Annotated in this window: 58 protein-coding genes, 1 tRNA gene and 1 pseudogene (1 of these 60 cut by a window edge); 29 read left to right on the forward strand and 31 right to left on the reverse strand. The window is 67.6% G+C overall.

Annotation, left to right across the window (positions count from 1 at the left end):
- Nucleotides 1–253 precede the first annotated feature (253 nt).
- Nucleotides 254–357, reverse strand: a tRNA-Arg gene (locus GT355_RS14325).
- An 81-nt stretch (nucleotides 358–438) separates the two neighbouring features.
- On the opposite strand from GT355_RS14325, the gene GT355_RS14330 reads away from it, so the two are divergent.
- The 3 genes from GT355_RS14330 to GT355_RS14340 are packed head-to-tail and all read left to right on the forward strand — an operon-like array spanning nucleotide 439 to nucleotide 2,075.
- Nucleotides 439–987, forward strand: coding sequence for an AAA family ATPase (locus GT355_RS14330; protein ID WP_160135258.1), 549 nt, complete (start codon nucleotides 439–441; stop codon nucleotides 985–987).
- Complete coding sequence (locus tag GT355_RS14335; RefSeq protein WP_160135259.1) at nucleotides 984–1,397, forward strand: RNA-binding domain-containing protein; 414 nt, start codon at nucleotides 984–986, stop codon at nucleotides 1,395–1,397. Before GT355_RS14330 ends, GT355_RS14335 begins: the two co-directional genes overlap by 4 nt.
- A gap of 36 nt (nucleotides 1,398–1,433) precedes the next feature.
- A complete protein-coding gene (locus tag GT355_RS14340; RefSeq protein ID WP_160135260.1) occupies nucleotides 1,434–2,075 on the forward strand; it encodes an HAD family hydrolase in 642 nt (213 codons plus the stop codon).
- Here the strand turns inward: GT355_RS14340 and GT355_RS14345 are convergent.
- From GT355_RS14345 to GT355_RS14410, 14 genes and pseudogenes are all read right to left on the reverse strand, one after another.
- Entirely contained in the window at nucleotides 2,072–3,136 is a 1,065-nt protein-coding gene (locus tag GT355_RS14345) for a molybdopterin-dependent oxidoreductase (RefSeq protein WP_160135261.1), read from the reverse strand. The genes GT355_RS14340 and GT355_RS14345 overlap by 4 nt on opposite strands.
- 42 nt (nucleotides 3,137–3,178) lie before the next feature.
- Nucleotides 3,179–3,748 carry a thermonuclease family protein gene (locus tag GT355_RS14350; protein WP_160135262.1) on the reverse strand — a complete coding sequence of 190 codons (570 nt, stop codon included), beginning with the start codon at nucleotides 3,746–3,748 and terminating at the stop codon, nucleotides 3,179–3,181.
- A 68-nt stretch (nucleotides 3,749–3,816) separates the two neighbouring features.
- The gene (locus GT355_RS14355) at nucleotides 3,817–4,374 is read right to left on the reverse strand and encodes a magnesium transporter (protein ID WP_120075024.1); all 558 of its coding nucleotides are present in this window, start codon (nucleotides 4,372–4,374) and stop codon (nucleotides 3,817–3,819) included.
- Nucleotides 4,375–4,959: a magnesium transporter gene (locus GT355_RS14360; protein WP_120075026.1), complete on the reverse strand. Its 585-nt coding sequence runs from the start codon at nucleotides 4,957–4,959 to the stop codon at nucleotides 4,375–4,377.
- 52 nt (nucleotides 4,960–5,011) lie between these two features.
- Nucleotides 5,012–6,418 (reverse strand): signal recognition particle protein Srp54, encoded by a 1,407-nt coding sequence (locus GT355_RS14365; protein WP_160135263.1) that lies wholly within the window; start codon nucleotides 6,416–6,418, stop codon nucleotides 5,012–5,014.
- Between the two features lie 360 nt (nucleotides 6,419–6,778).
- Nucleotides 6,779–7,336, reverse strand: coding sequence for a cysteine hydrolase family protein (locus tag GT355_RS14370; protein WP_160135264.1), 558 nt, complete (start codon nucleotides 7,334–7,336; stop codon nucleotides 6,779–6,781).
- Nucleotides 7,333–8,090 (reverse strand): annotated as a pseudogene (locus GT355_RS14375) (YqcI/YcgG family protein). The gene GT355_RS14370 and the pseudogene GT355_RS14375 overlap by 4 nt, the downstream one beginning before the upstream one ends.
- A gap of 67 nt (nucleotides 8,091–8,157) precedes the next feature.
- Nucleotides 8,158–8,646, reverse strand: a complete 489-nt coding sequence (locus tag GT355_RS14380; protein WP_160135265.1) for a metal-dependent hydrolase — start codon at nucleotides 8,644–8,646, stop codon at nucleotides 8,158–8,160.
- A 1-nt stretch (nucleotide 8,647) separates the two neighbouring features.
- Complete coding sequence (gene ftsY, locus GT355_RS14385) at nucleotides 8,648–10,108, reverse strand: signal recognition particle-docking protein FtsY (RefSeq protein WP_160135266.1); 1,461 nt, start codon at nucleotides 10,106–10,108, stop codon at nucleotides 8,648–8,650.
- Nucleotides 10,109–10,111: 3 nt separating this feature from the next.
- Nucleotides 10,112–10,585 (reverse strand): prefoldin subunit alpha, encoded by a 474-nt coding sequence (gene pfdA, locus GT355_RS14390; protein WP_160135267.1) that lies wholly within the window; start codon nucleotides 10,583–10,585, stop codon nucleotides 10,112–10,114.
- Between the two features lie 141 nt (nucleotides 10,586–10,726).
- Entirely contained in the window at nucleotides 10,727–11,395 is a 669-nt protein-coding gene (locus tag GT355_RS14395) for a translation initiation factor IF-6 (protein ID WP_160135268.1), read from the reverse strand.
- A gap of 1 nt (nucleotide 11,396) precedes the next feature.
- Nucleotides 11,397–11,675 carry a 50S ribosomal protein L31e gene (locus GT355_RS14400; protein WP_120074851.1) on the reverse strand — a complete coding sequence of 93 codons (279 nt, stop codon included), beginning with the start codon at nucleotides 11,673–11,675 and terminating at the stop codon, nucleotides 11,397–11,399.
- Entirely contained in the window at nucleotides 11,672–11,824 is a 153-nt protein-coding gene (locus GT355_RS14405) for a 50S ribosomal protein L39e (RefSeq protein WP_007690961.1), read from the reverse strand. The genes GT355_RS14400 and GT355_RS14405 overlap by 4 nt, the downstream gene beginning before the upstream one ends.
- Before the next feature lie 70 nt (nucleotides 11,825–11,894).
- A complete protein-coding gene (locus tag GT355_RS14410) occupies nucleotides 11,895–12,698 on the reverse strand; it encodes a ZIP family metal transporter (RefSeq protein ID WP_160135269.1) in 804 nt (267 codons plus the stop codon).
- A 201-nt stretch (nucleotides 12,699–12,899) separates the two neighbouring features.
- On the opposite strand from GT355_RS14410, the gene GT355_RS14415 reads away from it, so the two are divergent.
- Complete coding sequence (locus GT355_RS14415) at nucleotides 12,900–13,085, forward strand: hypothetical protein (protein ID WP_160135270.1); 186 nt, start codon at nucleotides 12,900–12,902, stop codon at nucleotides 13,083–13,085.
- Here GT355_RS14415 and GT355_RS14420 read toward each other — a convergent pair whose 3' ends face one another.
- Entirely contained in the window at nucleotides 13,086–14,078 is a 993-nt protein-coding gene (locus GT355_RS14420) for a radical SAM protein (protein ID WP_160135271.1), read from the reverse strand.
- 105 nt (nucleotides 14,079–14,183) lie between these two features.
- Here GT355_RS14420 and GT355_RS14425 point away from each other — a divergent pair, with 105 nt between their 5' ends.
- The 6 genes from GT355_RS14425 (at nucleotide 14,184) to GT355_RS14450 (ending at nucleotide 19,797) form a co-directional block, all read left to right on the forward strand.
- On the forward strand, nucleotides 14,184–15,257 hold the full coding sequence (locus tag GT355_RS14425; protein ID WP_160135272.1) for a DUF373 family protein: 1,074 nt from the start codon (nucleotides 14,184–14,186) through the stop codon (nucleotides 15,255–15,257).
- 251 nt (nucleotides 15,258–15,508) lie between these two features.
- Nucleotides 15,509–16,438, forward strand: coding sequence for a ribonuclease Z (rnz, locus tag GT355_RS14430; RefSeq protein WP_160135273.1), 930 nt, complete (start codon nucleotides 15,509–15,511; stop codon nucleotides 16,436–16,438).
- Between the two features lie 24 nt (nucleotides 16,439–16,462).
- The gene (locus tag GT355_RS14435) at nucleotides 16,463–17,149 is read left to right on the forward strand and encodes a carbonic anhydrase (protein ID WP_160135274.1); all 687 of its coding nucleotides are present in this window, start codon (nucleotides 16,463–16,465) and stop codon (nucleotides 17,147–17,149) included.
- 66 nt (nucleotides 17,150–17,215) lie between these two features.
- Nucleotides 17,216–19,192 (forward strand): DUF460 domain-containing protein, encoded by a 1,977-nt coding sequence (locus tag GT355_RS14440; protein WP_160135275.1) that lies wholly within the window; start codon nucleotides 17,216–17,218, stop codon nucleotides 19,190–19,192.
- Nucleotides 19,193–19,287: 95 nt separating this feature from the next.
- A complete protein-coding gene (locus tag GT355_RS14445; protein ID WP_160135276.1) occupies nucleotides 19,288–19,518 on the forward strand; it encodes a hypothetical protein in 231 nt (76 codons plus the stop codon).
- Between the two features lie 48 nt (nucleotides 19,519–19,566).
- On the forward strand, nucleotides 19,567–19,797 hold the full coding sequence (locus GT355_RS14450) for a hypothetical protein (protein ID WP_240145827.1): 231 nt from the start codon (nucleotides 19,567–19,569) through the stop codon (nucleotides 19,795–19,797).
- Here GT355_RS14450 and GT355_RS14455 read toward each other — a convergent pair.
- Nucleotides 19,794–19,982: a DUF7470 family protein gene (locus tag GT355_RS14455; RefSeq protein ID WP_160135277.1), complete on the reverse strand. Its 189-nt coding sequence runs from the start codon at nucleotides 19,980–19,982 to the stop codon at nucleotides 19,794–19,796. The two genes, GT355_RS14450 and GT355_RS14455, sit on opposite strands and share 4 nt — an antisense overlap.
- Before the next feature lie 312 nt (nucleotides 19,983–20,294).
- Between GT355_RS14455 and rio1 the strand changes: the two genes are divergently transcribed.
- From rio1 to GT355_RS14480, 5 genes are all read left to right on the forward strand, one after another.
- Nucleotides 20,295–21,146: a serine/threonine-protein kinase Rio1 gene (rio1, locus tag GT355_RS14460; RefSeq protein ID WP_160135278.1), complete on the forward strand. Its 852-nt coding sequence runs from the start codon at nucleotides 20,295–20,297 to the stop codon at nucleotides 21,144–21,146.
- 25 nt (nucleotides 21,147–21,171) lie between these two features.
- A complete protein-coding gene (locus tag GT355_RS14465; RefSeq protein WP_160135279.1) occupies nucleotides 21,172–21,666 on the forward strand; it encodes a GNAT family N-acetyltransferase in 495 nt (164 codons plus the stop codon).
- A 414-nt stretch (nucleotides 21,667–22,080) separates the two neighbouring features.
- On the forward strand, nucleotides 22,081–22,629 hold the full coding sequence (locus GT355_RS14470) for a KH domain-containing protein (RefSeq protein ID WP_120074396.1): 549 nt from the start codon (nucleotides 22,081–22,083) through the stop codon (nucleotides 22,627–22,629).
- Nucleotides 22,630–22,699: 70 nt separating this feature from the next.
- Nucleotides 22,700–23,710 carry an ATP-binding cassette domain-containing protein gene (locus GT355_RS14475; RefSeq protein WP_160135280.1) on the forward strand — a complete coding sequence of 337 codons (1,011 nt, stop codon included), beginning with the start codon at nucleotides 22,700–22,702 and terminating at the stop codon, nucleotides 23,708–23,710.
- On the forward strand, nucleotides 23,707–24,642 hold the full coding sequence (locus GT355_RS14480; protein WP_160135281.1) for an ABC transporter permease: 936 nt from the start codon (nucleotides 23,707–23,709) through the stop codon (nucleotides 24,640–24,642). Before GT355_RS14475 ends, GT355_RS14480 begins: the two co-directional genes overlap by 4 nt.
- A gap of 8 nt (nucleotides 24,643–24,650) precedes the next feature.
- Here GT355_RS14480 and GT355_RS14485 read toward each other — a convergent pair whose 3' ends face one another.
- Together GT355_RS14485 and GT355_RS14490 are read right to left on the reverse strand one after the other, a co-directional pair.
- Complete coding sequence (locus GT355_RS14485; protein WP_160135367.1) at nucleotides 24,651–25,469, reverse strand: MBL fold metallo-hydrolase; 819 nt, start codon at nucleotides 25,467–25,469, stop codon at nucleotides 24,651–24,653.
- A 1-nt stretch (nucleotide 25,470) separates the two neighbouring features.
- Entirely contained in the window at nucleotides 25,471–26,829 is a 1,359-nt protein-coding gene (locus GT355_RS14490) for an ATP-binding protein (RefSeq protein ID WP_160135282.1), read from the reverse strand.
- Between the two features lie 123 nt (nucleotides 26,830–26,952).
- On the opposite strand from GT355_RS14490, the gene GT355_RS14495 reads away from it, so the two are divergent.
- On the forward strand, nucleotides 26,953–28,092 hold the full coding sequence (locus tag GT355_RS14495) for a thiolase family protein (RefSeq protein ID WP_160135283.1): 1,140 nt from the start codon (nucleotides 26,953–26,955) through the stop codon (nucleotides 28,090–28,092).
- Nucleotides 28,093–28,170: 78 nt separating this feature from the next.
- Here the strand turns inward: GT355_RS14495 and panB are convergent, their stop codons facing one another.
- Nucleotides 28,171–28,977: a 3-methyl-2-oxobutanoate hydroxymethyltransferase gene (gene panB, locus GT355_RS14500; RefSeq protein ID WP_160135284.1), complete on the reverse strand. Its 807-nt coding sequence runs from the start codon at nucleotides 28,975–28,977 to the stop codon at nucleotides 28,171–28,173.
- Between the two features lie 88 nt (nucleotides 28,978–29,065).
- On the opposite strand from panB, the gene GT355_RS14505 reads away from it, so the two are divergent.
- Nucleotides 29,066–29,302 (forward strand): DUF5822 domain-containing protein, encoded by a 237-nt coding sequence (locus tag GT355_RS14505; RefSeq protein ID WP_120074408.1) that lies wholly within the window; start codon nucleotides 29,066–29,068, stop codon nucleotides 29,300–29,302.
- A gap of 1 nt (nucleotide 29,303) precedes the next feature.
- On the opposite strand, the gene GT355_RS14510 is transcribed toward GT355_RS14505, so the two are convergent.
- Genes GT355_RS14510 through GT355_RS14520 form a run of 3 tightly spaced genes read right to left on the reverse strand, consistent with a single transcriptional unit; the run spans nucleotide 29,304 to nucleotide 31,585 of the window.
- On the reverse strand, nucleotides 29,304–29,879 hold the full coding sequence (locus tag GT355_RS14510; protein WP_160135285.1) for an HAD family hydrolase: 576 nt from the start codon (nucleotides 29,877–29,879) through the stop codon (nucleotides 29,304–29,306).
- The gene (locus tag GT355_RS14515) at nucleotides 29,876–31,024 is read right to left on the reverse strand and encodes an acyl-CoA dehydrogenase family protein (protein WP_160135286.1); all 1,149 of its coding nucleotides are present in this window, start codon (nucleotides 31,022–31,024) and stop codon (nucleotides 29,876–29,878) included. The genes GT355_RS14510 and GT355_RS14515 overlap by 4 nt, the downstream gene beginning before the upstream one ends.
- Before the next feature lie 42 nt (nucleotides 31,025–31,066).
- Complete coding sequence (locus GT355_RS14520; RefSeq protein ID WP_160135287.1) at nucleotides 31,067–31,585, reverse strand: helix-turn-helix domain-containing protein; 519 nt, start codon at nucleotides 31,583–31,585, stop codon at nucleotides 31,067–31,069.
- A 76-nt stretch (nucleotides 31,586–31,661) separates the two neighbouring features.
- Here GT355_RS14520 and GT355_RS14525 point away from each other — a divergent pair, with 76 nt between their 5' ends.
- The 5 genes from GT355_RS14525 (at nucleotide 31,662) to GT355_RS14545 (ending at nucleotide 37,577) form a co-directional block, all read left to right on the forward strand.
- The gene (locus GT355_RS14525) at nucleotides 31,662–32,285 is read left to right on the forward strand and encodes a uracil-DNA glycosylase (RefSeq protein WP_160135288.1); all 624 of its coding nucleotides are present in this window, start codon (nucleotides 31,662–31,664) and stop codon (nucleotides 32,283–32,285) included.
- A 36-nt stretch (nucleotides 32,286–32,321) separates the two neighbouring features.
- Nucleotides 32,322–32,975 carry an imidazole glycerol phosphate synthase subunit HisH gene (hisH, locus tag GT355_RS14530; protein WP_160135289.1) on the forward strand — a complete coding sequence of 218 codons (654 nt, stop codon included), beginning with the start codon at nucleotides 32,322–32,324 and terminating at the stop codon, nucleotides 32,973–32,975.
- A gap of 76 nt (nucleotides 32,976–33,051) precedes the next feature.
- Nucleotides 33,052–33,999, forward strand: a complete 948-nt coding sequence (locus GT355_RS14535) for a cation diffusion facilitator family transporter (protein ID WP_160135290.1) — start codon at nucleotides 33,052–33,054, stop codon at nucleotides 33,997–33,999.
- A gap of 69 nt (nucleotides 34,000–34,068) precedes the next feature.
- A complete protein-coding gene (locus GT355_RS14540) occupies nucleotides 34,069–35,016 on the forward strand; it encodes a cation diffusion facilitator family transporter (protein ID WP_160135291.1) in 948 nt (315 codons plus the stop codon).
- Nucleotides 35,017–35,387: 371 nt separating this feature from the next.
- The gene (locus GT355_RS14545) at nucleotides 35,388–37,577 is read left to right on the forward strand and encodes an ATP-dependent DNA helicase (protein WP_160135292.1); all 2,190 of its coding nucleotides are present in this window, start codon (nucleotides 35,388–35,390) and stop codon (nucleotides 37,575–37,577) included.
- 18 nt (nucleotides 37,578–37,595) lie between these two features.
- Here the strand turns inward: GT355_RS14545 and GT355_RS14550 are convergent, their stop codons facing one another.
- Complete coding sequence (locus tag GT355_RS14550; protein WP_160135293.1) at nucleotides 37,596–38,456, reverse strand: GIDE domain-containing protein; 861 nt, start codon at nucleotides 38,454–38,456, stop codon at nucleotides 37,596–37,598.
- Between the two features lie 189 nt (nucleotides 38,457–38,645).
- Here GT355_RS14550 and GT355_RS14555 point away from each other — a divergent pair, with 189 nt between their 5' ends.
- Nucleotides 38,646–42,158 (forward strand): DNA polymerase II large subunit, encoded by a 3,513-nt coding sequence (locus GT355_RS14555; RefSeq protein WP_160135294.1) that lies wholly within the window; start codon nucleotides 38,646–38,648, stop codon nucleotides 42,156–42,158.
- 208 nt (nucleotides 42,159–42,366) lie between these two features.
- Here GT355_RS14555 and GT355_RS14560 read toward each other — a convergent pair whose 3' ends face one another.
- Both GT355_RS14560 and GT355_RS18095 read right to left on the reverse strand, forming a co-directional pair.
- Entirely contained in the window at nucleotides 42,367–42,777 is a 411-nt protein-coding gene (locus tag GT355_RS14560) for a Fic family protein (RefSeq protein WP_160135295.1), read from the reverse strand.
- Between the two features lie 89 nt (nucleotides 42,778–42,866).
- Nucleotides 42,867–43,034, reverse strand: coding sequence for a zinc ribbon domain-containing protein (locus tag GT355_RS18095; RefSeq protein ID WP_192928028.1), 168 nt, complete (start codon nucleotides 43,032–43,034; stop codon nucleotides 42,867–42,869).
- A gap of 169 nt (nucleotides 43,035–43,203) precedes the next feature.
- Here GT355_RS18095 and GT355_RS14565 point away from each other — a divergent pair, with 169 nt between their 5' ends.
- Entirely contained in the window at nucleotides 43,204–43,506 is a 303-nt protein-coding gene (locus GT355_RS14565) for a DUF7130 family rubredoxin-like protein (protein ID WP_160135296.1), read from the forward strand.
- Between the two features lie 7 nt (nucleotides 43,507–43,513).
- Nucleotides 43,514–44,383, forward strand: coding sequence for a ketopantoate reductase family protein (locus GT355_RS14570; RefSeq protein ID WP_160135297.1), 870 nt, complete (start codon nucleotides 43,514–43,516; stop codon nucleotides 44,381–44,383).
- On the opposite strand, the gene GT355_RS14575 is transcribed toward GT355_RS14570, so the two are convergent.
- Both GT355_RS14575 and GT355_RS14580 read right to left on the reverse strand, forming a co-directional pair.
- Nucleotides 44,380–46,524, reverse strand: coding sequence for a PQQ-dependent sugar dehydrogenase (locus GT355_RS14575; protein ID WP_160135298.1), 2,145 nt, complete (start codon nucleotides 46,522–46,524; stop codon nucleotides 44,380–44,382). The genes GT355_RS14570 and GT355_RS14575 overlap by 4 nt on opposite strands.
- On the reverse strand, nucleotides 46,525–48,000 hold the full coding sequence (locus GT355_RS14580) for a sulfatase family protein (protein ID WP_160135299.1): 1,476 nt from the start codon (nucleotides 47,998–48,000) through the stop codon (nucleotides 46,525–46,527).
- 144 nt (nucleotides 48,001–48,144) lie between these two features.
- On the opposite strand from GT355_RS14580, the gene GT355_RS14585 reads away from it, so the two are divergent.
- The gene (locus GT355_RS14585; RefSeq protein WP_160135300.1) at nucleotides 48,145–49,857 is read left to right on the forward strand and encodes a cation:proton antiporter; all 1,713 of its coding nucleotides are present in this window, start codon (nucleotides 48,145–48,147) and stop codon (nucleotides 49,855–49,857) included.
- 48 nt (nucleotides 49,858–49,905) lie between these two features.
- On the opposite strand, the gene GT355_RS14590 is transcribed toward GT355_RS14585, so the two are convergent.
- Both GT355_RS14590 and GT355_RS14595 read right to left on the reverse strand, forming a co-directional pair.
- Complete coding sequence (locus GT355_RS14590; protein ID WP_007690785.1) at nucleotides 49,906–50,277, reverse strand: NifU family protein; 372 nt, start codon at nucleotides 50,275–50,277, stop codon at nucleotides 49,906–49,908.
- Between the two features lie 30 nt (nucleotides 50,278–50,307).
- Nucleotides 50,308–50,643, reverse strand: coding sequence for a DUF5783 family protein (locus tag GT355_RS14595; protein ID WP_160135301.1), 336 nt, complete (start codon nucleotides 50,641–50,643; stop codon nucleotides 50,308–50,310).
- 110 nt (nucleotides 50,644–50,753) lie between these two features.
- On the opposite strand from GT355_RS14595, the gene GT355_RS14600 reads away from it, so the two are divergent.
- Together GT355_RS14600 and GT355_RS14605 are read left to right on the forward strand one after the other, a co-directional pair.
- A complete protein-coding gene (locus GT355_RS14600; RefSeq protein ID WP_160135302.1) occupies nucleotides 50,754–51,848 on the forward strand; it encodes an aminopeptidase in 1,095 nt (364 codons plus the stop codon).
- Nucleotides 51,849–52,201: 353 nt separating this feature from the next.
- Entirely contained in the window at nucleotides 52,202–53,302 is a 1,101-nt protein-coding gene (locus GT355_RS14605) for an aminopeptidase (protein WP_160135303.1), read from the forward strand.
- On the opposite strand, the gene GT355_RS14610 is transcribed toward GT355_RS14605, so the two are convergent.
- Nucleotides 53,303–53,542: an antitoxin VapB family protein gene (locus GT355_RS14610; RefSeq protein WP_160135304.1), complete on the reverse strand. Its 240-nt coding sequence runs from the start codon at nucleotides 53,540–53,542 to the stop codon at nucleotides 53,303–53,305.
- 130 nt (nucleotides 53,543–53,672) lie between these two features.
- Between GT355_RS14610 and GT355_RS14615 the strand changes: the two genes are divergently transcribed.
- Nucleotides 53,673–54,871 carry the 5' portion of an ABC transporter substrate-binding protein gene (locus GT355_RS14615; RefSeq protein WP_160135305.1) on the forward strand. 25 nt of this gene lie beyond the right edge of the window, so the window shows 1,199 of its 1,224 coding nt (coding positions 1–1,199); its start codon is at nucleotides 53,673–53,675; its stop codon lies off the right edge, out of view.

Raw genomic sequence — 54,871 nt, forward strand, 5'->3', positions numbered from 1 at the left:
AGAACTGCGAAGCAGTTCTGATTAGCACACAAAATCGCTCCGCGATTTTGGGACGAGTGAGCGAGCATCGCGAGCGAACGAGCGCAGCAAAAGGTGGGTACCGAACCACGGTCGTTCCGTTCGCTGTGCTCACTTCACTCCCTGATACGAATCCCGTCTCCGTCGTTCACCACGTCTCGCTGTCGCTCGCCTTCTCGCGGGTCGGTGACACCCGCTCGAACGGTCCGTGGCGGCGAAGCCGCCACGCTGCTCACGGGCACGACGGGATTCGAACCCGCGACCGTCGGATGACTCCCCATGGCGCTATCGCGACACGGATAGAAGTCCGACGCTCTATCCGGACTGAGCTACGTGCCCCGGATTCTGATTCGGCGGAACGGATAAAAGCGGTTGGGTCGAGTGCGGAGGGCTTAACCCGGATTCCGGCCAATCGCGCCCATGCAGGTCATCGGCGTCGTCGGCCTTCCGGGCAGCGGCAAGAGCGAGGCCGCGACCGTCGCACGCGAACGGGGGGTTCCGGTGGTCACGATGGGCGACGTCATCCGGCAGGCGTGTCGCGAACGCGGGCTCGACCCCGCGGACCACCACGGCGCGGTCGCGAAGGCACTCCGCGAGGAGGGTGGGCCGGGGGCCATCGCCGAGCGCTCGCTCCCGACCATCGAGGCCGCGCTCGACGACGCGGAGACCGTCCTCGTCGAGGGGATCCGCTCCGATACCGAGGTGGAACGCTTCGAGTCGGCCTTCGGGGAGTCGTTCACGCTGGTCGCCATCGACGCCCCGTTCGACACGCGGGCCGACCGAATCAGCGCCCGTGGACGCGATACACCCGTCGAGAAGGGCGGCGAGAGCCTCGCGGCCCGCGACGAGCGCGAGCGCGGGTTCGGGATGGACGCCGCCATCGAGCGCGCCGACGTCGTGATCGAGAACACGGATACCCTCGCGGCGTTCCACGGGGAGATCCGCGGACTCCTGACGGAGGAACCATGATCTACCGGGTCGATATCGACGTGACTGCGCCGGTCCACGACACCGAGGTCACCGACCGGGTCGTCGACGCAGTCGAACGCCTCGTGCCGGAGGCCGACATCGAGCGCGCGCCCGGCGAGGTCCGGGCCGAGGCCCACAGTCTGGACCGGTTCTCCGAACTCCTCCACGAACAGGAGATCCTCGACAGCGCCCGCAACGAGTTCGCCGCCGGTACCCAGGGCGAGGTCATCGAGTTCGTGTTGAAGAAACAGCCCGCCTTCGTGGGCGTGGTCAACTTCGCGGTGGGCGATCCCGACGAACTCGGCGGGATCCGCTTCGAGGTGCACGTCCACGAGCCCTCGGTCGCCGCGTACATCGACCACGTCGCGCCGCCGACCGAGGACGGCACGCCGCTCGAACGGGACGACTGACCACAGCGGCTTTGCGTCCCGACGGGAACGGGTCGTATGTCCACGGCCGTCTTCTTCGACCTCGACGGAACGCTCCTCGAATTCACGGAACCCTACCGCGAGGTAATCGAAGCGACGCTGCACGCGTGCCTCGGCCGTTCGACGCCACCACTGGTCGAGACGTACAACGAGACCTTCTACGAGGCGTTCGTGGCGACCGAACCGGAGCCGTATCGGCACGGAATGCGGGCGGTTCGCGCGGAAGCGGAGAGCGACGTCGCCCCCGAGGCGCTCGTCGCCGAGTTGTGCGAACGGGAGGTGGCGATGACGGCCGTGAACGATGGCGCTCGAACGCTGACCGAGTCGCTCGCGGAGCGCCATCACCTCGGGGTCATCACGAACGGCGTGCCGGAGTGGCAACGAGCGAAGCTCGCCCATCACGACCTGCTCGAACGCTTCGAGGCAGTGGTCACGTCGTACGAGGCCGGCGCGCACAAACCCGACCCAGCGCCGTTCGAGCTGGCGAGAGAGCGCGTCGACGCCGACACCTACGTGATGATCGGCGACGACTACGAGGCGGATGTGGAGGGTGCCAAGCGAGCGGGTTTCGTCCCGATTCATCTCAACCCCGAGGCAACGACCGGAACGCAGGTCCGCGACCTCGGGTCGCTCACGAACCTGCTTGATTCGCTAGCCTAACCGTCGAAGCCGCTCACGAATATCACGAGCCACTCGCCGAGGTCGCGCTGACGGGTAATTTCGACCGCCTCGACCCACTTCACCCACTGGAAGCCGCGGCGGCCGGGGGCCACCAGCCGAAGCGGGTAGCCGTGGCCGTGGTCGAGGCGCTCGTCGTCGACGTGGGTCGCGAGCAGCGCCTCGCGGGCCTCCTCGATCGGGAGGCTCCAGCGATAGCCGGTGACGGACCGGAAGGAAACCCATTCGACCCCCTCATCGGGTTCGACGGCATCGAGGAGGTCCCCCACTCGAACCCCGCGCCAGTCGTGGGTCGAGTACCAGCCGCTGGTACAGTCCAGCGTCGCCCGATCGCCGTTCTCGGGGTCGAGGTCGGGATAGGTGAGTTCGAGTTCTCGCTGGGCTTCACCCCCGATGCGGAGGGTCCAGGTGTCGGGATCGATGGGCTCCGGGTCGTCGGCGACCCAGCTCGTGACCGGAAAGGCGTTGCCGGCGTCGGAGCCCTCCTCCGTCGAACCGGTGAAGCGGTGGTCCTCGCCACCGGTTTCGAGCACGCGGTTCGCCGTCCGCTGGAGCCGCCACATCAGTGCGCCGAAGCCCACCACGGCGAGGGAGGACATCGCGGTCCGTCGACCCTCGAAGTCGCGGGTGCTCGGAAGCCGGAAGCGGCTTCGGAGGTGGACGAGCAGGACGGGCACCACGAGCGCGCCGAGGACCATGTGGACGAACAGGAGCGGCCACGGGCCGAGGCGGGGGGTCACGCCGAACGACCAGACCGCGCCGGTGGCGAGCGCCGCCACGGCGAGGAGGGCCAAGAGGATCGAAACCGGGGTGTGACGGTCCCAGGCCCGTCGCATCGTGACCCGTGGCCGAACCCGCCGGAGTTTCCAGAAGAGGAGCAGGACGAGCGCCAGCCCGCCCGCGCCGTGGAGGGCGAACACGACGGCATCGGCCGGACGACCCGATATCAGGGTCAGGAGACCGGTCGCGGCGACGAACCCCACGGTGACGAGGATCGACCAGTCGACCAGCCGTGGCGGGAGTTCGAACCGCGAGCGCGCCATCGTTTCCGGTAGGGCTTCCGACGGGTTAACCCCCGCGACGACTCACGCGGCTCCGTACCCCCAGAGACCGGTTCCGTTGCGCTGGGCACGCGTCTCGGCCCGTTCGAACGCATCGGTGCGCGTCAGCGGCGCGTCGTAGAACCGGGCGTAACCCCGGACGAGGAGCTGTCGGTTGAACGGTTGCCCGTCGACGCGGACGTAGACCAACAATCGGCCGTAGCTCCCGCGGGTGTCGGCGGCCGGGTCGAGCGCGACCGTGACCTGCCGACCGTCGAGTTCGTCGGCGGCGAACGCGCTCGCGTTCTCGCCCCAGCCGTGAAGCCAGTCCGCGCCGGCCTCGGTGTCGGGGACCCCCTCGAACTCGTCGGGCGTGTTCTCGCCGTAGACCTCGGGTGTATCGACCCCGAGGAGCCGAACGGTGTCGGCCGTGCCGTTCGCGAAACGCACGTCCATCGTGTCGCCGTCGATCACGTCGGTGACCGTGACAGTCCACGAGCTCCCGTCGGCCGAGCCCGACGTCGACCCGGCGGATCCGGGACTCGTCGGGCCCGTGAGTCCGCTACAGCCGGCGAGTACGACGAGGAGACAGACCAGCGGCACGGTCGCTTTCACGGCTCACCCACTCCCGAGGACGTGCTGAAACCGATGGAACCGGCAGGGAACGCCGCGGGATCGGTCGCTCAGACCACGACCTGGACGACCGCGAACAGCACCAAGACACCCAGAACGTCGGAGACGTTCGTCACGACCGGGATCACGACGTCGTCGGGGTCGAGGCTGAATCGGTAGGCGAGGTAGGTCGCGACCACGGTGACGAACACCGCGAGTACCGCGAGCACGGCCCCGCTCGTGGTCGCGACCACGAGAACCGTGACCAACGAGAGCGCGGTGCCCGAGAGGAGTTCGGAGAGGAGCCACGCGCCGGCACCCACGGCCGGAAACATGGTGAGCGAGAGCCCGACGGTGGCGAGCGCGTTGCCCGCGAGGGTCTCGTCCGTCGGCGAGAAGGAGAGCCGCCCGAGGTGGAAGGCCGTCGAGAGTCGCGCGGCGAGCACGCTCCCGAGGTTGCCCGCGGTGCCGATGGTGACCGGTACGAGCACGAGCAGCGAGGGATACCGGAGGAGGGTGGCCTGAAACGAGTCGAGGACCAGCCCGCTGCCGAGTTCGACCAGCGCGAGCACCACGAGCACCGGCACCGTGGCGCGAGTTATCGCCCGAACGGTCCACTCGGTCGGCACTCAGCCCCCACCCCCGCCGAGCGCGAGCACGATCCGGGCCGCGAGCAGGAGGAAGACGAGGCCGAAGACGTCGCCCGTCGTCGTCACCACCGGGCCGACGATGGTGTCGGGGTTGTAGCCACGCCGATAGCCCGCGAACACCACGACGACCACCGCCGTCGTCAGCACCGCGCCCGAGAGGAGCCCCGCGATGACGGCGACGCCGACCAGAGTGGTGACGGGGGCCGAGGGCCGACCGAGGACCCCGAGGATGACGTAGGCCGCGACGGCAGCGAAACTGCTCACCATCAGCCCGTTCGTTATCGCGGCCACGATGGCCGCGACGAGGCGGTCGTCGCCGGCCCCGACCCGGGGTTCGATCAACCCCTGGTGGAGCGCGGTGGCGAGCCGCGCGCCGAACGAGCCGTAGACGTTCCCCCGGGTGGCGAGCAGCGCCGGCACGAGCACCAAGAGCCCGTCGATCATCCGGAGTTCGGTCCGCATCCCGCCGAGGACGACGCCCGCGACGAGGCCACCGACCAGGCTCGCCGACAGCGCCGGCAGCGCCTCACGGTAGGCCTCGCGCGCGACCTCGACGATACTCATCACCCGAGAGAACCGCCGCCAGCGGTAAAAACTCGTTCCGTTGGCTACCGCCTCAGCCGAACGGGCCGCCACCGCCGCCCATGCCACCCATCCCGCCCATGCCGCCACCGCCGCCGTCGCCCTGCTCCATCCGCTTCATCATCCGCTGCATGTCGGCGTCGCCCATCCCCTGGAACTGCTTCAGGGTGCGTTCCATCATCCGGTGTTGTTCGAGGAGTTCCCGAACGCGTTCTTCGGGCTGGCCGCTCCCGCGGGCGATCCGGCGGGTCTGGCTCGCGCCCACCGAACGGGGATTTTCGAGCTCCGAATCCGTCATCGAGTCCATCACGACGTCGAAGCTCCGCATTCGGTCCTGGGTGACGTCCATCGCGTCGTCGGGGAGCTGGTCCTTCAGCCCGCCCCCGAGTCCAGGGATCATATCGAGGACCTGGTCGAGTGGCCCCATCTTGTTCATCGCGTCCATCTGGTGGCGCATGTCCTTCAGGGTGAACTGGCCCTGGAGGATGTCCTCGGGGTCCCAGTCCTCCTCGTCGTCGGTGGTCTCCATCGCGCGCTCGACCCGCTCGGCGAGCTGCTTGAGGTCGCCCATCCCGAGCAGTCGGGAGATGAAGCCGTTGGGCTCGAACCGCTCGACGTCCTGTACCGTCTCGCCGGTTCCCAGAAACGCGATCGAGGAGTCGGTCTCGTTGACGGCGGTCAAGGCCCCACCACCTTTCGCGGTCCCGTCGAGCTTGGTGATGACCACGCCATCGATACCGATGGCGTCCTCGAAGCGCCGGGCCTGGTCCTTCGCCCCCTGCCCGATCGCGGCGTCCATCACCAGCAAACTCCGGTCGGGTTCGACGACGTCGTCGATCGCGCGGATCTCGTCGATCAGGTCGTCTTCGAGCGCGTGCCGTCCCGCGGTATCGACGATCTTGACCTCGGCTTCGTCGGCGGCTTCGAGTCCCTCGCGGGCGATCTCGACCGGGTCGTCGCTATCGGGGTCGCCGTAGAAGGTGACCTCCGCGCGTTCGGCCATCTGCTTCGACTGGTCGTAGGCCCCCGGCCGGAAGGTGTCGGTCTGGATGACGGCGGGCCGGAGGCCCTTCTTCGAGAACCACCACGCCATCTTCGCGGCGGTGGTGGTCTTCCCCGAGCCCTGGAGCCCCGCGAGCAGGATGGTCTGGGATTCGAGCGGGAGATCCGTGCTCTCCCCGACGAGATCGACCATCTCCTCGTAGACGATCCGGAGGACGAAGTCCCGAGCCGTCGTCCCCCCTGGCGGTTCCTCGTTGAGCGCACGGTCCTCGATCCGGTCGGAGAGGTCCATCACGAGGCTGATCTCGACGTCGGCTTGGATCAGCGAGCGCTGGATCTCCCGGACGACCTCCTCGACGTCGTCGGCGTCGAGGCGGGTCTTGCCCTGGAGTCGGTTGAGGGTTCCCCGGAGGGAACTCCCGAGGTCGTCGAGTACCATTTGCCACCACTACGCCGTGTGGTTCCTAAAGCCCTTCTGGACACCCACTTTTTTCGAGGAGTGGTGGCCGACCAGCGGGAGGCCACCCGACGAAGGAAAACCTGTCTTGCTGAGCGTAGCGAAGCAAGGCTCGGAGGACGCGAAGCGTCCTCCGGTGGACTAAAAAGGCCGCTCACTCGGCCTCCGGCCTCGTTCGCGGTACAATCACTAACACTCCCGCCACCGCCCCACACCGTCCACACGCCTCCCCAACCGACTGCGCTCCTCGCTCGTTTCACTCGCTGCGGTGCTCATCCCTCGCACAATGTCCGCGATCGGCCCTCACTGTCGTTCGGACCGATCGCGAGCGCGCGCCGACCGCTACAGCAACGCGTCGGCCTCTACAATCGTCGCGAACTCGCCGTTGAGGTGGGCGAGCGCGAGGCGGTGGCTCTGCTCGGCATCGTAGGTCGCACCGTCGTAGCCGACCCGCTCGTGGGTCGCGGTCGCGTCGGCCACCACGACCACCCGAAAGCCGAGGTTCGCGGCCATCCGGACGGTGGTCGAGACACAGTGGTCGGTCGTGAGGCCCACGACCACGAGGGTGTCGTAGCCCGCCTCCCGGAGTCGGGCTTCGAGGTCGGTCCCGACGAACGCGCTGTTGACCGACTTCTCGACCGCTGGCTCGCCAGCCTCGGGTTCGGCCACGGACTTGAACGCGTTCCCAGGTCTCTCGGGCCGGAGGGGCGAGTCGGGTTCGGTCGAGCAGTGCCGGACGTGGATCACCGGGCGCTCGGACCGTCGCCACGTGGCGAGGAGGCCGCCGATACGCTTCTCGCAGTCGGGGTTGTTCCGCTCGCCCCAGCCCGGTTCCTCGAACCCCTGCTGGACGTCGACCACGAGGAGGACGGCGTCGTCGGGAAGCGTCTCGTGGCTCATGGTTTCGTGATTTCGAGTGGACAGACCTCGTGACTCTCCCCGGCGGCCTCGGGCAGGAGGTACTGTTTCCACTCGCGGTCGTCGGGATTCCCCCAGTCGCCGAGGTCGGCGTGGGGACAGACCGCGTCGTACTCGTCGGCACGCTCGCGGATGACCTCGCGCGCCCGCCGGCCCGCCGCGGTGTCGCCGGTGATCCCCTCGAAGATCGCCCGCGGCTGGAAGGTGATCTCTAGCCCGTGCGGGTTGTGGCGGCTCCGGCGCTCCTCGTAGAACGGCGCGCGCGCCGTCGGGAACATCGCCACTCCGCCGAAGCAGAACTCCCAGTGGGGGTCGTCGGGGTCGGCCGGGATCTCGTAGGGCCACGGCTCCGGGTCGGTGTCGTGGAGGTACTGCAGCACCCCCCAGAGTCGCTCGCCGTACTCGGCTTCGGTCAGCGGGGTTTCGGGCGGCGCGAAGAAGACCACGAGCGAGACGCGTTCACCCAAGGAATCGAAGGTCTTCGCGTACTCGTACAGCGTCTCCCGGAGTTCCGTGAGTGCGTCCTCGTCCGTCGTCGATTCGCAGAACGCGTAGCGCGCCATCCCGGTCGCCTCGCTCTCGACCCGAAGTAACAGGGAAAGGGCGCGTCGGTGTCGAGCATCGTCGCCCGAAAGGTTTCGTACTGCTCGACCGCCCACGCGGGCAGTTCGTCGGTGTCGATCCAGTCCCGGAGGGTCGACTGGTCGAGATATCCGCTCGGGAGCGAACCGCTCATACAGTCGGTTTCGTGGCTCGTACGCGTATGTCTTCCGATTCCGGCGACGAGAATCGACCGTTCGGTCTCAGATCAGCCCAACGAGACGAAGGACGACGGCGGTCGAACCGGCACCGAGGAGGAGAAGGAGGGCGTTCGCACCCCCGTTCGCGGCGGTCACGAGACCGAGCGAGTAGCGCCGCGACGAGACCGGCCAGAACGGGGCGATCCCCATCGGCGTCAGCCAGTCCGCGAACAGGTGGGCGAGGACGACCAACGCGCCGAGGAAACCACCGAAGCCCGCGAGGAGGCGTGGCCCGAACCCGACGAGTCGCGTCCCGAGAACCCAGCCGCCCGCGCCGCAAGCGAGCCCGAAGAGAATGGCGAACGCCAGCGTGTGGGTCGCACCCCGGTGGGTGAGCAACCGGGTCCGCATATCGAGGTCGGGCACCATCGCGAACCAGACCACGACGACGAACCCCGCGACGGCCAGCGCGACCCGACCCGCAGAAAGCAGGAAGTAGCTGACCGGCGCGTAGCACAGCAACCCGACGCCGACGTGGCCCGGGCGGTACACCTCAGTCGTCGTCGCCGAGGAGTCGGTCGACGAGCACGTCGGGTTCGAACCGCTCGATGTCGTCGTAGCCCTGGCCGGTGCCCAGGAACAACACCGGCTTGCCGGTGACGTGGGCGATCGAGATCGCGGCTCCACCCTGCGAATCGGCGTCGGCCTTCGCGAGGATCGCGCCGTCGATCGTCGCGGCGTCGTCGAACTCCCGGGCGCGGTTGGTGGCGTCCTGGCCTGCGACGGCCTCGTCGACGAAGATCGTCATGTCCGGATCCACGACGCGGTCGATCTTCTCGAGCTGGGCCATCAGGTCGTTCGAGGTGTGGAGTCGACCCGCGGTGTCCCCGAGCACGACGTCGATGTCGTGGGCCTCGGCGTACTCGACGGCGTCGTAGAGCACCGCCGCCGGGTCCGAGCCCTGGTCGTGGGCGATGACCTTCTTCCCCAAGTTCTCGGCGTGTTCGGCCAACTGCTGGTTCGCGCCCGCCCGGTAGGTGTCGCCGTTCGCGAGCACGGTCGAGAGGCCGCGTTCCTCGAAGTAGCGCGCGAGCTTCGCGATCGAGGTGGTCTTTCCGACCCCGTTGACCCCCGTGAACACTATCGTCACGGGTTTGTCGGCCTCGGCGATCCGCTGGTCGAAGTCGAACTGGCCGACGCTGATCACTTCTCGAAGGGACTCGGCGAGCGCCTCCTCGACCACCGTCCCCGTGCCCTTGACCTGGGCGCGCGTCGCGCCGGTGAGCTCCTCGCGGAGCCGGTCGAGGATCGCCTCCGTCACCGTCATCTCGACGTCGCTCTCGAGCAGCGCCATCTCCAGCTCGAACAGCGGACCCTCGAGTTCGGCGGCCTCGATCAGCGACTGGCCGGTGGCGAACAGCTTCGCGCGCGTCCCGAACCCGAGGTTCTCGTTCTCCGATTCCTCCTCGTCCGGAACCGTCGTCGGCCGGTTCAGCCGGGTCCGCCGACGCTCGGGCTGGTCGTCGTCCGTCTCGGTGTCCGTCGTCTCGGCCGCCTCTGTCGCCGGCGTCTCCTCGACCGGTTCGGCTGCAGCGGCGTCCGACTCGTTCGTCTCCACGGTGGACGCGGTCGGCTCGTCCGCCGACGCTTCGATGGGTTCGGCGGGGTCGTCGGCCGACTCCGAACCCGTCGAGTCGCCGGAGTCGACGGATCCAGCAGGGTCGTCGAGGCCGGCGGAACCCGAAGGATCGGTGTCCGTATCCGCCCCGAGCGGCGACGGCTCGTCCTCGGCTGCCTCCGGTTCGGCCCCGTCGAGCGTGGGTTCGTCCTCGACCGACGGTTCGGGAGCCGCCTCCGATTCGGTGGTCGTCGTTTCGGACTCCACGACCGTTTCGTCGGGTTCGGCCGCGGCTGCCGTTTCGTCGGTCTCGTCGGCCTCCGCCGCCGCGTCGTCGATCTCCTCCTCGGCGTCGTCCCGGAAGCTGCTGAGCCGGTCCTTGAGTCCGTCGAACATCGCCTATTCGTCGTCCGATTCCCCGCCCAGGCCACCCATCTGTCCCTGGAGCTGTTGCATCTGCTGTTGTTGGAGCTGCTGGGCCTGCTGTTCGAGCTCCTCGCGTTCGGACTCGACCTCCTCGATCTCCGCTTCGACCTCGGAGATCCGGTCGTCGAGCGCCTCGCGTTTGCGTTCGAGGGTCTCGACCGCACCCGCCTCGTCCTGCTCGGCCGCGTAGCCGCCGCCGAGGCTCACGACCGTCTCGTCGAGGTCCTGGATCTCGGCACGGACGTAGGCGTCGCCGCCGAGCGGGACCTGGACCGTCGAGCCGCTTTCGAGCGCGTCGAGCGCCTCGGTGGCCTCGTCGATCTCCGATTGTTCGTCACGGAAGCCCTCGATCTCGGCCTCCATCGCCTCCTTTTGCTGTTCGAGCACGTCGAGCTCCTGGGAGAGCTGTTCGAGCTGACCGCCACCGCCGCCACCACCGAGGCTCATCGGCCGCCCTCCGTGGCGCGTGCTTCGACTCCGATCCCGAACGTAGCAACGAACGTATCCATACCCGGGGCTGGGTGAGCACGTCGGAAGAACCTTGTCCTCTCGTCGGACGACGGTCGAGCCGTCGGGACTCGCGCGGTCTCAGCCGTCGATGTAGCCGAGCGCGTCCTCGATACGACCGAGCTCGGGCCCCGTGCTGTCCCGCCCGACGACGTAGCCGTTCTCGTTGGCGAGCAGCCCCGATCCGACGAGCGGCGCGCCGTAGTTGACGGTGCCGATATCCGCGGGCACGCCGAGGAGGTCTTCGAGGTAGTCGAGTTCCTCGTCCGTAGAATTAGGGTGACAGAGGACACCTCGGTCGGTGGCGACCGCCGCAGTGCCCACCGTGCGAACGTCCGCGAGCGCGCCGCGCTCGGCCGGGACCCCGAGGTGTTCCTCGACGGTCGCGACGGCCTCGTCCGGGAGGTCGGGGTGGAGGTAGGCCCCCGAATCGTTGACCAGCACGACGTTGCCGGCGGCGTTGATCCGACCGGGGAGCGTCGCGACGGGGAGGTCGGTCGCGTCGGCGATCCGCTCGCGTTCGGCGTCGGTGATGCGTTCGCTCGCGAGCAGTCCGTTCGAGTTGCCGGTGACGAGCGCGCCGACGGTCCCGGAGCCGGCGACGGTGGTCTTCACTGGCGAGACGCCGAGCTCGTCGGCGAGTTCCGCAGCGAAGTCGTCCTCGGCGTCGGGTCTGACGAGGAGGCAGTCGTCGGTGGCGCTCGCGAAGACCCCGACGTACGCCGAACCGGAAAAGGCCGCGCGGAGCACGTTATTCCGCGTGTTCTGCTTCGACGACCCGCTCGCCTTCCTCCTCGAATCGAGCCGCGCGCACCCGGAGCTTACTCGGGGGCTTCTTCCGGCCGCGCGACCAGACCGCCTCGTTGATCGAGGGGTCGAGGCGCACGGCGTCGGGGTCGGCCTTGAAGTGCTGGGCGAGGTGGTCGCGGATCAGCGTCATGGCGCGGTCGGCACCCTCGTGTTTGGGCCCGGCCTTGACCTTGCGGAGCGGCACCGTCACGACGCGCTCCTCGAAGTCGTCGGCGCTCATTCGTCGGTGTCCGAGCGCCGCCAGTTGCGTCGCTTCGGGTTGCGCATCGTGTCGCGGTCGGTCTTCATGATGACCCACGCCGGCACGCGACTGTTCTGCCGCTCGAGTTTGCCGAGGCGCTTCTTCTTCGCCTTGGACTTCTTGCTCATGGTGGCAGTCCTATCCCGCCTCGGCTTATATCTTTGTCCTTTTGGTTGCTTCTCACCGACGCGGCTCGCCTCAGACGACCGCCAGCGGGAGCATGACGAGCACGCCGACGGCCAGCCCGAACGCCAGCTCCCGACGACCGCCGCCCGGCAGCCCTGCCCCTATCTCGCGGGCTTCGGGGATGAAGTCCGCGAGCACGAGGTAGACCATCGCGCCGGCGGCGAAACCGAACCCGACCGCGAGGAGGTCGCGCGCGATCCGGACGAAGTAGAAGGCGACCACCGCGCCGACGGGCTGGGGGAGGCTCGAAAACACCGCCCACCACACCATCCGGGGGTTCGAGACGCCCATCGACCGGAGCGGTATCGAGACCGCGACGCCCTCCGGCACGTTGTGGATCGAGATGGCGACCGTCATGAAGACCGCGAGCACCGGCACCGTGAGCCCGAAGAGCGAGACCCCACCCCCGAGGTCGAGGTCGGCGAACGAGACGCCGACCGCGACCCCCTCCGGGAAGCTGTGGACCGTGAGCACCCCGAGGATGAGCAGGAGCTTCCGGTAGTCGGCCTCCTCGTAGTGACGCGGGTGGACCTCGATGTCCGAGAGCACGCGCTGGCTCACGACCACGAGCGCCACCCCCGCGAGGAGCCCGAGCGCGAGTTCGGCGGGCGTGCCCTGCGCGAGGCCCTCGAAGACCAGCCCGAACGTCGACGCCGAGACCATGATCCCCGAGGCGAGCCCCCAGAGCACGACGTTGGTCCGGTCGCTCACGTCGTCGACGAAGAAGAAGGGCACCGCGCCGAGGCCCGTCGCGAGCGCGGTGAGGAGCCCCGCGACGAAGACCAGGGTGAGCCCCGCCAGGAGGTCCGGTTCCATACCGACGGAAGGAGACCGAGACACATATCAACTACCTTTCAGTTTTAGGCGCACCTCAACCGTGCTTCCCTTTCGATTGGGGCCGAATCCGAGGCGTTCGAGCGACTAAAGACCGAAACCGGCCTTGGATTCGAACGGCACGGCTTCCGCGGTACGTGGCTCGAAGGTACTGTCGACGCATCGGAGGCGGTCCTCGATGCGGTGCTTCGGCTGTTCGGTGGCGGACTCATCAGTTCGGTCTTCTATGACGATGATGGACGAGAACTCTTTGCAAGATACGACAACTCGCAGATGACGTTCTCCCTCGAATCGGAACTGGTGGATGACCTCTTCAGCCAACTCTCATCGGACGAAGTCAATCAGATCGAGCGGTTCGGCTGGGGCTGATCAGGCCAGCGGCGTCCGCTCGACGACGGTCCCGTCCGCGGTCGGGTACTGCTCGACGATCTCGCCCTTGCCGACCTCGCCGTCCTCGACCATCTCCTCAAGCAGCCACCACGCGAGTTCGACGTGGTCGGATTTCTCGATGTAGAACTCCTCGGGCACGCCGAGTTGGGCGAGCTTCTCGGCCGTCTCCCAGGCCTTCCCGTAGACGAGGGTGCCGTCGTCGGTGACCTCGTCGAACTCCCGCCGGATGGTCTCGGCCATCCGTTTGAGGCGGTTGCGGTGCTGGGCGGCGTCCTTAAACACCGACGTACAGAAGTAGACCTTCTCGTGGTCGCCCATCGCTTCGAGGATGTCGTGGCTCCCCTCGACGGCGCTCATGTGGCCCTCGCGGAGTTCGAAGCCCTGTTCCTGCATTCGTCGGTAGTTGCCGTCGCTCATCTCGAACTCGTTGATGTTGCAGAAGTCCGCCGCGCCCTCGTCGAGGAAGTCGAGGAACTCCTGCTCGGCACGGATGCCCGGTATCTCGAACGCGGGGGTGAGGCCCTCCTCGCGGGCGATGTAGAGGATCTCCTCCCACTCGGTGCCGTGAAGATCGCCCCACTGCTCGAACGGCGGGTGGAAGCGGATCTCGTCGAGGCCCGCTTCCGAGAGTCGGCGCATGTTCTCCCGTCCACCCGTGATCCCCGTGTAGAGGTGGGTGTGATGGTCCTCGCCGAACTCCTCTTTGAGGAGGCGGAGGTAGCGACAGGTCTTCTCCATCGCTTCCTGGGGTTCGCCACCAGTAATAGACGTCCCGAGCGCGTCCATCTTGTGGGCCTCTTCGAGGATGTCCGAGTCCGATTCGACCTCGCGCTCGTTGGCGTAGGTCTGAGTGACGTTCTTCCGGTTCTCGCCGAGTGGGCAGTAAAAACAGTCGCGCTGGTCGCAGTAGCCGTAGACGAAGAGCACCATCTTGCCCCCCTTGGCGCACTGTTCACAGCCCTTCGAGATCATTGTCTGTCCCTCCTATTCGTCCGAGCCTCAAAAACCGTCTGAAACACGTCTCGACCGCCAACGACCCCCAAAGGCACATAAGAGCTACTCGCCTACCGTCGCCCAATGCTGCTCGTGCTGTGTATCGACCTCGACGACGACCTCGGGCGGAAGGCCGGCGTCGAGACGCCCGTCGTGGGTCGCGAGCGGGTCGAGCACGCCGCGGTCGCGCTCGCCACCGCCGACCCGGAGGACTCCGATTCGAACGTCCTCTTCGAGGGGCTCCACATCCACGACGAGATCGGCGACGAGCAGGTCGAGGTCGCGGCGGTCACGGGTGTCGAGAGCGGCGGGGTCGCGGCGAACCGAAAGGTCGGCAACGAGATCGACCAGATCCTCGCGGGGCTCGCCACGGCCGAGGAGATCCGGGCGGTGGTGGTCACCGACGGAGCCCAGGACGAGTCGGTGATCCCCGTGATCCGATCACGGCTGCCGATCGACGGCGTCCGGCGCGTGGTGGTCCGCCAGGCTCAGAACCTCGAATCGATGTACTACACGATGAAGCAGGTGCTCGACGACCCCGAGACGCGCGGGACGATCCTCGTCCCGCTCGGGATCCTCCTGTTGATCTACCCGCTCGCCGAGACCGCCGCCCAGCTCGGCGTCCCCGGCGCGGCCGTCTTCGGGGTGCTCTCCGCGCTGTTGGGTCTCTACGTCCTCTTTCGCGGGCTGGGCCTCGAACGCGTCATCGACGAGGGCGTCGCGCGGGCACGGCGCGGGCTCTACGCCGGTCGCGTGATGGTGATCACGACCGTGGTGGCGGTCGCGCTGGTCGCGGTCAGCGTGGTTCGCGGGTTGGGAACGCTCGACGCCCACACCACCGTCAACGCGGTCGAGGTCCTCGCGGCGTTCACCGTGGGGTCGGTGCCGTGGGTCGCCGCGGCGGGCGTCACCAGCAGCCTCGGCCGGATCACGGACACCTACCTCGCCGAGCGGTTCCGGTGGCGCTACCTCAACGCGCCGGTCTACGTCGTCGCCATCGCGGCCGTCCTCCACGCCGTGAGCGGCTTCCTGCTCGGCGAGGTCGGACTGTCGTACACGGCGATCGCGCTCACCGCCGGCACGCTCCTCGGGCTGGTGAGCACGCTCGCGTTCGCGGTGGTGGAGTCGCGGTTTCCGAGCACGCCGGAGCCCGTGTAGCACCGCCGCTCGAACGAACGGGGTCTGAAAACCCCGAGGACGGGTGATGCCACGCAACGGGTTGCCCCTTGCGAACCGGTCCTCGGGCGGGAGTATGCCTCGTCCCATCCGCGACTTTTCGGGTCTCCGTAATGAGCTTTGTGGTGGTTTCACTCGCCGTCGAAACCGACGCGTCGGTTTCGGGCACGAACTCGATCGGTTTTCACCGGGAAGACGACAGTTTCAAGCGATGTGAGTTGGAAATTCGCCCAATGAGTCTGGAAGCGACGTTCCTCGGGACGAGCGGTGCGGTTCCGACGACCCGGCGCAACACCAGCGCCGTGTTCGTCCGGCGCGAGGGCGAGCGATTTCTCTTCGACTGCGGCGAGGGCACCCAGCGCCAGATGATGCGCTTTTCCACCGGCTTCGGCATTTCACACGTCTTCCTCACCCACCTCCACGGCGACCACGTGCTCGGGCTCCCCGGCCTCACGCAGACCTTCGACTTCAACGACCGCGAGGAGCCGCTCGCGGTCCACACCCCGCCGGGGACCAAGCGCGCTGTCGAGAACCTCGTCGGCGTCACCGGCGCGCGACCGGGCTACCCCGTTCGGGTTCACGAGGCTCATCCCGGCGCGACCGTCCTCCGGAACGACGACTACGAGGTTCGCGCCTTCGAGACCGACCACCGAACGCAGTCGGTGGGCTACGCGCTTGTCGAGGACGACCGCCGAGGTCGGTTCGACCGCGAGCGCGCGGTCGAACTCGGGGTTCCCGAGGGCCCGAAGTTCTCGCGGCTCCACCGCGGCGAGACGGTCGAGGCCGAGGACGGAACGACCGTCGACCCGGAGCAGGTCGTGGGACCGGAGCGGCCCGGACGAACACTGGTCTACACCGGCGACACCCGCCCGGCCGGCGCGACCGTCGAGGCCGCGACGGAGGCGGACCTCCTGATCCACGAGGCGACGTTCGCCGAGGACCGGACCGAGCGCGCCGGCTCGACGGGTCACTCGACCGCCCGACAGGCCGCCGAGCTCGCCAAACGCGCGGACGCGAAACGCCTCGCGCTCACCCACCTCTCCTCGCGCTACGCGGGCGAGGCCGACCGGCTCGAAGCCGAGGCGCGCGAGGTGTTCGGGTCGGCGTTCTTCCCCGACGACGGCGACCGGGTCGAAGTGCCCTATCCCGAGGCGCACGACTAAGACCCCCCGCGATGTTCGGCCCGTATGCCGAACGCGACCGTCTCCGACCTGCTGGCCCGCAACCGTGCCCACGCGGACGGCCTTCCGGAAGGTCACTTCGAAGACGTGCTCGACGGCCAGAAACCTCCAGTCGTCTCGCTCTGTTGTGCCGACTCGCGGGTCTCACAGGAGGGAATGTGGAACGTCACGGAGCCCGGCTGGCTGTTCACCCCCTCGAACATCGGCAACGTCGCGTGGGACCTCGCCGACACCGATTCCGTGGACGGTAACCTGCTCTACCCGGTCGCCAACACGGGCACCCGAACCGCCGTGGTGGTGGGACACACCGGCTGTGGCGCGGTCACCGCGGCCTACGAGGCCGCTACCGGTGGGGGGCTTCCCGCGGAGTGGGGTATCCGGCGGCGCGTCGAACCGTTAGTTCCCGTCGTCGAGGACGCACTCTCGGGACCGGTCGCCGATGGCGATGACGTGATCGACCGACTCGTAGAGTACAACGTCCGCGAACAGGTCGCGTTCCTCCACGAATCCGACGAGATCCCGACCGACACGACGGTTCTCGGTTTCGTCTACGACTTTCACTGCTCCTACGGTAACCAGCGCGGGCGGACCTCCCTCGTCGCCGCCGACGACGAGACCGACCCCGAAGCCCTTCGGGAGCGGGTCGGAGACGACGAGCGGGCGGTGCGGTCGCTGCTGTCGACCTCGTCGTGACGTCGCGTACCGGGTGGTGTGAGCGCCTGCCGTGGTTTTAAGCCCGAGACCCGCCTACCGCTTCCCGTGAGCAGTCGCATCAGCGCGCTCGATGCGGTGGTGTTCGGCGTCGACATCCAGAGCGGCGACGTCCGTGGCGACGCGCCCTCCTACGCCGTGGTCGCCTTCGACGGCGAGAACTTCGACCGCGACGTGGTCTCCTACCGGAAGCTCCGGCGGCTCATCGACCGCGAGGAGCCGGCCATCGTCGCCACCGACAACGTCTACGAACTCGCCGCGGACAAGGACGCCCTCGTCCGGTTCCTGGGGAGCCTTCCCGACGAGACACGGCTGGTCCAGGTCACCGGCGACCAGCAGCCCGAACCCCTCTCGCGGGTGGCGAACCGCCACGGGGTTCCGTACGGGAAGAAGCCGATGAAGGAGGCCGAGGCCGCCGCCCGCCTCGCCGCCGCGAACGTCGGCTACGAGGTCTCCGCCTTCACCGACACCACCGAGGTGAAGGTCTCGCGCGGGCGTTCGACCGGTAGCGGTGGGTGGTCCGCGGACCGGTTCACCCGCCGGATCCACGGCTCGGTGAAGCGCCGCGCCCGCGAGGTCGCCTCCGCGCTCGACGACGCGGGACTCGACTACGAGATGGACGAGACCGAGAAGTACGGTGGGTACTCGAACGCGGTCTTCACCGTGGAAGCCCGGCCCTCGGACATCCCAGTGTCGCGGAACCGCGCGGGCGACACCCGAACCGAGATCCAGCGGGTGCGCCGTGACGGCATCGTCTTCGAGCCGCTCGCGAAGCGCCGCGACCACGTCGTGGTGGGGATCGATCCTGGTACTACTACCGCGGTCGCCATCGTGGGACTCGACGGCGGCGTGCTCGACGTCCTCAGCACCCGAACCGCCGATACCGCCCAGGTCATCGAGTGGATCATCGAGCGCGGCCGGCCGGTGGTGGTGGCCGCCGACGTCGAGCGGATGCCCTCCACGGTCGAGAAGATCCGGCGGAGCTTCTCGGCGGCGGGCTGGGTCCCCGAGACCGACCTGCCCGTGGACGAGAAACAGCACCGAACGAGGGAGGAGGGCTACGACAACGACCACGAGCGCGACGCGCTCGCCGCCGCGCTGTTCGCCTTCGACGACTACGAGAGCCGGTTCGAGCGCATCGCCCGGAAGGTCCCGGCCCGGGTCGACGTCGGCACCGTCGTCGGGCGCGTGGTCGCGGGCGAGGAGTCCGTCGAGGCCGTCCTCACGGACCTCACGGAGGAGGACGAATCCGACGAGGACGAACCCGAGCACGAACCCCGCGAGCTCACCCCCGAGGAGCGCCGTATCAAGCGGCTCGAATCGCGTGTCGAGCGCCTCGACGACCACGTCTCGGAACTGAACGACACCATCGAGGAGAAGGACGAGACCATCGCGGAGTACGAACGCGAGCTCACCGAAGCCCGGCGCGAGGAGCGCCGCGAGGCACGCGGACGCCGCGAGGTCGACCGGCTCGAACGCGAGAACGAACGGCTCGAAACCGAACTCGACGACCAGCGCGAGGCGACCGAGGCGATCGAGGCCAAGCTCGACCGGCTCAAGGAGCTCTGGCGGCTCGACCACTCGAACTTCGCGGACGTCGCCGAGGAACGACAGGGGCTCGTGCCCGTGAAACCCGTCGCGAAGTTCACGAAGAGCGCGCTCAGGGAGGCCGACGAGCGCTGGGAGCTCACGACCGGCGACGTCTGTTACCTCCGGGACGCGAGCGGTGCGGGCCGTTCGACCGCCGAGACGCTCGCCGAGCGCGAGCCGCGTATCGTCCTGAAGCAGGGCGGCCTCTCGGAGGTCGCCCGCGAGGTGCTGTTCGAACACGACATACCCACTGCGCCCGCCGACGAGGTCACCATCGAGGAGCTCGACGACCTCGCGGTCGCCCGCGAGAGCGAGGTCGAGGCCGCCATCGAGGGTTGGCGCGAGCGCGCCGACGAACGGCAGAAGGAGCGAAACGAGTCGATGGTCGACCAAGTCATCAGCGAGCACCGCGCCGAACGTGGCGAGGGGGCCTGACCCCACGAACTGGCGACGAACGCGTGGAGACCGCGACGAGGGATTCTCGACCCAACACCGATAAATTTTTGTTGATTTCAGAAACTTGAAAAAGCATGTTCGCGCTTCAGATACCGGGCATCCCGGGCGGTCCAGAGGTCCTCGTCATCCTGCTCGTCCTCGTCGTGGTGTTCGGCCTCGTCGGCCGATGGGTCTACCGCGACGCGAAAAAGCAGGGGAGTGAGTGGGCGTGGCAGTGGGGCGTCGGTGTTGGCGTGCTCTTCCTGTTCGGTTTCGCCCCCGGACTGCTCGGCTTGGTCATCTATCTCCTCGTGGTGCGGCGATAGCCCGGGTCGAGGGGAACGCTTTCGTCGGTGCTCGCCCACGAGTGAGTCGTGTCCCTCCCCCTCCAGATCCCCGGCATGCCGGGCGGGGCCGACCCGCTGGGGCTCGCGATCCTCCTCGTGGGCTGTGCGCTCGCCGCGTGGGTCGTCTACCGTGACGCGAGCCGCCGTGGCATCGGCTACGCCTGGCAGGCCGGCGTCGCGGTCGGCGCGCTGCTGTTCGCCGGGCTGATACCCGGACTGCTGGCGCTCGCGGTCTACGTTCTCGTCGTCCGGCGCTAGAACAGCCCGTCCATCCCGAACGCCGAGAGCACGCCGGAGAGGAGTCCACGAGCCACCAGCACGAGCCCCACGAGGACGAGCGCGAGGCCGCCGGCGACGACCGGGGCGACGGAGGTGATGACACCGATCCCGACGAGACAGCAGAGAACACCGGCGATACCGGCGAGGCCGAGTTTGTCGAACATAGGGGTTCGTCCCCCGCGAGGGGTTTAATCCCGATCATCCCGAGCGATTCGCGGTGCTCGTGGTGCTTCGCCGCGATCTTTCCAACCCTCGCGGTTCGTGCTGTGGATTTAAACCGCTCGCCGCCGAACTCCTCCTATGACACGCAGCCACACCGACCGTCCTCCACGGGAGGCGTATAGCTCATCGTAGACCACAACGGTTTCACACGGCGGCATCGCGCTCACTCGGTTTCGCCTCGTTCGCGGTACGATCTCTCGGTTCTGCCTGGCACCACAATCGCACCAAAACGCCGTCGGGAGGTCGAATAGCCGATGAGTGACGAGTACAGCCTGATCGATAGCGAGGGAGCCGAGGAACCCGGCGACGAGTGGGAGAACCTCGACGTTTCGGATACCGACGTCGACCGCGCCGGCCGCCGCGCCGACCGTGAGTTCTCGAAGTTCAGGGAACGGATCAAGGACGCCGACCAGTTCAAGGTCGAGGGCGGCGTCTTCGACGAGGCCACCCTGCTCGCGCTCTATCGGCTCGTCCACCATGGCCACGTCGACGCCTTCGGGGGGCCGATCTCCACCGGCAAGGAGGCCCACGTCTTCCTCGCGGCCGGACCCGATGCGGACGTGGCGGTCAAGATCTACCGAATCAACGCGAGCGACTTCACCCAGATGCGCCGCTACCTCGAGGGCGACCCCCGATTCGACGACATCGGCGGCAAGAAGAAGAAGGTCGTCCTCGCGTGGGTCACGAAGGAGTTCGCGAACCTCAAGCGCGCCCAGGCGGCGGGGGTTCGAGTGCCGAACCCGATCGCCGTCGAGCGAAACGTCCTCGTGATGGAGTTCTTGGGGGCCGACGGGGTACGCGCCAGACGGCTCGGCGAGGTCGAGGTCGAGAACCCGGAGACCGCCTACGAGGTCGTCCGGGAGTACATGTACCGTCTCTACGACGCCGGACTGGTCCACGGCGACCTCTCCGAGTACAACGTCGTGGTCCACGATTCCCAGTTGTGGGTCATCGACCTCGGCCAGGCGGTGACGGTCCATCACCCCAACAGTCGGGAGTTCCTCGAACGCGACTGCGAGAACGTGGCGAACTTCTTCGCGCGCCAGGGCCTCGAAGTCACGGGCGAGGAGTTGCTCGCCCACGTGACGGCCGCGCGCGAAGACTGATTACCTCGGCGGTCGTTTCTTCGGCATGAACCCGTCCGTCCGGAGTGCGACGACCGACGACATCCCCGGGATCCAGCGCGTGGCGGACGCCGCGTGGCGGGCGAGCTACGGCGATTTCCTCGCCGAACGAGTCATCGAGACCATCCTCGACGACTGGTATTCGACCGACCAGCTCGAGACCACCATCGAGAACGCCCGGACGGTCTACCTCGTCGCCGAGACCGACGAGGAGGTGGTGGGCTACGCGAGCGCCGCCCCGACCGCGAACGAGGAGGGCCAACTCTACGCGATCTACGTCGACCCCGACCACTGGGATGGCGGGGCGGGCACCGCGCTCCTCGACGAGGTGCTCGACCGTCTCTCGGACCGCGGCGTCTCACGGCTCCGCGTGGAGGTGCTCGGCGACAACACGGTCGGGGTGTCGTTCTACGAATCCCGCGGCTTCGAGCGAACCAGCGAACGCAACCGGGCGGTCGGCGACCGCACGTATCCGGAGTTCGTCTACTACCGCGACGTCTGAGCGGGATGAGTCGATGGTTCACGGACGGCCAGCGAGCGCGACCGGGCGCTATCGCGGGTGGGATTCAGGTAGAATTTCGCTTCTGTTCGATGCGTGTATTCGGACTCCAACACTATCCCACCACGCACCACGATCCTCCCCAACCGATTCGCTCCGCTCGCTAACGCTCGCTCCGCTCATCCCACGCCGATTCGCGCCCGGTGCTCACTGCGGCTCACGGCTCACTTCGTTCACCGTTCGCATCGAGGTCCTCGCTTCGCTCGGACCTCGCCGTTCGCACACGGACGACGAGCGCGCGCCGTCCGTGACGGCACCGCACCCGCTCGCCCGCTACGGATATTCGTCGAGCACGTCTCGGATCGCCCATCTCGCCCGCTGCGAAGAATTGAAACCCGTCTATTCCGTAGCGGGCGCATGCAACACGTGACGATTCCGCAGGACCGTATCGGCGTGCTGATCGGCGAGGGCGGCGCGACGATGCGCGAGATCGAGGAGGAGGCCGAGATCCGGCTGGATATCGACTCCGAGACGGGCTCGGTCGGCGTCGAGACCGTCGGCGACCCGGTGCAGGGGCTCAAAGGCCCGGACATCGTGAAGGCCATCGGCCGAGGCTTCGCGCCCGAGGAGGCGCTGACGCTGCTCGACGACGACGTGATGACCCTCCAGATCGTCGACGTCGAGTCCGCGACCCGCAACAAGAACGACCTCACGCGACAGAAGGGCCGCCTGATCGGCGAGAACGGCCGGACCCGTCAGTTGATGGAGGAGCTCTCGGGCGCTTCGGTCGTGATCTACGGCACGACGGTGGGGATCATCGGCCTCCCGCAGGCCGTCGAGGTGGTCCGGAACGCGGTCGAGATGATTCTGGATGGCGCACCCCACGGCGCGGTCTACTCCTACCTCGAACGCAAACACAACGAGCTCAAGAACCCCGGGATGGAGTACCACCAGTTCACCGGCTGATCCGACTCCGAGATGCCCCCTCGCGCGGGACCGGCGCGGCGCTTAAACCACTGCCTGTCATTCGGTTCGCATGAGCGCGATCGATGCCGAGAACGTCGTCGTCACCTACGCCGACGGCACCGAGGCGGTCCGCGGGGTGGACCTCGAAGTGCCCGAGGGCGAGTTCTTCGGCTTTCTGGGACCCAACGGTGCGGGGAAGACCACGACGATCAAGACCTTCACGACCCTGCTGCGCCCGACTGGCGGGACCGTAACGGTCAACGGCTTCGACGTGGCGAGCGAGGCCCAGTCGGTTCGCGAGTCGATCGGCTACATGGCCCAGCACACCAGCGTCGACGAGGAACTCACCGCGCGCGAGAACATCCGCTTCGCCTGCGAGGCCTACGGCGTGCCGCGCGCCGAGCGCGCCGACCGGATCGACGAACTCCTCGACCTCGTGGACCTGGCCGACGTCGCCGACAAGGAGGCGAGCGAGTTCTCGGGCGGGATGAAGAAACGCCTCGACGTGGCGACCGCGCTGGTTCACGAACCGCCGCTGGTCTTCCTCGACGAACCGACGACGGGACTGGACCCGAAGGCACGGATCCGCCTCTGGGAGTACTTCCGGGAGATCAACCGCCAGGGAACCACCGTCTTCCTCACGACCCAGTACCTCGAAGAGGCCGACGAACTCTGTGACCGGCTCTCGGTGATCCAAGACGGCAAGATCGTCGCCACCGACGCGCCCGACGCGCTCAAATCCCAGGTCGGCGGCGACGTGCTGGAGGTCACCATCGAGGACGCGACCGAGGACCAGAAAGAACGCGCCCGCGAGGTGGCCCACGAGTCCGGTCTGTTCGCCGACGGAACCATCGAGACCACCGAGGACGGCCTCTCGATCGCCGCCGAGAACGCCCGTCGGGCGGGCACCGACCTCCTGGTGGCGCTCCGTGATGCCGGCTTCACCGTGACCGGCTTCGACATCCGATCGCCGACGCTCGACGACGTCTTCCTCGCCATCACCGGCGAACCCGCGGAGGATGCAGACGACGCGGACGAGGGATCCGAGGCCGAACCCGTCGCGTCGGGGGCCGCTCGATGACCGCGGCGGACGGGTCGGTCGAGGCCGACACCGAAGCCGGGACAGGAGCCGCCGGAAGCGCCCGCCGGACCACCCACTCCAACGGCTTCCTCACGGACGTCTGGATCAACCTCAAACGCTGGATCGTCAAGACCACCCGCAACCCGTTCGTGATCTTCGGCTCGCTGGTCCAGCCGATCCTCTTCCTCGTGCTCTTCACCGCCGTCTTCGGCCAGGTCACCGGCGGCGCGCTGACGCAGGCGCTCGGCGAGGACGTGAGCTACGTCACCTACCTCGTGCCGGCGATCGTGATCCAGTCGGCGCTGGTGGCGGCCGCCGGCTCCGGGATCGGGCTGGTCGACGACATGGAGAACGGGATGTTCGAGAAGGTTCTAGTCTCGCCGATCAACCGCGGCGCGATGTTCCTCGGGAAGGCGCTCTCCGAGGTCGTCCGGATCGTGATCCAGACGGTCATCATCCTCGGGCTCGGCTACCTCCTCGTCTGGCTCGACACCGGTGGGTCGCTCGGGAGCTACATCCGAACCGGGTTCCTCGGCGCGGTCGGGGTCGTCGTGGTGGCGGTGGTCTTCGCGATCTGGTTCACGGCCTTCTCGAACATCGTGGCGCTCGTGACGCGGGACCAGGAGTCGACGATCATCGGCGCGAACCTCCTCCAGTTCCCCCTCCTCTTCGTGTCGAGCGCGTTCCTCCCGGTGAGCGTCCTCCCCGGGTGGGTCCGAACCCTCGCGACGGTCAACCCGATCACCTACGGCGTCGACGCCGCGCGCGTCCTGATGCTCGGCGAGAACGTCCCCTCGGTGCTCGATATCACGGCGTTCGGCGGGGTCTGGAACGTCCTGCTCCCGTCGCTCGCCATCCTGCTCGCGCTCGACCTCGTGCTCGGCGCGATAGCGGTCAGGTCCCTGAACCGGGCGTCGAGTTCGGCGACGTAGGGTTTCGATTAGAGCTCGTAACGCTCGCCGTCGACCGCGAGCGGCTCCTCGAACGCTTCCTCTACTGGGTAGAAGTGGGCGGTGTGGACCAGTCGCGTCTCGCTCGCGTCGAGTTCGTCGGCCAGCGCGAGCGCGCCCTCGCGGGTCATGTGTTTGGTGGCGAACGTGCGGGGCACTCCCTCCTCGTCGTAGTGGTCGCCGCCGGCGGGGTGGCCCTCGCACATCGACGCGGGAACGATCGCTTCGGCCAGCAGGAGGTCGGGGTCGGCGAGGCGTGCGCGCGACTCGTCGGGGATCCCGAAGTTGGTGTCGCCGGTGATGGAGAGCTTCGCGTTCGCGGACTCGATCACGACGCCGTAACAGACGAGCGGCGGGTGTTCGACGGGCACCAGCGTCACCGAGAGGCCACAGACCTCGAACGACTCGAAGGGGGCGTGGCCGTGGACCGTGACCTGGTCGAGGTAGTCGTACCGGTCGGCCACGCCCTCGGCGACGCTCTCGCCGGTCTTCGGGTCGGTCTCGTTCGCGGCGTGTACGGGCAGGTCCGAGAGCACCCGGAAGGCGTTGCCGAGGCCGTCGACGTGGTCGAAGTGGATGTGGGTGATCAGGGCGGCGTCGGGCAGGGCGACGTCGTTCGTGAGGAACTGGTGTCTGAAGTCCGGGCTGCAGTCGATCAGGAGCGATTCATCCGTTCGCTCGTTGCGGACGTGGACCGAGAACCGGCTCCGCTCGACGCCGCGCTCGCGGGCCGCCGTGCAGGTCTCACAGTCACAGCCCACCGTCGGGGTCCCGGTGGTGTCGCCGGTCCCGAGCAGCGTGACCTCCATCTCAGTGGTCGTGGTCGTGACTGTGATCGTGGTCGTGTCCGTCGTGGTCGTGACCGCCGCCGTCGGCGCTGATGTCGCCACCGGCCACGAGCGCGTCGTGGTCGCCCTCGATCATGTCGAGGTCTTTCAAACTATCGCGCTCCTCGAAGTCCTGGACCGCGGCTTCGAGGTCGGCCTGGGTCAGCACGGTTCGCTCCTCGGTCAGCGCGTCGAGCACCGCCTCGCGAAGCACGAGTCTGAGGTCGCTGCCGGTGAGACCCTCGGTGTCGGCGGCGAGCGCCTCGGGGTCGAAGTCCTCGATCTCCATCTCCTGGGTGATTATCCGGAGGATGTCCGAGCGCATCAGCGAGTCGGGCTTCGGGAAGTTCACGATCTCGTCGAAGCGCCGCCACGCCGCCGCGTCGAGCTGGTCCGGGTGGTTGGTCGCGCCGATGAGGAGCACCTCGTCGTTGATCAGGCTGATCTCGTCGATCGACTTCAGGAGGGTGTTGACCGCGCGCTTGAGCGCGACGTGTTCGTCGGAGTTCCTGGTCTTGGCGACGAAGTCGAACTCGTCGATGAAGAGGATACACGGCGAGAGACGTTTGGCGACCTCGAAGGTCTTCTCGACGTTTTTCGCGGTCTCGCCGAGATACTGACTCGTCACCATCGAGAGTTTGACCTCCACGAACGGGAGATCGAGTTCGTGGGCGAGCGCACGCGAGGTCGTGGTTTTGCCCGTTCCCGGCGGCCCCACGTAGAGGAGCTTCCCGATCTCGCGCAGGCCGATCTGGGCGAGGTAGTCGCGGTGTTCGATCGCCTTCATTATCTTCTGGATCTCGTTCTTCTGGTCCGCGGTCAACACGAGGTCGTCGAGGGTCATCTCGACCTCCTCGGGCGCGCGGATCTCCACGAGGTCGAGCATCTCCTCGTCCTCCTCCTCGTCGAAGTACTCCTCCAGCAGGCTGTCGATCCAGACGCGGTCGGCGTGCATCGGCCGGTTCGCCTCGCGGGCGGTCTCGTAGTCGACCCCCTCGACGTCGATCGCCGCCGCGAGCGTCGGGTTCGCCAGCAGCCGGTCGGCGTCGGCGCGGTCGGCGAACCACTCGGTCGCCATCTCGTGTTCGGAGAGGGTGATCGAGCCCGCGAAGTCGTCGTGGTCGGTGAACATCAGCCCCGAGACCGCCCCCCACGGGTCGCCGACGCCGGTGGCCTCGCGGGCGTTGGTCTCGTTCGCGGTGAGCGGGCGCTCGATCCCGCCGCCGTCCCAGAGCGCGCGCCGGTAGGCCGGCGGGAGGTCGTCGGGGTCGCGGTCGCGGTCGTTGTTGTAGATGTGCGTCGTGAGGAGAAATTCGACGACGTCCAGTTCCGAACTGCTCATTCCGGGCCGTTAGCAGTTCCGAACGAATAAGACCGTCGAAGCGCGGCTCGGACCACGTAAACCACAATGAAAGAACGGCGAGTTTAGGTGGGATTTAACCGGATTCGGCCCCGAAACGGGGGTATGGCCGACACCACTCCGGTGGTCGTGGCGGCGTATCGAACGGCCCAGGGCAAGGAGGACGGCGTGTTCTCGGAGGTCCGGAGCGAGGACCTCTCGATCCCGTTGATCAACGAGATCCTCGCCGAGACGGGGCTCGCGGGCGACGACGTCGACGACCTGATGTGGGGTTGTGCCCAGCAGCGCGGCGAGCAGGGCAACAACGTCGCGCGGGTCATCTCGTTGCTCTCGGATCTGGGCGAGTCGGTCCCCGCGACGACGATCAACCGCTGGTGTGCCTCCTCGGCCCAGTCGATCATCTCGGCCTCGGACGCGATCCGGGCGGGCCAGCGCGACGCCGTCCTCGCGGGCGGGGTCGAGAGCATGAGCCGGGTGAAGATGGGCCAGAACTCCCAGAACATGCACCCGCGGCTCAACGAGAACCACAACGTGGCCGCGCTCCAGATGGGGATGACCGCCGAGGAGGTCGCCGAACGCTACGACGTCACCCGCGAAGCACAGGACGAGTACGCGGCCCGTTCCCAGCAGCGCGCGGTCGAAGCAACCGAGGAGGGCCGCTTCGACGACGAGATCGTCCCCGTCGACAACGGCGAGGAGACGATCGACACCGACGAGGGGCTCCGACCGGGAACCACCGCCGAGAAGCTCGCCGACCTCCCCACCGTCTTCAAATCCAAGGGCACGGTGACGCCGGGCAACGCCTCGCAGGTCTCCGACGGCGCGGCGGCGACGCTGATCACCAGCCGCGCGTTCGCCGACGACCACGGGCTCGACGTGCTGGCCGAGGTCGGGGGCAATAACGTCGCAGGCGTCGAGCCCGAGGTGATGGGTATCGGTCCCGTGCCCGCCACGCGAGGGCTGCTCGACCGCGTCGGCCGGGAGATCGACGACTACGGGCTGGTCGAGCTCAACGAGGCGTTCGCCTCCCAGACCCTCTACAGTCAGCGCGAACTCGGCATCGACGACGAGATCTTCAACGTCAACGGCGGCGCGATCGCGATCGGCCACCCGCTCGGGGCGAGCGGCGCGCGTCTCCCGGTGACGTTGATCCACGAGATGGCAAAGCGAGACGTCGACCGCGGGATCGCGACCGAGTGCGTCGGCTTCGGGCAGGGCGCGGCGATCGAGTTCTCGCGACCGTAGGTCGAGCAGGCTCGTCGCTCGACCGTTCGACCCGTCCACGAACTGTTTTTCGCGACCGTACGGCACACTCCACCGGTCTCAGTAGAGGTCGTCGAGGTCGCGTTCGACGTGGCTGTGCTCCTCGGCCGGGAACGCGCCGCTCTCGACCGCCTCGACGTACGCCGACAGTGCACTGTCCATCTCGCGCTTAACGTCGCCGAACGCCTCGGCGAACGGTGGCAGCCGGTCGCTCGTCCCGAGCACGTCGTTCACCACGAGCACCTGTCCGTCGCAGTCGGGGCCTGCGCCGATGCCGATAGTTGGGATCGCGATCTCCGCGGTGACCTGTGCCGCGAGGTTCGCGGGGACGTGTTCGAGCACCAGCGCGAACGCGCCCGCGTCGGCGTGGGCGGTCGCGAGGTCGGCGATCTCCCGGGCGGCCTCCTCGGACGTTCCCTGACGGGCGTAGCCGAGCTGGTTGACCTTCTGAGGGGTGAGCCCGAGGTGAGCCATCACCGGGACCCCGAGCTCGGCGAGCCGCTCGGTGAGGGCAACGGTGTGCGGGCCGCTCTCGAGTTTGACGGCGTGGGCGTTCGCCTCCTTCATCATCCGGCCCGCGTTCTCGATGCTCTCGGCCTCGCTCACCCCGAAGCTCAGGAAGGGCATATCAGCGATCACGAGCGTCTCGTCGGTCGCGCGAGCGACCGCGGCGGTTCGGGAGGCGACCTCGTCGACCGTCACGGGGATGGTCGAGTCGTAGCCGAGCGCCGCGTTGCCCATGCTGTCGCCGACCAGCACCGCGTCGACCCCTGCCGCCTCGCAGGCCGCCGCGGTCGGCGCGTCGTAGGCGGTCACCATCGTGAGCGGCGCGTCGCCCGCCCGGAACTCCCTGACTGTCGTCGGCATGGCGGATCCTCCACCGGCCGCCGGGGTAAACGTATCCAAACCGGCCCGATCGGACGGGTTTATGCGCTCGCGGCCCGACGAGCCCCCAGTGCCCGAACTCGTCGAGACCAGCGACCCCGAGGGGGTCGACTACGGCTGGGTGATGCAGACCACGTTCGTCCTCACCATCGTGGTCGGCGCACCCATCGTGGCGGCCCTCTCGGTCGGCACCCCGCTCGCGTCCTGGGAGTCGCGGGTCTCCTTCGCCGTCCGGGTCGGCGCGGTGGTCTGGGTGCTCGTCGCGCTCGCGGTCTACGGCTACGCCCGCCGGATGACGAGGGAGTGACTCAGAGGTTCGTCGGCCCGTCGCCGACGTAGGAAAAGCGCGTCCCGGCGCGGTCGGCGGTCGTCTCGTCGCTCGCCGAGTCCCCGACGAACAGCGTCCGCGCCGGGTCGGCGTCGAGCCCTTCGACCGCCGCCAACAGCGGTTCGGGTGCGGGTTTTCGCTCGGCCACCGAGTCCCGGCCGACGACGGTGTCGACGTGCTGGGCGAGGTCGTGAGCGTCGAGCGCGATCCGGCAGGCCGCCTCGCAGTTGAGGGAACAGACGCCCGTCGGCAGCCCATGGTCGATGCTGTCGGCGAGCGGGAGCCGGGTCGAGGCGTGTGCGCCGTCGCGCTCGGCGGCCGCGATCATCGATTCCACGCCGGAGACCCCCGCCGCCTCGGCCACGTCGAGCAGGTCCCACGCGTCGCGGTCGCCGGGGTCGAGACCTTCCTCTCGCAGGACAGCCTGGATCTCGGTGTCGAGTTCGGCCCAATCGACCGCGAGGCGAACCAGGGTGCCATCCAGGTCGTAGACGACCGCCTCGACGTCCGCGGGGATCGCGACGGTGCCGGGGTCGAAGAGTCGATCATCCGTCATCGGTCGAGGACCTCGCGGGCGATGACGTCCTTCTGGATCTCCGAGGTCCCCTCGTAGATCGGCAGGATCTTGGCGTCGCGGTAGAGCCGCTCGACCCCACCTTCCGTGGTGTAGCCGTAGCCGCCGTGGATCTGAACGGCTTCGTTCGTCACCGACACCGCCGTCTCGCTCGCGGCGTACTTCGCCATGCTCGCCGCTTCTCGATAGTCCTCGCCCGCGTCGGCCCGCCGGGCCGCGTCCCGCACGAGGAGCCGTGCGGCCTGGGTGTCGGTTCGCATCTCCGCGAGTTTGTGGCGGATGGTCTGAATGTCGCCGATGGGACCGCCGAACTGCTCGCGCTCGCCGGCGTACGCGACCGACTCGTCGAGGGCGTGCTGTGCGAGCCCGACGGACTGGGCGGCGATGGCGATCCGCCCGCCAGTCAGGATCGAGAGCGCCGCCGAGAGCCCGCGTCCGACCTCCGTGAGTCGGTTCTCCGCGGGGATCCTCGCGTCGTCGAAGGTCAGGGTGGTGGTGTCGCTCGCCCGGAGGCCGAGTTTCTCCTCCTTCTTGCCGACGCCGAGACCGTCGGTGTCCTTCGGCACCACGAACTGCGTGATCGTACTCTCGTCATCGCGGTCGGTCTTCGCGAAGAGAATCACCACGCCCGAGCGTTCGCCGCTGGTGATCCACTGCTTCTCGCCGTCGATGACGTACTCCTCGACCTCGCCGTCCGATCCCTCGATAGGCTTCGCCTGCGTCGTCATCGCCGCGGGGTTCGAGCCCGCGTGGGGTTCCGAGAGCGCGAACGCACCCACCGGTCTTCCACCGCTCATCTCGGGGAGCCAGCGCTCGCGCTGGGCCTCGTCGCCGAACTCCGCGAGACAGGAGGTGGCGAGACAGTGGACCGAGAGCGCGGTCGCCACCGCGAGGGTGCCGCCCGCGAGCTCCTCGTTCACCAGCGCGTAGGTCACCGAATCCGCGTCGAAGCCGCCGTACTCCTCGGGGGTCGTCAGCCCGGTGAGGTCGAGGTCGGCGAGGTCGTCCCAGACGTCCTCGGGGAACGATTCCTCCCGGTCGGCGCGCGCTGCGACCGGGCGGATCTCCTCGCGGGCGAACTCCCGGACGGTGTCCCGGATCGCGCGCTGTTCGGCGGTGAGGTTCATGCCCCGCCCTCGGCGGCGGGCCGGCAAAAAGCACCCGCTCGGCTACTCGTCGACGAGGCGCACGTCGAGCCGGGATTCGAGCGCCGCCACGACGGAGCCGCCGACGCCCGCCCGCGCCGCACCGCCCTCCTCGACGGCCCGGACGTCGTTCGCGTCGAGGTCGAGTTCGTCGGCGAGCTCCTCGACACCGAGCCCCGCGTCCTCGCGCGCCTCGCGTGCCCGGTCGCCGTAGCCCGACACGAGGTAGGGGAGTTGGTCGGAGTCGTAGTTCGTGCCCTCCTCCTCCCAGTGCGTGGAGTCACCCATCCCCGCGTCGGCGAACCGCGCGACGTTCTGGGCCGCGCGCCGTCGGCTGGTCTGCTCGCGCTGGGCCTCGGTCTCGTGGTCGTCGTGAGCCGATTCCCGCCGCTCCGTGGTCGTCTCGCCGTGCGGGACGCAGTCCCGACAGAGTTCGAGTTCGGCCCCCGCGACGGTGGCGGTCGTGAGGTCGCCGGTCTCCTTCCCACAGAGTTCACAGGAATCCCCGCCGCCGCTCGAATCGCCGGTGGAGTACTTTGGCATGGCTCGGTTTGGGGGCCCACGATAATAATCCGTCCGCAAACCGGGCGATTAAACCGCCGCTCCGCGTGTGGGGCGTGTGAGCGCCGACAGCGACGAGGGCGAGACGAATGGGCTCGACGTGACGGCCTGCGAGCGCTGTCCCGACCTCTGTGATTCTCGAAATCGGATCGTGAACGGCACCGGGCCCGAAGACGCCGAAGTCGTGTTCGTCGGGGAGGGCCCCGGCGAACAGGAGGACCGCGAGGGCGAGCCGTTCGTGGGCCGGAGCGGGAGCGTGCTCGACGACGCACTCCGGGACGCGGGCCTCGCGCGCCGCGACGTCCGGATCACCAACTGCGTGCGGTGTCGCCCGCCCGAGAACCGCGACCCGCACACCGAGGAACTCGACAACTGTCGGGGCTACCTCGAAACCGAGATCAGCGGGATCGACCCCGAGGTCGTCGTTACCCTTGGAAAAGTTCCCTCCCAGCACCTCCTCGGGCGCGACGTCGCGGTGACGAAGGAAGCCGGGGACATCGAGGAGGTCCGGTTCGCCGGGGCGGCCCACCGGGTGCTCGTCTGTGTCCACCCCGCGGCCACCCTCTACGATTCGAGCCAGCAGGAGACCTTTCGGCGGACCATCGCGACGGCGGCGGAGTTCGGCGGGGCGGGTGCGGGCGGAGAGGGCGGGAGCGGGCAGTCGCGACTCGACGGGTTTTAGCGCAAACGCTTTGCGCCGACCGTCCGAAGCACAACCGTGAGCCTCGAAGCACAGCGAACCACGACGGCCGACGTGGTCGTGGTCGACTACGGCCTCGGCAACCTCCGGAGCGTGACGCGCGGCCTCGAACGCGCCGGGGCCGCCGTCGAGATCACCGACGACCCCGACGCGTTCGCCGAGTGTGACGGCATCGTCCTCCCCGGCGTGGGCGCGTTCCGGGAGGGCGTCGAGAACGCCGACCCCTACCGCCAACCGTTGCTCGACGCCGCCGAGAGCGGGACCCCGGTGTTCGGGATCTGTCTCGGGATGCAGATGCTCCTCACCACGAGCGAGGAGGCCGACCACGCGGGCGAGGGCGACGTCGAGGGCCTCGACCTGGTCCCCGGTCGGAACCGTCGGTTCGACGGCGACCTGAAGGTGCCACACATGGGCTGGAACGAACTCGACGTCCAGCGCGACCACCCGCTGGTCGAGGGTGTCGACGGGGAGCACGCCTACTTCGTCCACTCCTACTACGCCGACCCCGAAGACCAGGGGGCGGTGGTCGCCACCACCGACTACGGCCACGACTTCCCGAGCATCGTCGCCGACGAGTCGGGGACGGTCTTCGGCACCCAGTTCCACCCCGAGAAGTCGGGCGAGACGGGGCTCCGGATCCTCCGGAACTTCGTCGACATCTGCGCCGACTGAACGCCGTTCGGGGCGAGGGGCGACGCGGCCGATAGCAGGCGAAAGAGCCTTTGTGCGGAGGCGCGCGTCACGGACAATGGCCGAGAGCAAGTCCGTCGTCGTCGCCGCCCTCATCGCCAACGGTGCCATCGCCATTTTGAAATTCATCGGCTATCTCCTCACCGGGAGCGCCGCGATGCTCTCGGAGACCTACCAGTCGGTCTCCGACACCGGCAACCAGGTCTTCCTCCTCATCGGGATCCGGTACTCGAAGAAGCGCGCCGACCAGCGACACCCCTTCGGCTACGGCAAGTCACAGTTCTTCTATAGCTTTCTCGTCTCCGTGCTCCTGTTCGGCGTCGCGGGGATCGAGAGCGCGCGGAAGGGCTACGAGACGATCTTCGGCGAGAGCACCTTCCACATCAGCAACGCCACGCTCCCGGTGATCGACGTCACGCTCTCGGGCGCACAGATCAGCTACCTCGTGCTGTCGCTCGCGATCCTCTTCGAGCTCTACGCACTGAAGAAGGCCTACGCCGAGATGAAACGCCAGATCGACGAGCACAACTGGAGCGGGCTCCGGGAGGCCTTTCAGAAGACCAGCGACGTGACGACGCTGACCGCGCTGACCGAGGACTCGCTCGCGCTCGCCGCGGCGGCGATCGGGATGGTCGGGATCTACCTCACCGAGCAGACGGGCAACGTGATGTACGACGGAGCCGCCGCCCTCGTGATCGGGATCCTCCTGATGGGCTTCGCGGCCGCGCTCGCCTGGCAGAACAAGCGTCTCCTCCTCGGCGAGAGCCTCCCGACGTCCGAAGAGCGCCGTCTCCGTGAGCTCGTCGCCGACTGGAACGGCGTCGACCGGATCGTCGACTTCAAAACGGTCTACTTCGGCCCCGAGGAGGTCATCCTCGCCGCCGACGTGGCCTTCGACCGCGACCTCGACACCACCACGATCGACGACCGCATCAGCGCCATCAACGACGCGCTCATGGAGACCAACCCACAGATCCGGAACGCGTACATCGAGCCCGAGGCGTAGCGCGCTCCGGACCGGTCCGGTCATCCCCGCTACGAAAGAGCCTTTTGGCGAACGCGCGCGTCACGAGTCATGGCAGAAAGCAGGTCCGTTGTCATCGCTGCCCTCATCGCCAACGCCGCCATCGCGATCCTCAAATTCGTCGGCTTTCTCATCACCGGAAGCGCCGCGATGCTCTCGGAGACCTACCACTCGATCTCCGACACCGGCAACCAGATATTCCTCCTCATCGGGATCCGCTACGCCGGCAAGGACGCCGACCGCCAGCACCCGTTCGGCTACGGGAAGGCCCAGTTCTTCTACAGCTTCCTCGTCTCGGTGCTCCTGTTCGGCATCGCGGGCTGGGAGAGCGCCCGCCACGGCTACGACGCCATCGTGCATCCCCACGCACCCGGCGAGGGCACCACCGTCCTCCCGCTGGTCGGGGTCGAGATCCCCGGCGTCTGGGTCAACTACGCCGTCCTCATCGGCGCGATCCTCTTCGAGGCCTACGCGCTCCGGAAGGCCTACCTCGAGATGGAGCGCCAGCGCGAGGAGCACGGCTGGGAGAGCTTCCGCGAGGCGTTCCGGAAGACCAGCGACGTCACCACCCTCACCGCCTTCACCGAGGACACCATCGCCGTCGCCGGCGCGGGCATCGCGCTGTTCGGGGTCTACCTCTCGCGGGTGACCGGCAACCCGATCTTCGATGCCGTCTCCGCACTGTTGATCGGGCTGCTCCTGATGGGCTTCGCGCTCGCGCTCGCTTGGGAGAACAAACGCCTCCTCATGGGCGAGAGCCTGCCCGCGAACGAGGAACGCGAACTCCGGCGCGTGGTCGCCGGCTGGACCGGCGTCGACCGGATCGAGGACTTCAGAACGGTCTACTTCGGCCCCGAGGAGGTCATCGTGACCGGCGACGTCGAGTTCGACCCCCGCCTCGACACCACCACGATCGACGAGCGAATCACCGATATCGAGGACGCGCTCCGCGAAGCCAACCCCCAGGTGCGGAAGATCTACATCGAGCCCGAGGCCTAGACTCCCACCTTTTGCTGCGCTCGGCCGCGAAGCGGCCTCGCTGGCAAAATGTGGATCAAAAGCGCATCGGACTCCCTACGGTCGTCCTCGCGCCCGCTCACTCGCTCCGCTCGTTCGCGGAACAGCCACTAACTCTCCCGCCCCACTCCGCCACCGCCCCGCGACCGCCACACGCCTCCCCAACCGACTGCGCTCCTCGTTCGCTCCCGTTGGTCGCTCTCTACGGTGCTCATCCCTCGCACAATGTCTGCGACCGGCCCTCTCTGTCGTTCGGACCGGTCGCAAGCGCGCGCCATAGTGGTTGGTCCTGACGTACAAGTGCCGACCCATGCCTCTCAGCGGACCACTTTCGCCACGCCACACGAACCCTTATGCCCGAACGCGTACGAATTCCCGCTATTGTGGCGGCCGACTCGCAGCGCGCGTGGCGATTCTTCCCCTACGAGTCGCCCTACGAGAATCAGCGCGCGGCCATCGAACGCATCCACGACGCCCTCGACGAGGAGCGCGACGTGCTCTTCGAGGGAGCCTGTGGGACGGGCAAGACCCTCTCCGCGCTGGTCCCCGCGCTCGAGTTCGCCCGCGAGGAGGACAAGACGGTGGTCATCACGACCAGCGTTCACCAGCAGATGCGCCAGTTCGTCGCCGACGCGCGGGCGATCAACGAACACGAACCCCTCAAAGCAACCGTCTTCAAGGGCAAGGCCTCGATGTGCCACATCGGGGTCGACTACGAGGAGTGTCAGGTCCTCCGGGACACCACCAAGAACCTCGTCGAGGCCGAGAGCGAGAAACGTGAACTCGAAGCGGCCCAGGGCGACCTGCTCGACGCGAGCCAGGCGGGCGAAGCGGACGCCGCCGAGGCCCGGAGCGCGGTGATGGACGAACTCGACGCCGTCGAGGACGAACTCGACGATCTTCGAGACGGATCGATCTGCGAACACTACTACAACAACCTCCCCGCCGACACCGAGGAGTTCTACGGGTGGCTCGCCGCGGACGTCCGCACCCCCGAGGAGGTCTACGACTACGCCGAACGCGAGGGACTCTGTGGCTACGAACTCCTGAAAGACGGCATGGAGGCGATGGATCTCGTGGTCTGCAACTACCACCACATCCTCGACCCCAACATCCGCGAACAGTTCTTCCGCTGGCTCGGCCGCGATCCTGAAGACGTTATTACTGTTTTCGACGAGGCCCACAACGTCGAGGGCGCGGCACGCGAACACGCCACCCGGACCCTGACCGAGACCACGCTCGACTCCGCGCTCGCCGAGTGCGAGGACGCCGACGACCCGCGGACCGAGAAGGCCACGAACGTCGTGAGCGCGTTCCGCGGCGCGCTGCTCTCGACCTACGACGACAAACTGGGCTTCGGCGCGCGCGAGCGGGTCGGCGAGGACTGGGAGGACCTCGAAGTCGCGAACCCGGAGGGCCGGGACGACCTCACCCTAGCCTTCCTCGACGCCTACACCGGCCAGGGCATCGAGGGTGACGTGGAGGCGGCGCTCGCGCTCGGCGCGAACCTCGATCGGGAGTACGATAGGAAGTACCGCGACGGCGAGACCCAGGTCAGAAAGGAGTGCCAGACCCTCCAGGTCGCGCGGTTCGTCGAGTCCTGGCTCGCCGACGGCACGGTCGGCGGTCGCCATCCCGTGGTCTCGGTGCGCCGGGGCCCGGAGGGGGTCTACGGCCGCGCCGAGTCGTTCGCCTCCATCCCGCGCGAGGTCACCGAACCGCTGTTCGAGAGCCTCCACTCGACGATCCTGATGAGCGCGACCCTCCGCCCGTTCGAGGTCACCGGCGATGTACTCGGTCTCGACGACCCCGAGACGATGGCCTACGGCCTCACCTTCCCCGAGGAGCGCCGCCGGACCTTCGCGGTGGACACCCCGGCGCTGTTCGCGCGCGACCGCGACGAGCACGAGGTCCAGGAGGCGGTGACGGACGCGCTCCGCGACGCGGTCCGGTTCACCCCCGGGAACACCCTCCTGTTCTTCCCGAGTTACTCCGAGGCCGAACGGTATCACGACCGACTCGCGCTCTCGCTGTCGGCCACGAGCTACCTCGACGAGGCCGGGAAATCCGTCGAGAACATTCGAGACTCGTTCGTCGACGACGACGACGGCGTGCTCTTCACCTCGCTCTGGGGCACCCTCACCGAAGGCGTGAGCTTCGACGGCGACGACGCCCACACGGTGGTCGTGGTCGGGGTTCCCTACCCGCACCTCGACGACCGTCTCCGGGCTGTCGAGGACGCCTACGACGCCGCCTTCGACGCGGGCTGGGAGTACGCCGTCGAGATTCCGACCATCCGAAAGACCCGTCAGGCGCTCGGGCGGGTGCTCCGCTCGCCGGAGGAGATCGGGGTCCGGGCACTCCTCGATGCCCGCTACACCGGGCGCGCAAGCCGTGAGATGGGTAAGTACGCCGTTCGCGAGAGCTTCCCGGACGAGGAACGCGCGGAGATCATCGATATCGACCCCGAGAAGCTCAAGTTCGCGATGCTCAACTTCTACACCGACTTCGACGCCTACGACGGCGCACCGCCGACGCCATAACCAGCCCGTGACCGTGGCTCAGAGCAGCGGCGTCGCGCCGGCGACGACCGCCGCGATGCCGGCCACGACGAGGGCGACACCGACGGCGAGGCTTCGCCGGTAGCCCGAGCCGAACTGGTCGACGAGGGCGTCCTCGGCGTGGTCGGAGACGATGAACGGCTCCTCGTCGCCAGCGGTGAGGACGACGTCCTCGGGGTGGAGCGGGTGGGTCGCGCCCGCGTCCGCCTCGGCGTGACCAAGCAGGTAGACCTCCTCGCCGGGAGCGAGCGCGCGTTCGGCGTAGCGGCGGTCGCCGTGGGCGTTGCCGATGTCGACGAGGTTGGTGATCGACCCCGACTGCCCCGAGACGCCGCGCTCGCCCGCGACGAACGACCGGATGTGTTCGGGCGGTTCGGATTCGGCCCCCACCTCCTCGACCACGGGGAACTCCTCGAACTCGCAGGTCACGTTGTCGACCGCGACGCCGTCGTTGGCGACGGTGCTGTCGAGCGAGAGCAGGGACTCGCTTTCGCCCGAAACCCGGTCGGTGAGCGAGACCTCGACCGCGCCGGTGCCGTCGTCGACGCGGAAGGGCTCCGAGTAGACGCCCGAGGCGAGGGTCCGCCAGTTGCTGGTGTCGCCCCGCTCGTTCCACTCCTCGACCTCCCACGCCGCGAGCACCGCGTCCGCCCGCCCGATCGGGGAGGTGAACGCTCCTCCGTCGGTAACGACCTCGCCCTCGACTTCGACACGTCCCTCCTCGCCGATCCCCCGAACCTCGGTGGTCCCCGTTTCGGCGACGAGCCGCCGCTGTTTGCGATTCAGCCAGCCCGTGTACGCGAACACGAGCCCGACGATACCGACGACGAGACCGGCACCCACGAGGAGCAGGTCGACCATGTGCTCACGTCTCTGCAGCATCGTATTAATTCATCGGAGGACGGTTTCGAAGGGTATCGCGACCCGCGTGGAGGTGAAGGTTTTTGCCGCCGCCGGTCGACTCGTGGCTATGCACGGTTCGCTCGCGGGACGGCTCGGCACACGTTCCGATTCCAGTGAGAAGCGTCGGGACGAGGGTCGACGGCGCTGATGCGGCCGGAGGACGAGCGCTACTTCGAACGGCTCGAATCCGGGCTCGACGAGGCGCTCGCGGTCGCCGGGACCGCGCGCGAGACGGGCGGCGACCCGACTCCCGAGGTCGAGATCCCGGTCGCGAAGGACATGGCCGACCGAGTCGAGAACATCCTCGGCATCGAGGGCGTCGCCAGCCGGGTCCGCGAACTCGAAGGCCAGATGAGTCGGGAGGAGGCCGCGCTCGAACTCGCCGAGGACTTCGCCGAGGGCCGGGTCGGGGACTACGAGACGCAGGCAGGCACCATCGAGGGCGCGGTCCGGACCGCGGTCGCGCTCCTCACCGAGGGTGTGGTCGCCGCACCCATCGAGGGGATCGACCGCGTGGAGTTGGCGGACAATCCGGACGGAACCCAGTTCGTGCGGGTGTTCTACGCAGGACCTATCCGGTCGGCGGGCGGGACGGCACAGGCGCTCTCGGTGCTCGTGGCCGACTACACCCGGGCGCTGCTCGGGCTCGGTGCCTACGAGGCCCGCGAGGAGGAGGTCGAGCGTTACGCCGAGGAGATCGACCTCTACGACTCGGAGACGGGGCTCCAGTACTCCCCGAAGGACAAGGAGACGAAGTTCATCGCCGAGAACTGCCCCGTGATGCTCGACGGCGAGGCGACGGGGCAAGAGGAGGTCTCGGGCTTTCGGGACCTCGAACGCGTCGGCACCAACAACCCCCGCGGCGGGATGTGTCTCGTGCTCGCGGAGGGGATCGCCCAGAAGGCCCCGAAGATCGAACGCTACACCGCCGAGCTCGACGAGGTCGACTGGCCGTGGCTCGACGACCTCATCGCGGGCACCATCGGGAAGAGCGACGCCGACACCGACGAGGAAGCCGACGAACCGAGCGAATCGGAGGAAGACGACGGGATAGACGAGGAGGGAACGGTCGAGAAGGCGGACGGCGAGCCCGATGGCCCCCTGCGACCCGAACCCGCGACCAAGTACCTCCGGGACCTGATCGCCGGCCGACCGGTGTTCGGCCACCCGAGTCGGCCCGGCGGATTCCGGCTCCGGTACGGCCGCTCGCGGAACAACGGGTTCGCGACCGCCGGGGTCCACCCCGCGACGATGCACCTCGTGGACGACTTCCTCGCGACGGGCACCCAGCTGAAGACCGAGCGACCGGGGAAGGCCGCCGGGGTCGTTCCGGTGGACTCGATCGAGGGCCCGACCGTCAGGCTGGCGAACGGCGAGGTCCGCCGGATCGACGACCCCGAGGAGGCCCTCGAATGCCGGAACGGCGTCGAGGCGATCCTCGACCTCGGGGAGTACCTCGTGAACTACGGCGAGTTCGTCGAGAACAACCACCCGCTCGCGCCGGCGTCGTACACCTTCGAGTGGTGGATACAGGAGTTCGAGGCGACCGAGGCGGACGTCAGAGCGCTCCGGGATTCGCCCCGGACCGACCTCGAAGCGCCCTCGCCGAGCGAGGCCATCGAGTGGGCCACCGAGTACGACGCGCCGCTCCATCCACAGTACACCTACTGCTGGCACGATATCTCGGTCGAGGCGTTCGAGGACCTCGCCGAGGCGGTCGTCGCGGGCGAGTACGTCGAGGGGAGGCTGGCGCTCGAACCGCTCCCCGAGGTCCGGAAGACGCTCGAAGACCTGCTGGTCCCCCACTCCCAGGCCGGCGACGCGCTTCGGATCCCGAACTCCGCGGCGCTGGTGCGGTCGTTGGGTATCGACGAGGGGCTCGAACGCACCTGGGAGTCGCTCTCGACGGCGGCCCGCGAGTGGCCGAACGCCATGAAGGCCGCCCGCGAGGTCGCCCCGTTTTCGCTCCGCGAGCGTGCACCGACCCGGATCGGCGGGCGGATGGGGCGGCCGGAGAAGTCCGAGAAACGCGAGCTCTCGCCTGCGGTCCACACCCTCTTTCCCATCGGCGAGGCCGGCGGCAGCCAGCGCGACGTGAGCGAGGCGGCCGACCACGTCCACGAGGGTTCTCGTGGAGCCGTCCCCGTCCAGGTCGGGCGCCGCGAGTGCGTCGGCTGTGGCACCCGAACCTACGAGACCCGGTGTCCCGACTGTGGGAGCCTCACCGAGCCGCGATACGAGTGTCCCGACTGCGAGATCGAGGTCGAACCCGACGAGTCCGGTCGGGCGGAGTGCCCGCGGTGTGAGGGCGAGGCGACGCCGACGGAGTGGCGGGTCGTCGATATCCGGGAGGAGTACGAGAGTGCCCTCCGCGAGGTCGGCGAGCGCGAGAACGCCTTCGACATCCTGAAGGGGGTCAAGGGGCTGACCTCGGAGCTCAAAACACCCGAGCCGATGGAGAAGGGTGTCCTCCGGGCGAAACACGGCGTCTCGGCGTTCAAGGACGGGACCATCCGATACGACATGACGGATCTGCCCGTCACGAGCGTGAAGCCCGACGAACTCGACGTCTCGGTCGAGCAGTTCCGCGAGCTCGGCTACCACGAGGACATGCAGGGCGACCCGCTCCGCCACGACGACCAGTTGGTGGAGTTGCGAGTTCAGGACGTGGTGCTCTCGGACGGCGCGGCCGAACACCTCCTCAAGACCGCCGACTTCGTCGACGACCTCCTGACCCAGTACTACGGTCTCGACCCGTTCTACGAGTTCGACGACCGCGACGATCTGGTCGGTGAGTTGGTCTTCGGGATGGCCCCACACACCTCAGCGGCGGTGGTGGGGCGCGTGATCGGCTTCACGAGCGCCGCTGTGGGTTATGCTCACCCTTATTTTCATGCATCAAAGCGCCGTAACTGTGATGGAGACGAAGATTGTGTCATGTTGTTGATGGATGGGTTGTTGAACTTCTCGAAGGCCTACCTCCCCGACAAGCGTGGCGGGCGGATGGACGCCCCGCTGGTGATGTCCTCGCGGATCGACCCCGCCGAGATCGACGACGAGGCGCACAACATGGACATCGTGGACTCCTACCCGAAGGCGTTCTACGAGGCGACCCTGGAGATGGCCGATCCTGGTGCCGTCGACATCGAGATCGCCGAGGCGAACGTCGGGACCGACGAGGAGTACACGGGCTTTCGCCACACCACCGAGACCTCGAACCTCGCGCTCGGGCCGGCGCTCTCGGCCTACAAAACGCTGGGCTCGATGACCGACAAGATGGACGCCCAGCTCGAACTCGCCCGGAAGCTCCGAGCGGTCGATGAAACCGACGTCGCCGAGCGCATCATCGAGTACCACTTCCTGCCCGACCTCATCGGCAACCTCCGTGCCTTCTCGCGCCAGAAGACGCGGTGTCTCGACTGCGGGACGAAGTACCGCCGGATGCCGCTCTCGGGTGAGTGTCGGGAGTGCGGCGGCCGGGTCAACCTCACCGTCCACGAGGGCTCGGTGAAGAAGTACATCGGGACCGCGACCCGGGTCGCCGAGGAGTACGGCTGCCGGGACTACACCAAACAGCGCCTCGAAGTTCTAGAGATGACGCTGGAGAGTGTGTTCGAGAACGACAAGAACAAACAGAGCGGTATTGCGGACTTCATGTGAGCAAGTCGCTGCAGTAGTATTCCCAGCGGACGCACCGATTCCGTCACGGAGTCGTACCCAAAATCCGGGTGAGGGTGGCCGACGTGTTCAGTCGTCGGCTAACCGATCGAGGATCGGTCGTTGTTCCTCGATCACCTCCTCGGCCAATTTCACGAAGTCGCTCCGGTCGTCGGCTTCCTGTTTGCTCATGGGTGGTAGTGGTGATGGTTCATCTTAGCCGTTCCGGGAGTTCAGATACATCCATCTCTCCGGTTTCGAGCCAGTTTGCCACCGTCTCGGTGTCGAAGTAGCCGATACTCCGGATGATGCCCTCGACCAGCTCTCCGTCTTGCTCGAACGATGGAGAGCAATCGTTTTCCCGAAGATATGTGATCGTTACGGCCCACGAAGTCCGTTTGTTGGCGTCCTCGAAGACGTGAGCGCTCTGTATGCCGAACAGGAGTGCCGCCGCACGGTGATACACGTCGTCGTACTCGCGGACGGGGTCGAGTGCCTTCTCTCGAAGCGTTCGCGTCGGCGTCCGGCTCCGGAGACCCTCGTATTTCAGGTCGTAGATGCGTTCGATACGGCTGTGAACGTCGATAATATCGCGTGCGGTGGGTAAATCGCTGTTTTCCATACGATTCGATCACTTCGATCCGGGCGCGAACCTCGCGCCCCCAAACCGGGAATCCATCGGTTCTTCGGGGCGCGCGAACGCGACGGGGCTCACCGAGCCCGCCCCTGGGACCGACAGACCGGACAGCCGAGTTCGCGCGTCGGCACGAACATCGTCCCGCAGGTGAGACACTGGGCTGTCAGCCGCTGTCGTCGTCGGAGTTCCCGGACTTCGCGTTGCAGCTCCTCGACTTCCGCTCTGAGTTCTTCGACGTCCATTCTCACGACCCGTATCGGCGACGGTCACGGCCACTCATTTCGAACGGTGGATAACTCGGTTGGGGGATAATGTGCTTTGTGGCTAAACGGCTTGCAGCGACGGTCACGAAGTGCAGTCCCGGAGCGAACGTTATGCTCTCGGCGGTCCTATAGGGTGTGGGAGGATATCATGGAAGACGCACAGTATCGGCTGTCCAGCGGGCGAGAGCTCGGGTTCGACCAGACGGTCTACGACGACCGGGGAGAGCAACTGGGGACCATCAGGGGGTTCGACGAGAGCGGGTTCTACGTGCGAGCCGCGGGGGAGCTGGCGACCGAGGTCGAAACCAGCGGGTCGCACGGGGCGGGCGAGATGGACCTGATGTGGCGGTGCTGGGCCTGCGGCGAGCTCGGCCAGATCGATTCTCTCCCCGAGGCGTGTCCGTCGTGTGGCGCGCCGAAGGAGGACCTCTATTACTGGACCGAGGATTAGTCCTCGAATGGACGTGGTCGTCTTCGGCGCGGGAAGCCTCGGCAGCCTCGTCGGCGGGTTGTGCGCGCGCGAACACGACGTGACCCTCGTCGGGCGGGACCCGCACGTCGCGGCGGTCCGCGAGTCGGGGTTGACCGTCACCGGCGCGGTCGAGTTGGCCGTCGAACCCGACGCCCGGACGACGGTCCCCGACCACGCCGACCTCGCGCTGGTGACCGTCAAATCGTTCGACACCCAGGCTGCCGCGCGTGCGCTCACCGACTGCGACCCCGAGGTCGTCTGCTCGCTCCAGAACGGCCTCGGCAACGAGGAGCGCCTCGCCCGCACCCACGACACCGTTCTCGCGGGGACGTGTACCTACGGCGCACGGCTCGACGGACCCGGTCGGGTCGCGTGTACCGGCGTCGGCGAGGTCGTCGTCGGCGACCCCGACGGCGGCCCCTCGACCGCCGCCGAACGCGTCGGAAGCGCGCTCCGTGCGGCGGACATCGACGCACAGGTCTCGACTCGAATGGCCCGCCGTCGATGGGAGAAGCTCGCGGTCAACGCCGGGGTCAACCCCGTCACCGCGCTCGCCGGGGTGTCGAACGGCGCGCTCGCCGATGATCCGTTACACGAAATCGCGACCGCTGCCGCGCGCGAGACCGCTCGCGTCGCCCGCGAGAACGACGTCGATCTCAGTGACGGAAAAGCGGTCGCGGCGCTCGAATCGGTCGTGGAGACGACCGCCGAGAACCACTCCTCGATGCTCCAGGACGTTCGAGCGAACAACCGAACCGAGGTCGACGCGATCAACGGCGCGGTCGTGGCGCGTGCGGACGAGCCAGCGCCGGTGAACCGGACGCTCGCCGGGCTGGTTCGCGGCCGAACCGATTAGTCCCCGTCGTTCCGCCCGCGAAGGAAGCGTGCGGCACCCAGTACAAGCCCAGAGACCGCCGCGAGCGCGCCGAAGCCGGGGCCCGAACCCTGCGTGGTGCTCGCCCCACCGGACGAGCCGTTCGATCCGCCCGATCCGTTAGGGCCATTCGAACCACCCGATCCGTTCGAACCGTTCGCCGCGGAGCCGGTGGCCGACCCGGCAGCCGTCGAGTCGTTCGCTGCCGTGTCGGCGGTCGCGTTGGCACCGGTCGTCGCGTTCGCGGTTCCGTTCGCCGTGGCGTTCCCGCTGGTCGCGTTCCCCACGGTCGCGTTCCCTACAGTTGCGTTGCCGGCCGTCCCGTTCCCCGCAGTGGCGTTGGTCGTCGCGGCGTTCGACGGGTCACGGGTGATTCGGTAGACGGTCCCCGTCCCCTCGCCGGGGTCGTGGTCGGTCGTGGTGAGCACGTAGAGCTCGCCGTCGTTGTCCCGGCCGATCGCGAGCACGAAGTTCCCGATCCGGCCCTCGTCGCCGTTCGCGATCGTGACCTCCTCGGTCGACCACTTCTTCCCCTTCCTCGTCGCGGCGAACAGCGACCCGCTCGGCTCCTCGATGTCGATGTTCTTCCGGAAGTCGCCGAAGACGTACGTGTCCGTGAGCGCCGGTACGCGGTCGTTGGTGTAGACGTAGCCGCCGATGACCGACGCCCCGACCCCCCGACCCTTGTAGGCGTGGGGGTACTCGATGATCGGGTCGACGAGCGGCTCGCCGCCACGGACGTTGTCGGGGGTCTTCGTCGGGCAGCTGCCGTCGGTGCTCATCTCCGAGGCTTCCTGCGCCCGCGGGTCGAAACAGTGGCTCCCTTCGCGGATGTTCCAGCCGTAGTTGGTGCCCTTCTCGATCAGGTTGATCTCCTCGTAGGAGTTCTGACCGACGTCGCCGGCGTAGAGCTCGCCGTTCGAGAAACCGATCCGCCAGGGGTTGCGCAGGCCCCAGGCGTAGTGCTCGCCGAGCCCGTCCCGGCCGACGAGCGGGTTGTCCTCGGGGATCCCGTAGGCCTTCTCGCCGTCCTGGGTGTCGACGTCGATCCGGAGGATGCTCCCGAGGAGGTTCTCGGTGACGTCCTGGCCGTTACCGCCTTCGAGGGGTTCGTACCAGTCCTCGACGTGGCCGAGGTTGTTGTCGCTCCCGCCGCCGCCGTCGCCCATCCCGAGGTAGAGATAGCCGTCGTCGGGCCCGAACGCCATCGACCCGGAGTTGTGGATCTCCTGGGGATGGGGGATCTCCATGACCGCGCGCTCGGAGTCGGGGTCGGCGCTGGTGCCGTCGGCGTTCGCTGTGAACTCGGCGAGCACCTCGGTGTGGTTGTAGTCGTCGGGCGTGCCCTCCCGGCTCGGGGCGCTGTAGCGCAGGTAGAATTTTCTGTTCTGCCCGTAGTCCGGGTGGAAGGCCATCCCGACGAGCCCCATCTCGCCGGTGATCTCCGCGAGCTCGTCGCTCACGTCGATGAACGGCTCGGGCTGGAGGCCGCGCCGTTCGGTGTAGCGGTAGACCCCGCCCGACCGGTCGACGATGTAGTAGGTGTCACTGGAGTTCGGCGGCACGACGAAATCCAGTGGCGAGTCGGGCCCCTCGGTGACGACGGTCTCGAGCCGCACCGACGGACCCTTCGGGAAGTAGAGGTCCTCGTCGCTCACCGATCCGTCCGAACTGGCGGCGGCGTCCTCGCCGAGGTCGAACTCGCCGCGCATCGAGGTCGGGTGGACCTCACAGACGTAGCTTCCGGTCTTCGGGGTCGCGGTGAACGTCACCGACTGGGTCGCGCCCTGTTCCGTGATGACCTCGGTGCGCTTCATCGTCCCACCCGACCGGTTCGAGATCACGATGTTGTGGGGCTTGCCGTCGACGTTCTCCCACGTGATTCGGTACTTCGTACCGGCATCGAGCTCGATCGTGGGGTTGGTGTCGCCGCTGATCGAATCGGGTGACCGACCGACCCAGCCGGCGGTGTCGCCACCGAGCTCGATCGTCTCCGGCTGCTGGGTCTGGGCGCGCACGCCCGCAGTACCGCCGAGCCCCACGACCCCGCCCGCGACCGCGGTCGTCCGGAGAAATCGTCTGCGCGATACGCCCTCCTCGGGTCGGCTGGTACTCGTGTGCATCTATTCGATATAACCCAGGTCTTCGAGCCGTTGCTTTGCGTCGCCACCCATCTCCGAGAGCACCTCGTCGTCGCTGCCGCCCGCAGCGGTGCTCCATGGGTCGCGTTGCGCCTCGAATTCCGAAAGGGCATCGGCCACGGCCGCGATGGCCGGGTCGTCCTCGCCCGCGAGGTCGTCGTGCTCGCCGGGGTCGGTGTCGAGCCGGTAGGCCTCGTCGTCGATTCGCTCGTTGTGGATGTACTTCGCGTCGGGTCGCCGGGCCGCCCGCATCCGCGAGTAGAACCGCGAGTTCTTCGGGAGGTCGATACCGGCCTCGGTGGCCTTGCTCTCGAGCTGGTTCAGCTCGACGACGGGTCGGTAGTACTCCACGAACGCGTTCTCGCCGCCGTCGAAGTCCCGATACGAGTCCGAGAGCAGGGACCGGTTCGGGTCGAATTTCACGCCTTTCCCCTCGGCCCCGGCATGATCGAGCACCGTGTGGTAGAGGTCGACGAGTTCGACCTGATTTTCATATCTTCCGGGTTCGAGGTCCGGGTGTTTGACCATCAGCGGGACGTTCACGATCGGGTCGTAGACCCCGAACTCGTGGCCGTAGAGGCCGTGTTCCCCATGTAATTCGCCGTGGTCGGCACAGACGATCACGAGGGTGTCCTCCCACTCGTCGTTGGCACGCATCCACTTGAAGAGTCGATGGAGCTGGGCGTCGACGTGGTGGATCTCGGCGTCGTAGAGCCCGCGGATCGACTCCCACTCGGCCTCGCTGATGTCGCGCGCACCGGCGTTGTACTCCTTCGAGTTCTGGCAGACCTGGGTGGAGTCGACCCCCGGCGCGAACTGCTCTCTGTGCTCTTCGGGCGGGTGATACGGCAGGTGGGCGTCCATCAGGTTGACGAACGAGAAGAAGGGCTCGTCGCTTTCGTCGATGAACTCGATGGTCTGGTCGATCACCGCGGGTGTCTTCGAGTCCGCGCCACCGCCGCCCGCGAGGCGTTCGTGGAAGACGTTGCCGATCTCGACGATCCGGTCGGCGAGCTTGCGGAGGCGCTCGTTGTCGTTCATCGTCTTCCAAGCGCGCGCGAGCGGGCCAGAGAGGAAGTCCCCAGGCATCACCTCGAAGAAGTTGTCCTGGTCGTCGAACCCGTCGGTGAGGCGGGTGTAGGGCGTGATCCAGGCGTTCGAGGAGTAACACGAGCTCGCGTGCTCGTCGAGGGACTGGGCGAGCGTGGCGTGGCCTTCGAGATACGGGTTCTCCTGGGTTGCACCGTGGTCGCCGGGGTACAATCCAGTGAACATCGAGGCGTGGGAGGGAAGTGTCCAGGGCGCGGCGGCGACCGCCTCCTCGTACACGGCGGCCTCGTCCGCGAAGCCGTCGAGTCCGGGGGTGGTGTCGCGGTCGTAGCCGTAACACGACAGGTGGTCCTTCCGCACCGTGTCCATGACGACGAACAGGACGTTCCTGTCTGGCGCGGTGTCCATACCCCACCATGTAGGCCATCGCAAATAAGTAACGCCGTTTGGGTCGCGGAGCCGTACGGTCTCGCCCGGTTTCGACCGCCGGCGTCCGTCGGAGTAGCGGATGCAGGCGGGGTACTTAACAGGCGGTGTGGTGTAGGCCGGGTAATGCTGGCACAGACGGTCGCGGCGACCGAGGTCGACCTCCTCGTCGTGTTCATGCTCGCCGCGGGCGTCGGGGTGTTCGTCGCGAAGGTCGGACGATTCCCCTACACCATCGCGCTGTTGATCGGGGGCTTCGCCGTCTCGGGGATCCAGGCGGTGTTCGGGGTCCAACTCTTCGACATCAAACTCTCACACGACCTCATCCTCCTCGTCCTGCTCCCACCCCTCCTGTTCGAGGGGGCGGCCACCACCGACCTCGAATCCTTCCGGGCGAACATCGGACCGATCCTCGCGCTCGCGGTTCCCGGGGTGATCCTCTCGGTGATAGTGTTGGGCCTCGTGGGCCAGTACGCCTTCGGCTTCCCGCTCTTGGTCTCGTTGCTGTTCGCCGCGATGATCCTCCCGACGGACCCGGTGAGCGTGCTGGCGCTGTTCGACGAACTCGGCGCGCCCGAACGCCTCTCGACGCTGGTCGAGGGCGAGAGTCTGCTCAACGACGGCGTCGGCGTCGTGATCTTCTCGGCGCTGCTCGCGCTCACCGAGGAGTCGTTGCGAACGAACACACCCGCCTCGGAGCTCCTCAGCCTCTCGCGGCTCGCCAGCACGGCCTTCGAGATCGCGCTGTCGAGCGTCGGTGGCGTGGTGGTCGGGCTGGTCGCGGGCTACGCGGTCTACCGGGTGATGGTCAACCTCGACGAACACATGACCGAGATCGTCCTCACCCTCATCCTCACCTACGGGAGCTTCCTGCTGGCCGAACACTACCTCCACGTCTCGGGCGTGATCGCGACGGTCGTCGCGGGGCTGTTCATCGGCAACCGCGGCGTCGAGTACGCGATGAGCCCCCAGACCAAGCTCTCGATCTTCAACACCCTCGAAACCGCTGCGTTCATCGTCAACACCTTCATCTTCGTCGCGATCGGCGCGACCACGCCGGTCCGGCAGCTCGCCGAGTTCGCGGTGCCGATCGTGGTCGCGATCCCGCTTGTGCTCCTCGCACGCGTCGTCGCGGTCTACCCGCTGACCGCGATCACCAATCGGTTCACGCCCAACGGCGTCCCGCGGAACTACCAGCACGTCATGGTGTGGGGCGGGCTCCACGGCTCGATCCCGGTCGCGCTGGTGCTCGGGCTGCCGTCGGGCTTCCCGCCGGGCAACGAGCTCCGCGCGATGGTGTTCGGGGTCGTCGCGTTCAGCCTCGTCGTCCAGGGGCTCACGATGTCGCGGCTCCTCGACAGGCTGGGGATCGCCACCCGGTCGGACGACCAGCGCCTCTACGAACTCCTCAACGGCCGGGCGCGTGCCACCGACGCCGCGCTCGACGCCGCCGAGCGCCTCCGCAAGCGCGGCGACATCCCGAGCGACGTCTACGACGACTTCACCGAGGAGTACGAGGAGGAACGCGAGGACCTCCGGGACGCGATCTCACAGCTGATGCAGGAGAACCCTGACCTCCGGCGCGAGGAGCTCCTGATCGGCGAACGCCGCCTCCTCCAGCGCGAGAAGAACGCGATCCGCGAGGCCGTCCAGAACGGGGTGATCGGCGGCGACGTCGGCGACCGCCTCCTCGAAGAGGTCGACCTCAAGCTCAACCGGGTCAACGACGGCGAGAGCACCGTCGACGAACAGGAGGAGGCCTACGAGGAGTTCTGGCGAACCCAGGCCGCCGAGTTCGGGCTCGACATCGACCCCCCCGGCGAGGGGACCACCGACTGACCGGCGCTGGCGCTCGGGGACGAGAAAAACGGAAAGAGAGTTGGGGGATTAGAAGGGGGCCTGGGGGCCTTCGTCGTCCTCGGTGGTCTCGCCGGGGAACGAGGGGCTCATTCCGCCGCCGCCGAAGCCGCCCTCGCCCATGTCGGCGTCCATGCCGCCCATGCCCGTCTCGGCGTGGACCTTGTTGATCTCGGGGATCTCCTTGACCATCCGGCTCTTGATGGCCTGGATCGTCATCGGCGAGATACCGCAGCCCGAGCACGCACCGCCGAGCGCGACGGTGACCTCGCCGCTCTCGCGGTCGAGACCCTGGATCGCGGCGCTCCCGCCGTGCATCTGGATCTGGGGGAAGTTCCGGCGGAGGAAGTTCGAGATCGCCTCGCGAAGTTCGTCCTCGCTCCGTTCGGTTTCGACGCTCATGATGTACCTGATCCGAGGGTGTCCGGCGTCTTAGGCCTTTGGACTGTCACGATCGACCCCGAAGACCCGCGCCAGCTCCGCCTCGATCCGCTCGACGTACTCCTCGAGAACCGCGTCGATCTTCTCGTCCTCGACCACGACGGCCGTGACACGCTCGGTCGGATTCTCGGGGAGGTCGACCCGAAACCCGCCTTCCTCGTCGTAGAACGGTTCGGACTCGTTCAGCACCTGCTGGTCGATGGCGTGGATCAACTGGGAGTCGTACGCGTCGTTCATCGTCCCGAAGGCGTTCTTGTAGGCGGTCTGGAGTTCGGGGAAGTAGTGCGTGTACTTGTCCTCGAACTTCTCGGGACTGAACTCGGTCATGGCGAGCGAACGGGCGGCGGGAACTAAAGCCGGCCGGTCGTTCCCGGAACGGATCCGGCGCGACCCGCTCGTTCCACAATCGGTTTGCGGGCGGCGTGTGGAGCGAACGGATGGACCCACGCGTTCGCGAGCACGCCGAGACCGTCGTCGAGCACTCCACGAACGTCGAAGCCGGCGACAACGTCCAGATCGTCGCCTCACCGGCGGCCGAGGACTTGGTGGTCGCGCTCTACGAGAAGCTCGGCGAGCGCGGCGCGAACCCCGCCGTCTCGCTCGGGAGCGACCGCGCCCTCCGCGCGTTCAAGCGCGCGAGCGACCCCGCGGACTTCGAACTCCCGAGCCACCGGATGGCACTGGTCGAGGAGACGGACGTGTTCATCTCGGTCAAGGCGTCGGCGAACACCAACGAAGGTGGCGACGTCGATCCCGAGACCAACGCCGCCTATCGCCGGGCCGTCAAACCGATCGGCGAGACGGTCATGAGCGAGAAGCGGTGGTGTGGCACCCAGTTCCCCGCGTCGGGCAACGCCCAGGACGCGGAGATGAGTACCGAGGAGTACGAGGCGTTCGTCTACCGCGCCATCAACAAGGACTGGGCGGCCCAGCGCGAGCACCAAGAGCGAATGGTCGAGGTCCTCGACCCCGCGAGCGAGGTTCGGATCGTCTCGGGCGAGACCACCGACCTCACGATGCGCGTCGACGGCATGGTGACGGAGAACGATTACGGCGAGAACAACCTCCCCGGCGGCGAGGTGTTCACCGCTCCCGTCCCCGACTCCGTCGAGGGTGAGGTCCTGTTCGACAAACCCGTGATGGCGCAGGGTCGGGAGGTCACGGACGTCTCGCTCACCTTCGAGAGTGGGAGAGTCGTCGAGCACAGCGCCGAGAAGAACGAGGCCGTGCTGACGGCGGCGCTCGACACCGACGACGGCGCGCGACGGCTCGGTGAGTTGGGTATCGGGATGAACCGCGACATCGACCGCTTCACCTACAACATGCTCTTCGACGAGAAGATGGGCGACACCGTCCACCTCGCGCTCGGGATGGCCTACGAGGAGACCGTCGGCGAGGACCGGGAGCGAAACGACAGCGCGCTCCACATGGACATGATCGTCGACATGAGCGAGGACTCGCGGATCGAAGTCGATGGGGCAGTCGTCCAACGCGACGGGACCTTCCGATTCGAGGACGGTTTCGAGGAGTAGTTCATTGGTTTGATTGTTTTCCCGCGACGGATCCACGAGAGGATTCGGTAGCGAGGACCGCAGCTCGCACGACGCAAACGAGAGGCCGCTCCGCTGCCGCACCACACGCTGCGGAACCACCCCACGACGGCCACACGCCTCCCCAGCCGATTCGCTCCGCTCGTTCACTTCGTTCACTCACGTCGCTCACCCCTCGCGCGATCGGGCCTGCGGCCCTCCCGCGCGCCAACCGCCCCGCGTCGAGCTGGAGATTCCCGTTCGGCCGAACCGCTTCCGGACGGGGTGGGCTTCAACGGCAGAAACCGCGATCCGGCTTCCGAAACTGGTTTGCGGAATCGCGGCGATCCTCGGCTATGGACCCACGTATCCGGGAACACGCCCTCCTGATCGCCGACGCGCTCGACCTCTCGGCGGGCGATAACTTCGTGATCAAGGCCGAACCCGCGGCCGACGAACTCGTGACCGCGCTCTACGAGATCGCGGGCGAGCGCGACGCCCACCCGCTCGCGATCCGAACCAACCGGAGCGGGCGGGCGATCCGGGCCTACCTCCGGGCCGCCGACGAGGCGGACGTCGAGTTCGAGACCCCCACCCACCAGCAGGCGCTGATCGAGGCCGCCGACTGTCACGCCATCATCCGAGGCCACGGAAACGTCACCGAACTCGGCGACGTCGACCCCGACGTGAACTCGAACTACGAGAAGGCCCACGGCCCGATCCTGAACGAACGGCTCTCGGACCGCTGGACGCTGACCCAGTATCCCACCCCGGCGAACGCCCAGCTCGCCGAGATGAGTACGGAAGCCTACGAGAACTTCGTCTACGACGCGGTCCTGAAGGACTGGGACGCCCAAGCCGACTTTCAGGAGAACCTCGTCGAGATCCTCGACCCCGGCGAGGAGGTCCGGATCGTCTCGGGCGAGGGCACCGACGTTCGGATGTCGATCGCGGGCAACCTCGCGATCAACGACACCGACACCCACAACCTCCCCGGCGGCGAGGTGTTCACCGCTCCCGTCCCCGACTCCGTCGAGGGCGAGGTCCACTTCGACAAGCCGGTCTACCGCCGCGGACGCGAGATCACGGACGTTCAGCTCAGTTTCGAGAGTGGGAACGTCGTCGAACACAGCGCCGAGAAGAACGAGGACCTCCTGGAGACGATCCTCGAAACCGACGCGGGCGCGCGCCGACTCGGGGAACTCGGTATCGGGATGAACCGCGATATCGACCGCTTCACCTACAACATGCTCTTCGACGAGAAGATGGGCGACACAGTTCATATGGCCGTCGGGCGGGCCTACGACGACAACATCGGCGAGGGCAACGAGCAGAACCAGAGCGCCCAGCACGTCGATATGATAGTCGACATGAGCCAGGATTCACGGATCGAAGTCGACGGCGAAGTCATCCAGCGCGACGGTACCTTCCGGTTCGAGGACGGTTTCGAGAGCTGATCAGAACACCTCGAATCGACGGCCGATTTCGTCGGACCGTTCCCGCGGCCGTTTTCGACCCCCTTCGGTCGCCGCTTCGAGTTCCGCGGCTTCCTCGTCGGAGAGGATACCGGCGAGTTCGAGCAACGACCGCTCGCCGGCCACCCACTTCACGACGTCCGAGAAGCTCTCGCCTTCGCGCTTTCGGCTGGCGAGGCGTTCGTAGGCCTCGTCGTCCAGCCGGACGGTCCTGGTCCCCATATGCACACGGACGTGTGCGGTCTTGTCGAGGGGTCCGCCGCCCCAACTCGCTGGATACGAGACAGCTCGGTCGAATTAGGTCGGCCTAAAGATCGAAGCTGTTATCACGGTTTAGCCGAGCCTAAAACGCATGGCGAGCGAAGACGGCGGTCGTGAGGCACCGACGCGGCGAGACTACGTCAAGTACAGCGGAGCGGTCGTCGGCGGCGGGTTGTTGGCGGGTTGTTCCGGTGGGGGCTCGGGCACGACGCCGGCTCGGACGACGGACGGAGCCGGAACGGCGTCCGCTTCGAAAACCGAGACGGACACGTCGGACGGGTCGTACTCGGTGACGATGGCCCCTGCGGGCACCGTCGAGTTCGAAACGCCCCCGGAGAACGTCTTCACCGTTCTCGTGCATCACACGGACATGGTGGTCGCGCTCGGGCACGGCGACGCGCTCAACGCGATGTACAGCCCCGCCAACTTCGAGGGGAACTACGACAAAATCCTCGAACGGCTCGACGGTGTCTCGGTGGATTGGTCGGGTCTCTACGACTCGTGGAACCCCGAGAAGGAAGCGCTCTACGAGCTCGATAGCGACCTCCACCTGGCCGACCCGGCGTACGTCTCGACGATGGACGCGTGGGATACCGCGGACGTCGAGGAAGTCCGGACGGCGGTCGCACCGTGGTTCGGGAACGCGTTGAGCCGGGACCACGCCGACCCGCCGGCGGACTGGGCGGACCGATATCAGTACTACTCCCTCTGGGAGGTCTTCGAGAAGGTCGCACAGGTCTTCCAGGAGCAAGCACGCTACAACGCGCTCTCGGACGTCAAGGCCGATCTGGATGCGACGGTCGCCTCCACGCTTCCGACGAGCGGTGACCGGCCGCGGACGGCGCGGGTCATGACGTCACCGGACCTGAGCCAGATCTGGGTCTTCCACATGAACGGGCCGGGCTTCATTCGCTCCCACACGCGTCCGTTCGGCGTCGATGACGTGTTCGACGACGTGCCGGAGGCGGAGACGATCGGTGTGGAGGCGCTCGCCGAAGCCGACCCGGAGGTCGTCCTCGTCGAGAACGCGTTCGCTCGGGCGGACGATTGGCGGGCACAAAAGCGGAACCTCCGGGACGACCCGGTCGCCAGCGAGGTTTCGGCGGTGAAAAACGACCGCGTCTATCCGCTCAGCGCCCGGTACGGCGGCCCGATAATGAACCTCTTCCAGACGGAGATGGTCGCGAAAGAGCTCTATCCCGAGCGGTTCGGGGCGTGGCCCGACTACGACGGCGGCCCGTATCCCGAGTTCCCACCGGACGAGCGACTGTTCGACCGCGAGCGGGTCGC

The organism is Halococcus salsus (assembly GCF_009900715.1).
In the GTDB taxonomy this organism is placed as follows: Archaea; Halobacteriota; Halobacteria; order Halobacteriales; family Halococcaceae; genus Halococcus; species Halococcus salsus.

Excerpts from the sequence above, each read along its gene's own strand:
- GT355_RS14330 (WP_160135258.1), top strand. The coding sequence starts at position 439 with ATGCAGGTCATCGGCGTCGTCGGCCTTCCGGGCAGCGGCAAGAGCGAG.
- GT355_RS14335 (WP_160135259.1), top strand. The coding sequence starts at position 984 with ATGATCTACCGGGTCGATATCGACGTGACTGCGCCGGTCCACGACACC.
- GT355_RS14340 (WP_160135260.1), top strand. The coding sequence starts at position 1,434 with ATGTCCACGGCCGTCTTCTTCGACCTCGACGGAACGCTCCTCGAATTC.
- GT355_RS14345 (WP_160135261.1), bottom strand. The coding sequence starts at position 3,136 with ATGGCGCGCTCGCGGTTCGAACTCCCGCCACGGCTGGTCGACTGGTCG.
- GT355_RS14360 (WP_120075026.1), bottom strand. The coding sequence starts at position 4,959 with ATGAGTATCGTCGAGGTCGCGCGCGAGGCCTACCGTGAGGCGCTGCCG.
- GT355_RS14365 (WP_160135263.1), bottom strand. The coding sequence starts at position 6,418 with ATGGTACTCGACGACCTCGGGAGTTCCCTCCGGGGAACCCTCAACCGA.
- GT355_RS14370 (WP_160135264.1), bottom strand. The coding sequence starts at position 7,336 with ATGAGCCACGAGACGCTTCCCGACGACGCCGTCCTCCTCGTGGTCGAC.
- ftsY (WP_160135266.1), bottom strand. The coding sequence starts at position 10,108 with ATGTTCGACGGACTCAAGGACCGGCTCAGCAGCTTCCGGGACGACGCC.
- pfdA (WP_160135267.1), bottom strand. The coding sequence starts at position 10,585 with ATGAGCCTCGGTGGTGGCGGCGGTGGCGGTCAGCTCGAACAGCTCTCC.
- GT355_RS14400 (WP_120074851.1), bottom strand. The coding sequence starts at position 11,675 with ATGAGCGCCGACGACTTCGAGGAGCGCGTCGTGACGGTGCCGCTCCGC.
- GT355_RS14405 (WP_007690961.1), bottom strand. The coding sequence starts at position 11,824 with ATGAGCAAGAAGTCCAAGGCGAAGAAGAAGCGCCTCGGCAAACTCGAG.
- GT355_RS14410 (WP_160135269.1), bottom strand. The coding sequence starts at position 12,698 with ATGGAACCGGACCTCCTGGCGGGGCTCACCCTGGTCTTCGTCGCGGGG.
- GT355_RS14420 (WP_160135271.1), bottom strand. The coding sequence starts at position 14,078 with ATGATCTCGAAGGGCTGTGAACAGTGCGCCAAGGGGGGCAAGATGGTG.
- GT355_RS14425 (WP_160135272.1), top strand. The coding sequence starts at position 14,184 with ATGCTGCTCGTGCTGTGTATCGACCTCGACGACGACCTCGGGCGGAAG.
- rnz (WP_160135273.1), top strand. The coding sequence starts at position 15,509 with ATGAGTCTGGAAGCGACGTTCCTCGGGACGAGCGGTGCGGTTCCGACG.
- GT355_RS14435 (WP_160135274.1), top strand. The coding sequence starts at position 16,463 with ATGCCGAACGCGACCGTCTCCGACCTGCTGGCCCGCAACCGTGCCCAC.
- GT355_RS14445 (WP_160135276.1), top strand. The coding sequence starts at position 19,288 with ATGTTCGCGCTTCAGATACCGGGCATCCCGGGCGGTCCAGAGGTCCTC.
- GT355_RS14455 (WP_160135277.1), bottom strand. The coding sequence starts at position 19,982 with ATGTTCGACAAACTCGGCCTCGCCGGTATCGCCGGTGTTCTCTGCTGT.
- rio1 (WP_160135278.1), top strand. The coding sequence starts at position 20,295 with ATGAGTGACGAGTACAGCCTGATCGATAGCGAGGGAGCCGAGGAACCC.
- GT355_RS14465 (WP_160135279.1), top strand. The coding sequence starts at position 21,172 with ATGAACCCGTCCGTCCGGAGTGCGACGACCGACGACATCCCCGGGATC.
- GT355_RS14470 (WP_120074396.1), top strand. The coding sequence starts at position 22,081 with ATGCAACACGTGACGATTCCGCAGGACCGTATCGGCGTGCTGATCGGC.
- GT355_RS14475 (WP_160135280.1), top strand. The coding sequence starts at position 22,700 with ATGAGCGCGATCGATGCCGAGAACGTCGTCGTCACCTACGCCGACGGC.
- GT355_RS14480 (WP_160135281.1), top strand. The coding sequence starts at position 23,707 with ATGACCGCGGCGGACGGGTCGGTCGAGGCCGACACCGAAGCCGGGACA.
- GT355_RS14485 (WP_160135367.1), bottom strand. The coding sequence starts at position 25,469 with ATGGAGGTCACGCTGCTCGGGACCGGCGACACCACCGGGACCCCGACG.
- GT355_RS14490 (WP_160135282.1), bottom strand. The coding sequence starts at position 26,829 with ATGAGCAGTTCGGAACTGGACGTCGTCGAATTTCTCCTCACGACGCAC.
- GT355_RS14495 (WP_160135283.1), top strand. The coding sequence starts at position 26,953 with ATGGCCGACACCACTCCGGTGGTCGTGGCGGCGTATCGAACGGCCCAG.
- panB (WP_160135284.1), bottom strand. The coding sequence starts at position 28,977 with ATGCCGACGACAGTCAGGGAGTTCCGGGCGGGCGACGCGCCGCTCACG.
- GT355_RS14510 (WP_160135285.1), bottom strand. The coding sequence starts at position 29,879 with ATGACGGATGATCGACTCTTCGACCCCGGCACCGTCGCGATCCCCGCG.
- GT355_RS14515 (WP_160135286.1), bottom strand. The coding sequence starts at position 31,024 with ATGAACCTCACCGCCGAACAGCGCGCGATCCGGGACACCGTCCGGGAG.
- GT355_RS14520 (WP_160135287.1), bottom strand. The coding sequence starts at position 31,585 with ATGCCAAAGTACTCCACCGGCGATTCGAGCGGCGGCGGGGATTCCTGT.
- GT355_RS14535 (WP_160135290.1), top strand. The coding sequence starts at position 33,052 with ATGGCCGAGAGCAAGTCCGTCGTCGTCGCCGCCCTCATCGCCAACGGT.
- GT355_RS14540 (WP_160135291.1), top strand. The coding sequence starts at position 34,069 with ATGGCAGAAAGCAGGTCCGTTGTCATCGCTGCCCTCATCGCCAACGCC.
- GT355_RS14545 (WP_160135292.1), top strand. The coding sequence starts at position 35,388 with ATGCCCGAACGCGTACGAATTCCCGCTATTGTGGCGGCCGACTCGCAG.
- GT355_RS14550 (WP_160135293.1), bottom strand. The coding sequence starts at position 38,456 with ATGGTCGACCTGCTCCTCGTGGGTGCCGGTCTCGTCGTCGGTATCGTC.
- GT355_RS14555 (WP_160135294.1), top strand. The coding sequence starts at position 38,646 with ATGCGGCCGGAGGACGAGCGCTACTTCGAACGGCTCGAATCCGGGCTC.
- GT355_RS14560 (WP_160135295.1), bottom strand. The coding sequence starts at position 42,777 with ATGGAAAACAGCGATTTACCCACCGCACGCGATATTATCGACGTTCAC.
- GT355_RS18095 (WP_192928028.1), bottom strand. The coding sequence starts at position 43,034 with ATGGACGTCGAAGAACTCAGAGCGGAAGTCGAGGAGCTGCAACGCGAA.
- GT355_RS14565 (WP_160135296.1), top strand. The coding sequence starts at position 43,204 with ATGGAAGACGCACAGTATCGGCTGTCCAGCGGGCGAGAGCTCGGGTTC.
- GT355_RS14570 (WP_160135297.1), top strand. The coding sequence starts at position 43,514 with ATGGACGTGGTCGTCTTCGGCGCGGGAAGCCTCGGCAGCCTCGTCGGC.
- GT355_RS14575 (WP_160135298.1), bottom strand. The coding sequence starts at position 46,524 with ATGCACACGAGTACCAGCCGACCCGAGGAGGGCGTATCGCGCAGACGA.
- GT355_RS14580 (WP_160135299.1), bottom strand. The coding sequence starts at position 48,000 with ATGGACACCGCGCCAGACAGGAACGTCCTGTTCGTCGTCATGGACACG.
- GT355_RS14585 (WP_160135300.1), top strand. The coding sequence starts at position 48,145 with ATGCTGGCACAGACGGTCGCGGCGACCGAGGTCGACCTCCTCGTCGTG.
- GT355_RS14590 (WP_007690785.1), bottom strand. The coding sequence starts at position 50,277 with ATGAGCGTCGAAACCGAACGGAGCGAGGACGAACTTCGCGAGGCGATC.
- GT355_RS14595 (WP_160135301.1), bottom strand. The coding sequence starts at position 50,643 with ATGACCGAGTTCAGTCCCGAGAAGTTCGAGGACAAGTACACGCACTAC.
- GT355_RS14600 (WP_160135302.1), top strand. The coding sequence starts at position 50,754 with ATGGACCCACGCGTTCGCGAGCACGCCGAGACCGTCGTCGAGCACTCC.
- GT355_RS14605 (WP_160135303.1), top strand. The coding sequence starts at position 52,202 with ATGGACCCACGTATCCGGGAACACGCCCTCCTGATCGCCGACGCGCTC.
- GT355_RS14610 (WP_160135304.1), bottom strand. The coding sequence starts at position 53,542 with ATGGGGACCAGGACCGTCCGGCTGGACGACGAGGCCTACGAACGCCTC.